General features: G+C 56.1%; 56 protein-coding genes and 1 tRNA gene (1 of these 57 cut by a window edge). 36 read left to right on the top strand and 21 right to left on the bottom strand.

From position 1 onward, the window contains the following. On the bottom strand, positions 1–711 hold the 5' portion of the coding sequence (locus tag ENTMO_RS0120975; RefSeq protein WP_010435825.1) for a coiled-coil domain-containing protein. 459 nt of this gene lie to the left of the window's left edge; the window shows 711 of its 1170 coding nt (coding positions 1–711); the start codon lies at positions 709–711; its stop codon lies off the left edge, out of view. Positions 712–1030: 319 nt separating this feature from the next. Between ENTMO_RS0120975 and ENTMO_RS0120965 the strand changes: the two genes are divergently transcribed. The 6 genes from ENTMO_RS0120965 (at position 1031) to ENTMO_RS0120940 (ending at position 16301) form a co-directional block, all read left to right on the top strand. Beyond that, entirely contained in the window at positions 1031–2707 is a 1677-nt protein-coding gene (locus ENTMO_RS0120965; RefSeq protein WP_010435824.1) for a ShlB/FhaC/HecB family hemolysin secretion/activation protein, read from the top strand. Between the two features lie 9 nt (positions 2708–2716). After that, positions 2717–12805, top strand: coding sequence for a hemagglutinin repeat-containing protein (locus ENTMO_RS0120960; protein ID WP_169313248.1), 10089 nt, complete (start codon positions 2717–2719; stop codon positions 12803–12805). A gap of 2 nt (positions 12806–12807) precedes the next feature. Next, positions 12808–13350: an immunity 42 family protein gene (locus ENTMO_RS0120955; RefSeq protein WP_010435822.1), complete on the top strand. Its 543-nt coding sequence runs from the start codon at positions 12808–12810 to the stop codon at positions 13348–13350. A gap of 278 nt (positions 13351–13628) precedes the next feature. Next, positions 13629–14405: a hypothetical protein gene (locus tag ENTMO_RS0120950; RefSeq protein ID WP_010435821.1), complete on the top strand. Its 777-nt coding sequence runs from the start codon at positions 13629–13631 to the stop codon at positions 14403–14405. A gap of 321 nt (positions 14406–14726) precedes the next feature. Next, positions 14727–15086: a DUF6911 family protein gene (locus ENTMO_RS24390; RefSeq protein ID WP_010435818.1), complete on the top strand. Its 360-nt coding sequence runs from the start codon at positions 14727–14729 to the stop codon at positions 15084–15086. A 531-nt stretch (positions 15087–15617) separates the two neighbouring features. After that, a complete protein-coding gene (locus tag ENTMO_RS0120940) occupies positions 15618–16301 on the top strand; it encodes an outer membrane protein (RefSeq protein ID WP_010435817.1) in 684 nt (227 codons plus the stop codon). Between the two features lie 103 nt (positions 16302–16404). Here the strand turns inward: ENTMO_RS0120940 and ENTMO_RS0120935 are convergent, their stop codons facing one another. After that, a complete protein-coding gene (locus ENTMO_RS0120935; RefSeq protein ID WP_029485205.1) occupies positions 16405–16980 on the bottom strand; it encodes a phage repressor protein CI in 576 nt (191 codons plus the stop codon). 227 nt (positions 16981–17207) lie between these two features. Here ENTMO_RS0120935 and ENTMO_RS0120930 point away from each other — a divergent pair, with 227 nt between their 5' ends. The 25 genes from ENTMO_RS0120930 to ENTMO_RS24790 all read left to right on the top strand — a co-directional run bounded on the left by ENTMO_RS0120930 (position 17208) and on the right by ENTMO_RS24790 (position 34757). Then, the gene (locus tag ENTMO_RS0120930) at positions 17208–17546 is read left to right on the top strand and encodes a DUF5347 domain-containing protein (protein ID WP_010435814.1); all 339 of its coding nucleotides are present in this window, start codon (positions 17208–17210) and stop codon (positions 17544–17546) included. 68 nt (positions 17547–17614) lie between these two features. Further along, positions 17615–17842, top strand: a complete 228-nt coding sequence (locus ENTMO_RS0120925) for a DUF2732 family protein (protein WP_010435811.1) — start codon at positions 17615–17617, stop codon at positions 17840–17842. After that, on the top strand, positions 17842–18063 hold the full coding sequence (locus ENTMO_RS0120920; protein ID WP_010435809.1) for a TraR/DksA family transcriptional regulator: 222 nt from the start codon (positions 17842–17844) through the stop codon (positions 18061–18063). Before ENTMO_RS0120925 ends, ENTMO_RS0120920 begins: the two co-directional genes overlap by 1 nt. Before the next feature lies 1 nt (position 18064). Continuing rightward, the gene (locus tag ENTMO_RS0120915) at positions 18065–20254 is read left to right on the top strand and encodes a replication endonuclease (protein WP_010435806.1); all 2190 of its coding nucleotides are present in this window, start codon (positions 18065–18067) and stop codon (positions 20252–20254) included. Between the two features lie 109 nt (positions 20255–20363). Further along, positions 20364–20804 (top strand): DinI-like family protein, encoded by a 441-nt coding sequence (locus ENTMO_RS0120910; RefSeq protein ID WP_029485204.1) that lies wholly within the window; start codon positions 20364–20366, stop codon positions 20802–20804. A 178-nt stretch (positions 20805–20982) separates the two neighbouring features. Then, complete coding sequence (locus tag ENTMO_RS0120905) at positions 20983–21186, top strand: tail protein X (protein WP_010435799.1); 204 nt, start codon at positions 20983–20985, stop codon at positions 21184–21186. Next, the gene (locus ENTMO_RS0120900) at positions 21177–21398 is read left to right on the top strand and encodes a phage holin family protein (protein ID WP_006178624.1); all 222 of its coding nucleotides are present in this window, start codon (positions 21177–21179) and stop codon (positions 21396–21398) included. Before ENTMO_RS0120905 ends, ENTMO_RS0120900 begins: the two co-directional genes overlap by 10 nt. Continuing rightward, on the top strand, positions 21382–21891 hold the full coding sequence (locus tag ENTMO_RS0120895; RefSeq protein WP_029485203.1) for a lysozyme: 510 nt from the start codon (positions 21382–21384) through the stop codon (positions 21889–21891). The genes ENTMO_RS0120900 and ENTMO_RS0120895 overlap by 17 nt, the downstream gene beginning before the upstream one ends. Continuing rightward, complete coding sequence (gene lysB / locus ENTMO_RS0120890) at positions 21888–22313, top strand: Rz-like lysis system protein LysB (protein ID WP_010435789.1); 426 nt, start codon at positions 21888–21890, stop codon at positions 22311–22313. Before ENTMO_RS0120895 ends, lysB begins: the two co-directional genes overlap by 4 nt. Continuing rightward, positions 22201–22446 carry an Rz1-like lysis system protein LysC gene (gene lysC / locus ENTMO_RS26760; protein WP_010435787.1) on the top strand — a complete coding sequence of 82 codons (246 nt, stop codon included), beginning with the start codon at positions 22201–22203 and terminating at the stop codon, positions 22444–22446. Before lysB ends, lysC begins: the two co-directional genes overlap by 113 nt. Then, entirely contained in the window at positions 22409–22876 is a 468-nt protein-coding gene (locus ENTMO_RS0120885) for a phage tail protein (RefSeq protein ID WP_010435785.1), read from the top strand. Before lysC ends, ENTMO_RS0120885 begins: the two co-directional genes overlap by 38 nt. Positions 22877–22997: 121 nt before the next feature. Further along, a complete protein-coding gene (locus tag ENTMO_RS0120880; RefSeq protein WP_029485202.1) occupies positions 22998–23639 on the top strand; it encodes a phage baseplate assembly protein V in 642 nt (213 codons plus the stop codon). After that, positions 23636–23986, top strand: a complete 351-nt coding sequence (locus ENTMO_RS0120875) for a GPW/gp25 family protein (RefSeq protein ID WP_010435782.1) — start codon at positions 23636–23638, stop codon at positions 23984–23986. Before ENTMO_RS0120880 ends, ENTMO_RS0120875 begins: the two co-directional genes overlap by 4 nt. Before the next feature lie 5 nt (positions 23987–23991). Next, on the top strand, positions 23992–24900 hold the full coding sequence (locus ENTMO_RS0120870) for a baseplate assembly protein (RefSeq protein WP_010435780.1): 909 nt from the start codon (positions 23992–23994) through the stop codon (positions 24898–24900). After that, positions 24893–25423, top strand: coding sequence for a phage tail protein I (locus ENTMO_RS0120865; protein ID WP_010435777.1), 531 nt, complete (start codon positions 24893–24895; stop codon positions 25421–25423). The genes ENTMO_RS0120870 and ENTMO_RS0120865 overlap by 8 nt, the downstream gene beginning before the upstream one ends. Positions 25424–25434: 11 nt before the next feature. Further along, on the top strand, positions 25435–27687 hold the full coding sequence (locus ENTMO_RS26755; protein ID WP_010435775.1) for a phage tail protein: 2253 nt from the start codon (positions 25435–25437) through the stop codon (positions 27685–27687). Between the two features lie 14 nt (positions 27688–27701). Then, complete coding sequence (locus tag ENTMO_RS0120855; protein WP_010435774.1) at positions 27702–28217, top strand: tail fiber assembly protein; 516 nt, start codon at positions 27702–27704, stop codon at positions 28215–28217. A 146-nt stretch (positions 28218–28363) separates the two neighbouring features. Continuing rightward, positions 28364–29557, top strand: coding sequence for a phage tail sheath protein (locus tag ENTMO_RS0120850; RefSeq protein WP_010435771.1), 1194 nt, complete (start codon positions 28364–28366; stop codon positions 29555–29557). Positions 29558–29568: 11 nt separating this feature from the next. After that, complete coding sequence (locus tag ENTMO_RS0120845) at positions 29569–30087, top strand: phage major tail tube protein (RefSeq protein ID WP_010435767.1); 519 nt, start codon at positions 29569–29571, stop codon at positions 30085–30087. A gap of 57 nt (positions 30088–30144) precedes the next feature. Beyond that, positions 30145–30438, top strand: coding sequence for a phage tail assembly protein (locus ENTMO_RS0120840; protein WP_010435764.1), 294 nt, complete (start codon positions 30145–30147; stop codon positions 30436–30438). Beyond that, entirely contained in the window at positions 30435–30593 is a 159-nt protein-coding gene (locus ENTMO_RS0120835) for a GpE family phage tail protein (protein ID WP_309232527.1), read from the top strand. Before ENTMO_RS0120840 ends, ENTMO_RS0120835 begins: the two co-directional genes overlap by 4 nt. After that, on the top strand, positions 30583–32862 hold the full coding sequence (locus ENTMO_RS0120830) for a phage tail tape measure protein (RefSeq protein ID WP_010435758.1): 2280 nt from the start codon (positions 30583–30585) through the stop codon (positions 32860–32862). Before ENTMO_RS0120835 ends, ENTMO_RS0120830 begins: the two co-directional genes overlap by 11 nt. 11 nt (positions 32863–32873) lie before the next feature. After that, the gene (locus tag ENTMO_RS0120825; protein WP_010435755.1) at positions 32874–33338 is read left to right on the top strand and encodes a phage tail protein; all 465 of its coding nucleotides are present in this window, start codon (positions 32874–32876) and stop codon (positions 33336–33338) included. Continuing rightward, positions 33335–34489: a phage late control D family protein gene (locus tag ENTMO_RS0120820; RefSeq protein ID WP_010435752.1), complete on the top strand. Its 1155-nt coding sequence runs from the start codon at positions 33335–33337 to the stop codon at positions 34487–34489. Before ENTMO_RS0120825 ends, ENTMO_RS0120820 begins: the two co-directional genes overlap by 4 nt. 67 nt (positions 34490–34556) lie before the next feature. After that, entirely contained in the window at positions 34557–34757 is a 201-nt protein-coding gene (locus ENTMO_RS24790) for an ogr/Delta-like zinc finger family protein (protein ID WP_010435749.1), read from the top strand. Positions 34758–34842: 85 nt separating this feature from the next. On the opposite strand, the gene ENTMO_RS0120815 is transcribed toward ENTMO_RS24790, so the two are convergent. Then, a tRNA-Ile gene (locus ENTMO_RS0120815) sits at positions 34843–34918 on the bottom strand. A 124-nt stretch (positions 34919–35042) separates the two neighbouring features. On the opposite strand from ENTMO_RS0120815, the gene mug reads away from it, so the two are divergent. Next, the gene (mug, locus tag ENTMO_RS0120810; RefSeq protein WP_010435747.1) at positions 35043–35549 is read left to right on the top strand and encodes a G/U mismatch-specific DNA glycosylase; all 507 of its coding nucleotides are present in this window, start codon (positions 35043–35045) and stop codon (positions 35547–35549) included. A gap of 30 nt (positions 35550–35579) precedes the next feature. On the opposite strand, the gene ENTMO_RS0120805 is transcribed toward mug, so the two are convergent. The 5 genes from ENTMO_RS0120805 to rpsU all read right to left on the bottom strand — a co-directional run bounded on the left by ENTMO_RS0120805 (position 35580) and on the right by rpsU (position 42870). Next, positions 35580–37577, bottom strand: coding sequence for a TonB-dependent receptor domain-containing protein (locus ENTMO_RS0120805; protein WP_029485200.1), 1998 nt, complete (start codon positions 37575–37577; stop codon positions 35580–35582). A gap of 10 nt (positions 37578–37587) precedes the next feature. Beyond that, positions 37588–38637, bottom strand: a complete 1050-nt coding sequence (gene yncE / locus ENTMO_RS0120800; protein ID WP_010435743.1) for a 7-bladed beta-propeller protein YncE — start codon at positions 38635–38637, stop codon at positions 37588–37590. Positions 38638–38798: 161 nt separating this feature from the next. Continuing rightward, entirely contained in the window at positions 38799–40670 is a 1872-nt protein-coding gene (rpoD, locus tag ENTMO_RS0120795) for an RNA polymerase sigma factor RpoD (RefSeq protein ID WP_260662717.1), read from the bottom strand. A 123-nt stretch (positions 40671–40793) separates the two neighbouring features. Continuing rightward, the gene (dnaG, locus tag ENTMO_RS0120790; RefSeq protein WP_010435739.1) at positions 40794–42539 is read right to left on the bottom strand and encodes a DNA primase; all 1746 of its coding nucleotides are present in this window, start codon (positions 42537–42539) and stop codon (positions 40794–40796) included. Positions 42540–42654: 115 nt separating this feature from the next. Next, a complete protein-coding gene (rpsU, locus tag ENTMO_RS0120785; RefSeq protein ID WP_001144069.1) occupies positions 42655–42870 on the bottom strand; it encodes a 30S ribosomal protein S21 in 216 nt (71 codons plus the stop codon). Positions 42871–43107: 237 nt separating this feature from the next. Here rpsU and tsaD point away from each other — a divergent pair, with 237 nt between their 5' ends. After that, positions 43108–44121 carry a tRNA (adenosine(37)-N6)-threonylcarbamoyltransferase complex transferase subunit TsaD gene (gene tsaD, locus ENTMO_RS0120780; RefSeq protein ID WP_010435734.1) on the top strand — a complete coding sequence of 338 codons (1014 nt, stop codon included), beginning with the start codon at positions 43108–43110 and terminating at the stop codon, positions 44119–44121. 72 nt (positions 44122–44193) lie between these two features. Here tsaD and ureG read toward each other — a convergent pair whose 3' ends face one another. The 9 genes from ureG to ENTMO_RS0120735 form a co-directional block, all read right to left on the bottom strand. Next, on the bottom strand, positions 44194–44811 hold the full coding sequence (ureG, locus tag ENTMO_RS0120775; RefSeq protein WP_010435731.1) for an urease accessory protein UreG: 618 nt from the start codon (positions 44809–44811) through the stop codon (positions 44194–44196). 9 nt (positions 44812–44820) lie between these two features. Further along, entirely contained in the window at positions 44821–45495 is a 675-nt protein-coding gene (locus ENTMO_RS0120770; protein ID WP_010435729.1) for an urease accessory protein UreF, read from the bottom strand. Then, positions 45495–46034 carry a HupE/UreJ family protein gene (locus ENTMO_RS0120765; protein WP_010435726.1) on the bottom strand — a complete coding sequence of 180 codons (540 nt, stop codon included), beginning with the start codon at positions 46032–46034 and terminating at the stop codon, positions 45495–45497. Before ENTMO_RS0120765 ends, ENTMO_RS0120770 begins: the two co-directional genes overlap by 1 nt. 9 nt (positions 46035–46043) lie before the next feature. Continuing rightward, positions 46044–46502 (bottom strand): urease accessory protein UreE, encoded by a 459-nt coding sequence (gene ureE / locus ENTMO_RS0120760; protein ID WP_010435725.1) that lies wholly within the window; start codon positions 46500–46502, stop codon positions 46044–46046. 9 nt (positions 46503–46511) lie between these two features. After that, positions 46512–48215, bottom strand: coding sequence for an urease subunit alpha (gene ureC / locus ENTMO_RS0120755; protein ID WP_010435722.1), 1704 nt, complete (start codon positions 48213–48215; stop codon positions 46512–46514). After that, positions 48208–48522, bottom strand: a complete 315-nt coding sequence (locus ENTMO_RS0120750) for an urease subunit beta (protein ID WP_010435720.1) — start codon at positions 48520–48522, stop codon at positions 48208–48210. The genes ureC and ENTMO_RS0120750 overlap by 8 nt, the downstream gene beginning before the upstream one ends. 10 nt (positions 48523–48532) lie before the next feature. Then, positions 48533–48835: an urease subunit gamma gene (locus ENTMO_RS0120745; protein ID WP_010435717.1), complete on the bottom strand. Its 303-nt coding sequence runs from the start codon at positions 48833–48835 to the stop codon at positions 48533–48535. 10 nt (positions 48836–48845) lie between these two features. Beyond that, positions 48846–49673 (bottom strand): urease accessory protein UreD, encoded by an 828-nt coding sequence (locus ENTMO_RS0120740; protein WP_010435714.1) that lies wholly within the window; start codon positions 49671–49673, stop codon positions 48846–48848. A 147-nt stretch (positions 49674–49820) separates the two neighbouring features. Beyond that, positions 49821–50834 (bottom strand): alpha/beta hydrolase, encoded by a 1014-nt coding sequence (locus ENTMO_RS0120735; RefSeq protein ID WP_010435710.1) that lies wholly within the window; start codon positions 50832–50834, stop codon positions 49821–49823. A gap of 144 nt (positions 50835–50978) precedes the next feature. Here ENTMO_RS0120735 and ENTMO_RS0120730 point away from each other — a divergent pair, with 144 nt between their 5' ends. Beyond that, on the top strand, positions 50979–51401 hold the full coding sequence (locus tag ENTMO_RS0120730; protein WP_010435708.1) for a MarR family winged helix-turn-helix transcriptional regulator: 423 nt from the start codon (positions 50979–50981) through the stop codon (positions 51399–51401). Between the two features lie 40 nt (positions 51402–51441). On the opposite strand, the gene ENTMO_RS0120725 is transcribed toward ENTMO_RS0120730, so the two are convergent. Both ENTMO_RS0120725 and plsY read right to left on the bottom strand, forming a co-directional pair. Next, on the bottom strand, positions 51442–52908 hold the full coding sequence (locus tag ENTMO_RS0120725) for an MFS transporter (protein WP_010435703.1): 1467 nt from the start codon (positions 52906–52908) through the stop codon (positions 51442–51444). A 93-nt stretch (positions 52909–53001) separates the two neighbouring features. Continuing rightward, positions 53002–53616: a glycerol-3-phosphate 1-O-acyltransferase PlsY gene (gene plsY, locus ENTMO_RS0120720; RefSeq protein WP_010435699.1), complete on the bottom strand. Its 615-nt coding sequence runs from the start codon at positions 53614–53616 to the stop codon at positions 53002–53004. Between the two features lie 107 nt (positions 53617–53723). On the opposite strand from plsY, the gene folB reads away from it, so the two are divergent. Together folB and bacA are read left to right on the top strand one after the other, a co-directional pair. Further along, the gene (gene folB, locus ENTMO_RS0120715; protein WP_010435695.1) at positions 53724–54092 is read left to right on the top strand and encodes a bifunctional dihydroneopterin aldolase/7,8-dihydroneopterin epimerase; all 369 of its coding nucleotides are present in this window, start codon (positions 53724–53726) and stop codon (positions 54090–54092) included. A gap of 106 nt (positions 54093–54198) precedes the next feature. Then, positions 54199–55020, top strand: coding sequence for an undecaprenyl-diphosphate phosphatase (gene bacA, locus ENTMO_RS0120710; RefSeq protein WP_010435693.1), 822 nt, complete (start codon positions 54199–54201; stop codon positions 55018–55020). Positions 55021–55033: 13 nt separating this feature from the next. Here the strand turns inward: bacA and ENTMO_RS0120705 are convergent, their stop codons facing one another. Next, complete coding sequence (locus ENTMO_RS0120705; protein ID WP_010435689.1) at positions 55034–56275, bottom strand: multifunctional CCA addition/repair protein; 1242 nt, start codon at positions 56273–56275, stop codon at positions 55034–55036. A 60-nt stretch (positions 56276–56335) separates the two neighbouring features. Next, entirely contained in the window at positions 56336–56956 is a 621-nt protein-coding gene (locus tag ENTMO_RS0120700; RefSeq protein ID WP_010435686.1) for a TIGR04211 family SH3 domain-containing protein, read from the bottom strand. Positions 56957–56976: the final 20 nt, after the last annotated feature.

The following is a 56976-nucleotide window of genomic DNA, read 5'->3' as shown; positions in this document are numbered from 1 at the left end:
CACTTCGGCATCGTGATGCTGCTCGCGATACTTCTCGTACTCTTCGTTAGCCTCATCGCGCGCCTGGCGCGCGGGCTCTTCTTCACGCGTTAAGCCGCTCTCCAGTTCCAGCGCTTCGGCCAGAAGATTGGCAATCAGGTTGCTTTGCTGCTGCAGCTGTTTACGCGCCTCGGCAGCCTGTACGGAATCGGCCGGGAGATCGCGCCAGCGCTGGGTGAGCGTTGCCAGCACCTCCACCGCCTGCGCCATATAGCGCTGACAGCGGCGATAATCCTCTTCGCGACGACGCGCCTCCGCCTGCTGACGACGCAGGTTTAGCTCCGCCAGCGTTTTACGCAGGGCGAGGATCTGCTGCATCAGCGGCCCGAGACGGGAGAAATAGAGATCGTTGAACTCATCAAGCTGCTGCACGCGGGCGTTGCGGCGGTCAATCAGATCGCGCAGACGCTCTTCCAGCGCCTTCAGCTCCAGCTTGCTGGCGGCCACCTGCGGGTCACGCCACGGGGTCACGGCGCGCTGGCCCTGCAGCCACGCGGTGATGGCCCTGATGGCTGCGGTGTAGTTCTTATTCTCAAGCGCCACGACGATTGCCTGTAGCTCCTCGTCAAACGCTTCATTTTTCAGCCGCGTCAGCTGGCTCTGGATGATGTCGTCATCTTCCAGTTCGATGGCATTTTTTATGATTTCTAGCCGTTTGATCGGTGTGCTCATGATGCCTTTCGCTTTGGCGCTTAAGTATTTGAGTTAAGGTTAGTTGTTGTAAAAGCTACAGGAAATAATACACACGGATGATGATCGGCGCGACAGGGGATTTCTTTAGCGATATGACGAGTCCATTTAGCACATTGTCTTGCACAGCCACGCTCTCTCTTTTTGCGGACGATCGGATAAACACACTGAAAACTCTGAAAGTATCTTTAAATAATCTGAATCTCATTTACATCTATTTACATCGGTTACCTTCCTGACATAAGTTGCTCATTTTTTAACAGTCAAGTTTGAAAACGGACTTTATGCAGGAGCGGCAGTGATGTTAGGGAAAACGGCGATAATCAACGCGCTGGCGGGTGTTACCCTGCTGGCATCCGGTGCTGCACTGGCTGCTCCATTGTCCCCGGCTGACCGTAATACCATTCAACAACAGCAGCAGCAGTTGCTCGATGAAAACCAGCGTCAGCGTGAAGAGCTTGAGCGCAGCGCGATCGTGCCGCGGCCCGTTACGCCAGACGACGCTTCCACGCCGCAAGGACCCTGTTTCGTCATTCGCCGCATTGAGCTGTCGGGCGCGACGCTGCTTTCACCTTCTGCCAAAAACCGTTTGACCGCCCCCTGGATTAACCAGTGCCTTGATATGGCTCGTCTCACCAGGCTGACTGATGCGGTTTCTGACTGGTACATCAGCCGGGGTTATATCACCAGCCGCGCGTTTTTAACCGAGCAGGATCTCACCGGCGGCGTCCTCCATCTTGCCGTGCTGGAAGGAAAGCTTCAGCACATTCGCCTCGAAGGTGTGCCGGACCGCACATTGAAAATGATCTTCCCCGGGCTTGAGGGGAAGATCCTTAACCTGCGCGATATCGAACAGGGCATGGAACAGCTCAACCGGGTACGTCAGCGGCCCGTTGAGATTGAAATTTTGCCCGGCGACAGGCAGGGCTACTCGGTGGTTAACCTGACCGCCACGCCAGAGTTCCCCCTCAGCGGCTCCGTCAGTTTTGATAACAGCGGGCAAAAGAGCAGCGGGACCGGGCAACTTACTGGCGCGTTGTACGGAAATAACCTGCTGGGTCTGGCGGATAAGTGGTTTATCAGCGGCGGGCGCAGCAGTGATTTTTCCAACAGCAAGGATGCTCAAAATTTTGCAGCAGGCGTCAGCATCCCTTACGGCTACGGACTGCTGGACTACAGCTACAGCTGGAGCAACTACCTCAGCACTATCGATAATAACGGCTACCTCTGGCGGTCGACGGGGGATACCGAAACGCACCGTCTGACGGGCTCCTGGGTATTGTTCCGCAATGGCGAAATCAAAACCGGCGTGTCGGCGGGCATCACTCACCGCATCAACCGGAACTATCTCGATGATGTTTTGCTGGCCACCAGCAGCCGCAAACTTTCCAGTGTTTCATTGGGCATTAACCACACGCAAAAAATCGCCTCGGGCGTGGCGACCCTGAACCCAACCTTTACGCAGGGCGTGCCGTGGTTGGGTGCAGAAGACGATAACGACAAACAGGGTGATGTGCCAAAAGCCGAATTCCGCAAATGGAGCCTGAACGGCAGCTTTCAGCGTCCCGTGGCGGACAAACTCTGGTGGCTCACCAGCGTCTATTTTCAGTGGTCACCGGACAGGTTGTACGGCAGCGAGCGTCTGACGCTGGGCGGCGAAACGTCCGTTCGGGGCTTTAAGGAGCAGTACATCTCCGGGGATAACGGCGGCTACTGGCGAAACGAGCTGAACTGGTCGCTCTTTACGCTGCCGTGGGTCGGCGATGTTGGCGTACTTGCCGCAATTGACGGCGGCTGGCTGAAGAAGGACGGCCAGGATCGTTACGCCTCCGGCACGCTGTGGGGAACCGCATTGGGTCTTACCGCGACGAATCGCGGGTACTCCAGCCAGTTTACCGTCGGCACACCGGTGGACTATCCGGACTGGCTGGCACCGGATCACCTCGTGATCTATTACCGTTTTTCAGTGGCTTTTTAAGGGACAGGGATGATGGAAAAGGATCAGGTTCGTTTTTCACAGCGTGCGCTTAGCGTTTTACTGAGCGTATTACTGGCAACCCAACCGCTGCTGCCTGCGGTGGCCGCCACGATCGCCCCGTCCGGAAATACGCAGATGGATAAGGCGGCCAACGGTGTTCCGGTCGTGAACATTGCCACGCCGAATCAGTCCGGTATTTCCCATAATAAATACCACGATTACAACGTCGGCAAAGAAGGGCTGATCCTGAATAACGCCACGGGACAGCTGAACCAGACCCAGCTTGGCGGGATTATCCAAAACAACCCCAACCTGAAAGCCGGGCAGGAAGCCAAAGGGATCATCAACGAAGTCACCGGCGCGAACCGCTCTCATTTACAGGGCTACACCGAAGTGGCGGGCAAGGCGGCAAACGTTATTGTGGCGAACCCCTACGGTATCACCTGTAACGGCTGCGGGTTTATCAACACGCCGAATGCGACGCTCACCACGGGGAAACCGGTGCTCGATGCCAGCGGGAAGCTGCAATCGCTTGATGTGACGAAAGGTGCGGTCACCATTGAGGGTGCCGGGCTGGATGGCAGCCAGAGTGATGCCGTATCGATTATTTCCCGCGCGACCGAGATCAATGCCCAACTGCATGCGAAAGAGGTACGTGTGGTCGCCGGGGCGAACCGCGTCGCAGCAGATGGCAGCGTCAGCGCGTTGAAAGGAGAAGGTGACGCGCCGAAGGTGGCGGTAGACACGGGTGCGCTGGGCGGGATGTACGCCAACCGTATTCGTCTGGTTTCCAGCGAAACAGGGCTGGGGGTAAACCTGGGGGATCTTAACGCGCGTCAGGGCGATATTACGCTCAGCAGCGCGGGGAAAGTGGTGCTGAAAAACACGCTTGCCAGCGGCAGCACCCGCGTTTCTGCGAAAGAGGTGACGTTAACCGGCGACCATAAAGCAGGGGATAACCTCACAGTCTCCGGGCAGAGCGCCCTGACGCTCGACCAGGCCCATATCGCCGCCGAGAACAATCTTCAGTTAGCGACCAACGGTACCCTCACGCAAAATGGCGGCGCGTTCACTGCGGGAACCGACACCACGTTGACGGCAAATGCCCTCACCCAAAGTGCGGATGCCCAGGCCGGTGCCGGTCGTAACCTTGCTGTGAACGTGGCAGAAAACGCGGCGCTTAAGGGGAAAAACATCGCCGGGCAGGATGCCACGGTTAACGCGAAAACGCTGGAAACCGGGACGCAGCTGACCGCATCACGCCATATTTCGCTGGAGGCGTCGCAGCGTGCCGCGCTTAACGGCTCTGTCGTTGCGGGTCAGCAACTGTCGGTGAAAGGCGGTGAGCTGACACAGCGCGGAAACGTCAGCGCCTCAGATATCTCGCTCAGCGGTCAGGCGCTGACTCAGGAGAGCAGCAGCAGAACCAGTGCCAGCGGGAATATCGCGCTCTTCACGTCCGGGAACACCCTGCTGAAAGGCAGTACCACTGCCGGAAAATCTCTTGCCATAAACACGGGGAACCTGATCAACAGCGGGACACTGTCCGCGGGGACGGATGTCTCGTTGAAGACCGGGACATTCAGCAATACCGGCACCGTTCAGGGCAACAGCCTGGACGTTGCAGGTACCGATATCATCAGTTCCGGCATCCTGAAAAGCGCCTCCACGCTGGGTATCAACGCTCGCAACGCCACGCTGTCTGGTGACACCGGCGCGAAAGGTAAAACGACCGTTATCGCGAGCGGTAAGCTGGCTAACAGCGGCGCGCTCGTCAGCGATGACACGCTGACGCTGAAGGCTGCACAGGTGACAAACAGCGGCACGCTTTCCGGTGCCAGAGGGCTTGCTGGCTCAGCAGACGCGTTCATCACCATCGAAAAGTCAGTGACCCACAGCGATGGCGATCTGGTGCTGAACAATACGGCTACCACTCTTGCAGGCGAAACCAGCGCGGGCGGCTCCGTGAGCATTCGGGGTCAAAGCCTGACGACCACGGCAACGGCACAGACGCAGGGTAACAGCGTCAGCGTGGACGTGCAGAATGCGCAGCTTGATGGGACGCAGGCAGCGAAGGATGGCCTTATCCTGAACGCCACTGACGCTCTCAGTCACGGGGGAAAATCTTCAGCGTCAGCCCTGAAGATTGAAACCACGAATCTCAATAACAGGGGGACGCTGACGGCGTCTTCGCTCGCCATCAGCAGTCCTGCAGTCATTAACAGTGGTCTGATCCACGCGGGGCAGACGCTGTCACTGGTTACCCGTCTGCTGGATAACCGCAGCAGCGGCGCGCTGTACAGCCCGGCGGCACTCACCCTTTCAGTTTCTGACGTGAAAAACAGCGGCATTATCACCAGCGATGCCGGGCTGTCCCTTTCCGGTTCGCGCCTGTCCAACAGCGGTGAGCTGAGTGGCGCGTCACTCCTTGTTGATTACGACACGCTGAATAACAGCACAGGAGGCCTGCTGCTGGCGCAGGGAGCAAACCGCATCACGGCACAATCGGTGTCCAGTGCAGGCACTATCGTGGGGAACACGCTGACGCTGAATGCCGATCGCCTCGACAGTCGCGGTCTCTTGCAGGGGGATACCGCGTTATCCGTGACCGCCGGAGTGCTGGATTTAGCGGCAGGCTCGCGCACGCTTACGGGCGGGAACCTCACCTTTTCAGGCACCACGCTGACCACCGCAGGCCAGCTGCAGGGGCAGAGTGTCAGTCTCCGCGGCCGCGACTGGAATAACAGCGGAAGCTCGCTGGCAACCGGCTCTCTTAATGCCTCCGCCACCGGGACATTCAGCAATACCGGTGAACTGATGAGCCAGGGCGACATCACGCTGAATGCGGGCAATAGCGTTAACCACGGCAATCTGTTATCGGCTGGCACGCTCTCGCTCACGGGGAATACGCTGCGCAACAGCGGAGCGGTTCAGGGGAACCGTGTCACCGCGCATCAGGACAGTATCACTAACAGCGGCACGCTCACCGGGATCGCCGCGCTGACGCTGGCTGCTCGTCTGGAGATGGCTGCACCGCTCCTCTCGCTGGTGAATGAAGCATCGGGAGCGCTGTTGACGGCGGGTGAGTTGACGGTGACGGCCGGTGACCTCAGTAACGCCGGGCAATGGCAGGGTAAACGGGTACTTATTCATGCGCAGGCGCTTACGAACGGCGGTGCGATCCAGGCGGCAGATGTACTGGATGCGCAGATCGTCAGCAATCTTATCAGTACGACGGGCAGCAAAATCACCTCAAACGGAGAACTGGCGCTCTCAGCACTGACGCTTGCAAACAGCGGGCAGTGGATAGCCAAGGATCTGACGCTGAAGGCGAATACGCTGACAAACAGCGGTGAAATCACCGGGGTTGATGCGCTTTCCGTCGCGCTGAACCAGACGCTGACCAACCAGGTCGGCGGGAAATTACTCTCGGCTGGCGTCCTGTCGATGAATGCCGATAATGCGACGAACGCCGGACAGATTCAGGGTAAAACGACCGCAATCACAGCCGGGCAACTGATCAACAGCGGACGGCTTCAGGGTGAAGCGCGGACGCTGGATGTTTCCGGAGCGCTGAACAACAACGCTGGTGGTGTTCTGTTGAGCCAGAACGCGCTGAAGGCGTCGTCCGCCACGCTGAATAATCAGGGGACGGTGCAGGGCGGTGGTGAATCCACGGTGAAAGCCACCACCCGTTTACAGAATGACGGCAAAATTCTCTCCGGTGGAAAGTTCACGCTGGCCACGCCAGAGCTGGCAAACGGTAGCGGTGGGCTGGTTCAGGCCGTCACGCTGCTGCTGGATGTGGTGAACGCCGTGAATGGCGGAAATGTCCTGGCGACGGGTAGCGCTGAGCTGCGTGGCAGCTCGCTCGATAACCGCGGCACGCTTCAGGGTGCGGATTTGGGGGTGAAATACCGGAACATCACCAACAGCGGCACGGTGCTGGGTACTGCCTCGCTGACGGTAGCGGGTGACGCTCTCACCGATACCGTCAGCGGTAAACTCTACAGCGGGGGCAATCTGCTGCTCGATGTCGCCAACTTCAGCGGTCATGGTCAGGTGGTTTCCCTGGGTGACGCGACGCTGAGGCTGGTTAATGCGCTCGTGAACACCGGTACGCTGGCCGCTGGTAAAACGCTGTCGGTCTCCTCGCAAAACACCATCACCAATAGCGGCGTGATCCAGGGCAATGCCATCGCCCTCAGCGCGGGCGGAGCATTTACGAACAGCGGTACGCTCACCACTGGTAACGGCAGCAGCACGTTCAATGCGCAAAGCCTGCTGCTGAATGCGTCCGGCTCGCTTCAGGCGGGCGGAGACGTGCAGCTTACCTCGCGGGAAAATATCACCATCAACGGCTTCACCGGTACCGCGGGCAGCCTGACGATGACGGCAGCAGGTACGCTACTTAATACAGCGCTGATTTATGCGGGCAATAATCTCTCCCTGTTTGCTGCGCGTATTCACAATATTTACGGCGACATTCTTGCTGATAACAGCCTCTGGATGCAGAGGAATGCAGTCGGTGAGGCAAATGAAGACGTGATTAACCGCTCCGGTACGATTGAGACCACACGCGGCGATATCGCCGTGAATACCCGCCATTTGCTCAATGAAGCCGATGGGCTGACTGTCAGCCAGTCAGAACGGGAATACCCTGATGCCATTCCTGCCGCAGATGAACACTACATCAGTTATGACCTCAACGGCAGACCTTCGGATTTTGTCCTCTTGCTTGAAGACTGGAAAAACGGTGGCAGTAAGGTTGTTTTTGACAGGTATGAGCGTTGCGCCGGAAGTGGTGCAAACGGCAGTGGACAGTGCAGTGACAGGATTGATTACCGCCTCGCAGGGGAAGATATCCGGCAATTCCTGCTGAGTGAGTCCGTTGTGTCCGTATCGGCCACCGGCAGTTCCGCCCGAATGGCTGCCGGACGCGACATCATAATTAATGCAGGAACGCTGGATAACCGTGCTAGCCATATTCTTGCGGGACGTAACGCCGTTCTTACGGGAGGGACACTGAATAACCTCTCTGCCGAAGGTGGACGTCGCGTTACCTACGTTCAGGCTGAATATCGTTGTGAGTGGTTTTATCAGGACTGCAACGACAGCAAATGGCAACCTCTGACGCACTATGCAGACGGAAGTTGGGGCTGGTTTGATGAGGACTATGGCTGGTATGGCTGGGTGCCTTATCTCCTCGGTGAACGAACGACAGAATTTGTGGCCGATGGCGGTGTATACCGCTCGGTTATCAGTGCTGCCGGTAACGTCAGTGCGAACTTTAAAAGTGACATCAGCAATACCAACGTCACTGCAAACGCGGGGGGATTCAATAACACTATTCATGCCCCAACGCTGAATACACTTACGCCTGAAGCTATCGGTGAGGGGTTGACCAGTGAGTCATTGACTCCAGGTAGCAGCACAAACATGAGTGCCCCCGATCTTCTGGATAATTTCACCGACGCCCTGAAAGACATCGCCGACGGTTCATCCCTTTCCGATCGGAACGGCAGCAGCGGTAACTATCCGCTGCCGTCCGGTGGTAACGGGTACTTCGTGCCATCTACCGACCCCGATAGCCCGTATCTGATAACGGTTAACCCTAAGCTTGATGGCCTCGGGAAGGTGGACAACAGCCTGTTCGATGGACTCTATGGCATGCTCGGCATCAAGCCTGGCGATGCACCGCGTGAGACCAACAGTGCCTACACCGATCGGAACCAGTTCCTTGGCTCGGCGTACTTCCTCGACCGTCTGGGGTTGAACCCGGATCGCGATTACCGTTTCCTCGGCGACGCGGCATTCGATACCCGTTACGTCAGCAACGCCATTCTGAACCAGACCGGCAGCCGGTATATCAACGGCATCGGTTCCGATCTCGACCAGATGCGCTATCTGATGGACAGCGCAGCCACTCAGCAGCAGGCGCTGGGGCTGAAATTTGGCGTGGCGCTGACGGCAGCGCAGGTTGCCGCGCTTGACCACAGTCTGCTGTGGTGGGAAGCGGCGAGCATTAACGGCCAGACGGTGATGGTCCCGAAAGTTTATCTGTCACCGAAGGATGTCACCGTTCACAGCGGCAGCGTGATTAGCGGTAATAACGTGCAGTTGGCGGGCGGCAACGTCATCAACAGCGGCAGCACCATCACGGCGCAGAATGCCCTGTCCATCGACAGCAGCAACAGCATCAGCAACCTCAACGCCGGACTCATCAGCGCGGGCGGCGGGCTGAACCTGAGCGCGCTGGGGGATATCAACAACATCGGCTCCACCATCAGCGGTAAAACGGTAGGGCTGGAAAGCATCACGGGCAGCATTAACAACGTGACCCGCGCGCAGCAGTGGAATGTCGATGCGGGCAATGTGCGTTTTAGCGGCACGGATATCGGCAAGACGGCCTCCATCACTGCCACCGACGGGCTGACGATGCGCGCCGGACAGGATATCAACGTGACGGGCGCAAACGTGTCGGCGGGCGGCAGTCTGGGCATGGCGGCAGGGAACGATATCAACATCACCGCCAACGAGATGGCGACGAGCGAGGGACGTTCCGGTCGCAACCGCACGACAACGGAGACGGCGTCCGTTACGCATCAGGGCAGTACCCTGAGTGCGGGCGGCGACCTCACCCTGCAGGCGGGTAACGACGTGAATGCCCGTGCGGCGGCGATGGCGGCAGAAGGGGATGTGGGCATTCAGGCCGGGCGGGACGTGAACCTGCTGGCGGAAGCCACCACTACGAGCAGCAGCCAGGGCGGTAAGAAAACCGTTATCGATGAGTCCGTACGCCAGCAGAGCACGGCAATCGCCAGCGGCGGTGACACGGTCATTCTTGCCGGGCGGGACGTGACCGCACAGGCGGCAGAGGTGACAGCCCAAGGTGATATCGGCGTGGCGGCAGGTCGCGACGTGAACCTGACCACGGCGACGGAGAGTGACTACCACTTTAAGGAAGAAACCAAAACCAAAAAAGGGTTTCTCAGCAAGAAGACCACCCACACCATTGAGGAAGACAGCGCGACGCGGGAGAAAGGCTCGCTGCTGAGCGGCGACGACGTGACGGTGTCGGCAGGGAACAACCTGCTGGTTAAAGGTTCGGCGGTCGCCGGAGACGGCGACGTTGCCCTGTCCGCAGGTCATAACGTGGACATCGTGGCGGCGACCAACACGGACACCTCCTGGCGCTTTAAGGAGACCAAAAAGTCGGGTCTGATGGGCACGGGCGGTATCGGCTTCACCATTGGCAGCAGCAAAACTACCCACGACCTGCGGGAGCAGGGCACGACGCAGAGTGAAAGCTTCAGCACGGTCGGCTCGACGAGCGGCAGCGTCAGCATCACGGCGGGCAAACAGGCACATATCGGCGGGGCGGATATCATCGCGCAGAAGGATATCCATCTTACCGGCGACAGCGTGGTGATTGAGCCGGGGCACGACAAACGCACCCGCGATGAGAGATTCGAGCAGAAGAGCAGCGGTCTGACGGTGGCGCTGTCGGGGGCGGCGGGGAGCGCGGTGAACAGCGCAGTGCAGACGGCACGCGACGCGAAAGGCGAAAGCGATGACCGCCTTGCGGCGCTGAGGGCCACCAAAGCGGCACTGTCAGGCGTACAGGCGTCGCAGGGTGCGGAAATGGCGCAGATTAACGGCGATCCCAACAGCGGAATTGGCGTAAGCGTTTCGCTCTCATCGCAGAAATCGAAATCCGAACAACACATGCAGAGTGACACGGTTGCGGGCGGTACGGTGAATGCGGGGAATAATCTGTCCATCACCGCGACCGGGAAAGGGAAAGGCGATAACAGCGGCGACATTCTTATCGGTGGCAGCCAGCTGAAGGCGGGCGGCGACACCGCGCTTGTCGCAGCGAACGACATTGTGCTGGGCGGTGCAGCCAGCACGCAGCAGACGACCGGCAAGAACAGCAGCAGCGGTGGTGGTGCGGGCGTCAGCATTGGTGGCGGGAAGAGCGGTTACGGCATCGGCGTGTTTGCGAACGTGAATGCTTCGAAAGGCAGTGAAAAGGGCAACGGTACGGCGTGGACGGAAACAACGCTCGACAGCGGCGGGATGGTCTCCGTGACCAGCGGTCGGGACGCCATTCTGAACGGCGCGCAGGTAAGTGGCGATAAAATCGTTGCGGATATCGGACGTGACCTCTGGATGAGCAGCCAGCAGGACAGCAACGATTATAAATCGACGCAGAACAGCGCGGCGGCAGGCGGCAGCTTCTCTTTCGGCAGCATGACGGGATCCGGCTACATCAGCGCCAGCCAGGACAAAATGAAGAGCACGTATGACTCGGTGCAGGAGCAGACAGGGCTCTTCTCGGGTGAAGGCGGCTTTGATGTGACGGTGGGACGCCACACGCAGCTTGACGGTGCTGTGATTGCCTCGACGGCGACGGCGGACAAAAACAGTCTCGATACGGGAACGCTGGGCTTCCGGGATATCCACAACGAGGCGGATTATAAGGTCAGCCACAGCGGCGTCAGCCTGAGCGGCGGCGGCGACTTTGGCGGCGACGCATTCAAGGGCAACCTGCCGGGTGGGGTGGTATCGGCAGCGGGCAGCAGCGGTCATGCGGAAGGCACGACGCAGGCGGCAGTGGGCGAGGGTAACATCACCATCCGTGATACCGCGAACCAGCAGCAGGATGTGGCTAACCTGAGCCGGGATACGGAGCATGCGAACGACAGCATCAGCCCGATATTTGACAAGGAGAAGGAGCAGCAGCGTCTTGCGCAGGTGAGCGCCATCAGTGATATCGGCGGGCAGGTGGCAGACATCGCCGGAACGCAGGGGGAGATTAATGCGCTTGAGGAAGCGCGTAAGACGCACCCTGACCTGACGGTTGAGCAACTGAAAAAGACGCCGGAGTACCGGGACGAACAGGCGAAGTACGGCACGGGCAGTGATATCCAGCGGGGTATCCAGGCGGCGACAGCGGCGCTTCAGGGGCTGGCGGGGGGAGACCTGACGGCGGCACTGGCGGGTGCCTCGGCACCGGAACTGGCGCATCTGCTGAAATCAACCGAGGGTAATCCGGCGGTCAACACCATTGCGCACGCGATACTGGGTGGCGCTGTTGCGGCCCTGCAGGGGAACAGTGCAGTGGCGGGTGCGGCCGGTGCGGCGACGGGTGAGCTTGCGGCGCGTGCCATTATGACGGCGATGTATCCGGGTAAAGCGGGCAGTGACCTGAGCGAGGAGCAGAAGCAGACGGTCAGCACGCTGGCAACGATATCGGCGGGGATGGCCGGAGGGATAGCGGGAGACAGTACGGCTTCAGCAGCTGCGGGGGCGCAGGGCGGGAAGAATGCGGTTGAGAATAACTATCTGAGCAGTAAGCAGATAGACGCTTGGTCCGCTGAAATGAAGTCCTGTCAGGCCAGGGGCGGCGACTGTGGCAGCATCATAAAGAAATACGAGGAATTGAGTACCGCCCAACAGCAGCAGTTGATCAGTGACTGTGCCGCCAGTCCGGCGACTTGTCAGCAGAAATACGGTGATGTGCTGACCGATAGTCTGGCCGTGAAACAGTCAATAGATCGTGCTCTGGGTGAAGATATCCCGATCAAGATGGTCTACGATCTGACAGCGACTTTCGCGCAGCAAATGCAGGTTGAAGGTGTTGTCGCTACCCAGAAAGTCTCGGAAGCTATTCAGAAAGAATATGGACTGGATGCAATCCAGGCTGATATTGTAGCAGGTGCGGCGGCAGCGGCGTTTGGGGGAATTAGTAAGGCTGGAAAAGGCAGTGCATTACCTGCACCAAAAGCTACTACGGCAACGAATGGCCTGAGCTATCAATCTAACCCTAAACATACACCTGGGCAGCATGGGTATAGTTTCAATGCCGGAACTGAGCCTAGAAACTCGATAGATTTATTTGGTTCATCAGTTGTTAGTGGCAAAAAAAGATATTCTATTGATGCTGAAGGAAACGTTCATCAATTTACGAATACAAATGATGGAACTTGGCATTGGTCTGGTAGTACAGGTGATAAGTCAGTTCCTATAAAGAAAAGTGATATACCAAATAGTGTGAAAAAAGAGTTTGGTTTACCTGGGAAATGGAGGTAGGTATGATTTTCGGTGATCCTTATCGTTTTGCTGTTTGGGTTGAGCCTGTCTCACAATGGAGTGGTTCTTACACAAATGGACTGTTCCATTTAATTATAAATGGGAATATGTATCCAAGTGATATTAGAACATCCACGCTCTCTTCAGACCTCAGAGAGATTTCTGATCATGATTGTGCTTTAGTCTCTCAACCATTGAATAGGGACGTTTTTAGATTGCCGACACAAGAGGCGTTTAGTAGATTATTTAACTTGGCTTATCCGGAGTCTTCTGAATTAGATGAATATCCTGTTCAAGTATTTGATTATTGTATAACATCCTCTAATGTTAGTGATTTCGGTGCTTGTTTTTTTGCTGTTGCAGATGAGGATAGCGTAAGAATCATCGGAGGAAAGACAGAACAGTTAGTTAAAGTTGAAAATGATGAAAGAAATGTGTGGCGAGAAATAGATAATCCTATCATTGAGGATGTAATAATTTCTAAAGATGATATGAATGAAATAATATCATCAATTAGAAGTTTCTCGGAGAAAATTATTAAATAAGGGTTAACCTCAGCCTGGGCGGCGCGGTTGTGGCGCTACAGGGGAACAGTGCGCCAGCGGGTGTAGCCTCAGCGGCGGCAGTGACTTTGGCGGCGACGCATTCAAGGGCAGCCTGCCTTGCGGCGCGTGCAATCTTGGCGGCAATGTATCCGGGCAAAGCGGTCAGCGACGTTATTCTCCAAACTGAATAATACAAAGGGAACATTGATATCACTTAGAAAAGTTTAGTAATAGCGGTTCTGAGCACATACTCGGGATCTTTGTAGGATGGGGGCAGTATGGTGTCTCGCAAATTTAATATTAAATTTTTTAAGGATGAATTAAATATGTCAACAAAAATAACATTAACTGTTGCTGTAGTATCAATGCTACTGACTGCATGCTCTGCATTCAACGGCGGTAGTGAACTATTGTCGGACAAGAAAAACAGTGATTCTTTTATTAATTCAAAAGTAATAGACGGAGAAACAAAAGTCTCTTCTTTATCCAGTATTATTGGGAAAAAAGATGAATCCCGGTCGTCTTTAAAGAAAACATTCCCAGATGGTAAGCTTTCGGTTGCTTCATATACAGGTTTTTTGAACGGCATCACCGGAACTTATGCACATAGAGTTCTTTCAGTTGTCTATGGTCCTGATAATGTTGTCATTAATCATGGTATCTTTATAAAAGATTTGCATAATTCTAATAAATATAATCTTGATTATATTAGTGCTCGTAATTTGGCATTTACAGAATTAGAAAAAGGTAGTGATAAAACGAAAGTTATTAATTTATTAGGTAATCCTGATGGCATGACGTTCACAGATGAGGGTAACCTTCTGCTTATCTATTCTAAAACGGATATTTCAAGAGATGCTTCATCTTATATTCCGGTGGTTAACATGATAAGCGGGACAGAGTCTGGAGTATCTGAAAGACTCTATATTGAGATGAGTAAAAATGGAAAAGTGAAAAATGTTATTTCAGCTACTGTGCAAATTGTTCAGGGAAGAGGTATAGGTAATGCAGGTAGTTATATTGAAAAATACGAAAACATTAACAGTAAGTTCTAAATGGTGTGTCAATATCAAGTCGCAATAATAGTTGCTAATAGATAATGGAGATTTAGTCTTTCTTGATGAATTGAAATGCCTTATAGCCCAGTGAAGTATTGACTGGGCTTCTCAGCATTAGCCTGATATTTGACAAAGAGAAGAAGTTGACGCGTCAGCGATATCGGCGAGTAGATGGCAAACATCGCCAGAACGTAGACCATAAAATTCCTAAAATCTGTAATTTGCAAGCGTCATCACTTGATCTTTCTTCATCCCGCTCTTGATTATTTATCTTCCATGTTAAAATGCCATGAGAACAACTTTGTTAAAGGATGAACGATGAATATGAAGCTTTTCCTGTTTTGCGAACATACAGGATTCAGTAAAAAGGATTGTCCTTTGTGGGCAGATATCTGTGATGCGCTTCATAAGCTCAGGACTCATACTGGAAGCGTAAATATTGAAAGTGTTGGTAATAAAACAACGCTCAGCATACATTCTGATAGTATGCATTTCTTACTCTCATTAATTGAGTGTAAGGGCGATGAAACAAAAATAAAGAATATCCAGAATACCTGTTTTTCAAGGGTGGAGAGTCCTGTATTACCTGTTTCCTGGAGTCGCTCTCATGAAGTGACAAATGATTTCGATTTTGTCACTGAGGTGACCAGAACATTTTTCATTACGGGGCAGGCTTAGTGTTTTCTGCATAGAAAACAACTCGGTTATATCAGGTTTTCTAATCCTGTGTGTATGACTTCACTGCATTATTAATAATGCACAGTAGGTGATAGTCATGTATTAATTTATACGGTAAAACTGCATTATCTCACCATCCTCAAAAATGCCGACGGGCTGTGCATTAAACCCCGCTTCCCTGTGCTCAGGGGGCTCGGCAATGGGCTTCCACAACCAATACTCAAGAACGCCATGGCGGGTGAACTGAACAAAGGTTACCGGAAAATACCACGCTGGATGTGACGGAACTGGGAACGGTTCAGAACAATGGCGCGATTGTCCTGCTGCGTTTTCCCCAACCAATAAATAATTGAAAGTAAAAAGATCGAGATAAAAATCGAGACCAATCCCTACGTAAAATTACCAGGTAAAACGCGTATTCATCCGAATAGTTTGCCCTTTCGGGACTGCTTATGCTTCGTCTCACTGACTTTTTCCTGCCAACGGCGGACGACTGTTCGACGTGCGGAATATTTTTTCAACGGAGTAGAGATGAATATGAAAGCTATTTTAGCCGCCCTGCCGATCGCAATGATTCCGGCCACTGTTCTGGCAGCAAATACCGAGGAAGGGTATTACGGTTCGGCAAAATATCTGCAGGTTGAACAGCGTGCGAAAGAGATGGAGACCAGCGCGCGCCCGGGTGTCGGGCAGTTTGTGGGTGGTAAAGAGAAGGAGCACTTCGGCGGTGCGGCGATTGCAGCGGGCTACCAGTTTGGTAACGGCTGGCGTACCGAGGGTGAATATACCTTTAAGCAGAAGGCCGAATATACCAGCGGCTCCAGCACATTCGCTAATAGCTATAACCACCTGAAAACAGAAACTGAGCGCCTGATGGTCAACGTTTATCGTGACTATGAGTTGGGTTATGGCGTTTCCCTGTACGGGACGGCAGGCCTTGGCGTAAGCAAGATTAAAGCCGGCGGTTGGCAGGGTAACTCGGGCCGTGAATATGCCTCGACCACGCAAAACAACCTGACCTACGCCTTAGGAGCCGGTGTGAGTTACACGCCAGTTGAACGCCTGTATGTCGATCTGGGCTACCGTTATGTTGATATGGGCAAGATCGAAAGCGGATATAACAACTTCACTAACGCGCGTGGTTTAAAAGACGAACAAATGAAAGCACACATCGTCTCTAATGAATTTACCCTTGGCATGCGTTATGTCTTTTAACCTGTTGTAAGCGTCACTGCCTTAAAAACAGGGCCAACGCCGCAGGAATGCGGGGGTTGGCTTTTTTTATTGCGAACATGCGGTTTTGATTACCCGCACGCCATCAGCTCACCTCGCTGTAAATCCCCACCACGCGACCCACCGTTTTGATCTCGTCGATACCGCATTCAAAGGGAACCTTGCCCCCCGCCACGTGGAGCTTTTTACCCGGCAGCAGCGTTAAGTCGCGGATGCTGGTGGTACCTTCAATCTCAACCAGCCACAGACCGTCGGTTAACGACGCCTCTTTCTCGATAAAGTGCAGCTTGCCCTCCGCCCGGACGGCGATGCCGCGCGCCAGCGGTTTGCTAAAGACAGCAGAGTCGATACTCAAAATAGTATTTTCTTCCAGTCTTCCATCACTAAGGGTGAACGCGGAAACCGAAACGGGATCACCCGGCGCGGGGTTACCTTCAAACTGCGCACCTTGTCCGGTCATTAGCCAGCGAAGGCTGGCGCCGGTGTCCAGCGCGCACTGAACCGCAAAGTCATAAGAGATGGTACCGCGCGCATAGCGGTTCTGAAGCGAGCTGGCGGCGATATTAAAGTGACGGGCCAGCTGGATTTTCTGCGTGAAACCATATACCTGACAGATTCTATCGAGTAACTCTTCATTATTCACTTGAGAATCCAATATCAAAATATATTCCTTTGGGTGTTTACTAATACTCATTTGGGTATTAGTATCATTACAAATTCGGGCAATCAGCGGCAGGCGTTGGCAAACAGAGGCTAATGATTGCAGACAGTATCAAAATGGGAATCATGCAGCATGGCTTCTGAAATCGCAATCCTCAAGCGGCGGAAAAAGCCGTGCTGTGCCCGTTATCAGCGCATTAGCGTGCGTGAATTTACTCGAGGGGTGATATGGCGATAGAAGCTGCCCGTGCGAGGGTTCCACTTAGCGTGGGGGCTCGTCTTAGCGGGCTTAACCACGTCGCTGAACTGCGCGCCCGATACGGGAGCGATAGCGGAAAAGAGCTGGCGCGGTTTATGGCCGAGCTGCGCGATAAGCGCGATCCCTGTTTTGAGGAGAACTGCAGGGCGCTGGCCGCCATCTTTTTCCTGGCGAGATTGCCCGTCGCCCGCCACGAGTGCGATATCAGCGAGCTGACGACTGAGGAGAAACGGGCGCTGATTACCGCCATGAACCATTTTCGTGCTGTTGTGAGTTTATTTCCTGAACGGCTGACCATGCCGATGTAACCCAACCCAAAAACGAATGGCGTAAACCCGCCGGGCATTCTATTGCCTGAAATTAAGGAGAACGCGTGATGCGAAACAGTGAAAACCGCTCTTATCCACTCGGAAGTGAAGAACTGAAACGCCTGCTGAAGGAGGCAAAAACAGAGGAGCGATGCGCGCGAGCCCGCGCGGTCTCCCTGCGCCTGGAGGCGCTGGCAAGCCATATCTTTAAAACCGGCATGAGCGGAGAAGACGTTGCCGAACTGCTGTGCCTCGAAGCGGCCCGCTACGAGCGTGAATCACAGGAGCTGCACTGATGGCCGATTTTATCGATCTTGCGCAGGCGCGCGAGCAGGAAGACAGAGAGCGGCACATTAATCACGCCCGCAGACGGCCCGCATCACCTTCGCGTTTCCTCTGCGAGGACTGCGAGGCCCCGATACCCGAAGCGCGCCGCATGGCGGTGCCCGGCGTGGCGCTGTGCTTCACCTGCCAGGAGATCGAGGAGATGAAAAATAAACACGTCCGGGGAGGATGAGTTGGCTACGTCATTTGAGTATCCATGGAACGCTCCGCGGTCGGCCGTTGTCAGCCCCTACCTTACCCATGCCCAACTGCAGCGCCGCGATCGCCTTTTCGCGGCGCTGCAGCAGGCAAGAATTGCCCTCTCACAGCAGCCTGACTGCGTGCGCGTTGACGTCTGGCGCACGGTCGACGCTCTCGAACAGCGTCGGGGCAGCCCGCAGGCCAATGCCTTTTTGATCCGCTTCTGCAACAGGATACTGCCCCGCCTGCGGCAGGTTTCTGAACGCTATGCCTGCGCGGGCCTGCACGACGCGGTCTCCCGGGCCGTATTTGAAGGCCATTTCGACACCCGACTTCTGCAATACCTTGCCTCGCGGATGGTCGAGCTGGTTGCCCGCTATAACCGACTTCCCGATATGTCCCGCGCGGATATCGACCTGCTGGCCGCCGATATCGCCAGCTTTATTCGCGGCGAGCTGGCGAATATTAACGATGCTGACATGGGTGAATACCAGACGCTGTACGTCTGGTATCAGCGCGCCGGACTGATCGCACGGCAGTTTAACGTATCGCCCCCGCACTGGGAGCGGGTGTCGACGACGTTTTTCAACAAAGATGATGTTGCCGCGGCGGTGATCCGCCTGTTTTCCGAGGCGTGGTGGCGCGGGCGATTGCGTCGGATCGCGGCCGCCTGGCGCGAGCATGTGCAGATTGCCCTCGGCAACGTCAGCAAAAAGAGAACGGCGTATGCGAGCAAGCGCTGCGTGACGGAATGGCGCGAGCAGAAGCGCCGCACCCGCGAATTTCTCAAGGGCATGGAGCTGGAAGATGAAGAGGGCAATCGCATCAGCCTGATTGATAAATACGACAGCTCGGTAGCCAATCCGGCGATACGTCGCTGTGAACTGATGACCCGCATTCGCGGCTTCGAAAACATCTGCCAGGCGCTGGGCTATGTGGGCGAGTGCTATACGTTAACCGCGCCCGCGCGGTATCACGCGACCGTGAGCGCGGGCTACCCCAACGCGAAGTGGGACGGGGCGAGCCCGGCGGATACGCAGCGCTACTTCACGCGGCTGTGGGCGCGCATTCGCGCAAAGCTGCACCGGGAGGGGCGGCGCATTTTTGGTATCCGCGTTGCGGAACCCCATCACGACGGTACGCCCCACTGGCACATGCTGATGTTTATGCTGCCGGAAGATGTCGAATGTGTACGCCAGATTATAGGGGACTACGCGCGGGAGGAGGATGCCGCTGAGCTGCAGAGTGAAAGCGCCGCACGGGTGCGCTTTCACGCGGACGCCATCGATCCGCAAAAAGGCAGTGCTACTGGCTATATCGCCAAATACATCTCAAAGAACATCGACGGCTATGCGCTGGATGGCGAAACCGATAACGAAAGCGGCGGGTTGCTGAAGGAGACGGCGTGCGCCGTATCGGCCTGGGCGGGGCGCTGGCACATTCGCCAGTTTCAGTTCATCGGCGGCGCGCCGGTAACCGTCTACCGCGAGCTGCGTCGATTGACGGACACCGAGGCCGCGCGCGGTCTGAGCGTGGAGTTTGCCGCCGTCCATGACGCGGCGGACGCCGGGGACTGGGCGGGTTATGTCACCGCACAGGGCGGGCCGTTTGTGCGTCGCGATGATTTGCAGGTGCGCACGCTGTATGAACCGCGCGCCGAATTTAACCAGTACGGCGAGGAGACCGTTCGCATCCGCGGCGTGTACGATTCCGCCGTCGGTGCTGGCAGCCCGGTGTTGACCCGGCTCACGCAGTGGAAAATTGTGCCGAAGCGGGCCGTGGACCTTCAGGTTGCGCCTGCACCTCCTCGGAGTTCTGTCATTAACTGTACGGTGAGCGATCCCTCTCAACCCCTTAACCGGCATGCGCGGCGGGCATTAACCGAGCGCATCAAACGCATCCGGCCCGGCGCATCGGCACCCTTTGTCTATGAGCGGGATCCGCAGAACGGGGTTCCGGAGAGGGTGATTGATGAGATCCGGCTCGCCACCGGAATCGCCATCAGCCGAGGAGAGGCCCTGCATCTTATGGCGGGCGGCGTCAGCCGCTTTAACGACAAATGGTGCAGAGGCGCCGCTGACGGTTCGCTCTTTCCGGCAGCGCGTTCTTATCAGGAAAAGGCGCGGAAAATCCTTGAACGTATTGGGCATTTAACGGGCCTGCTCACCCAACGGGAACGCTAATCTCCATCGATATCATGTACATACCGCAAGGCATTCTGATTTTTCGCTTCACTCTTTTTATGAATACGTGCTACTGTATGTTTATACAGTATCTCGTGGTGGAGGTTGTGTGGACAGAGAGTTGAATGAGCAAGTCATGATTGAACGAGTCGAGATGATTGCGCGACTGACGACAGAAGGAACCTGTCAGGAGAGAGATCGTGAGATTGCCCTGAATTTAATTGCTGAGATTGCGAGAGGGAATTTAATCAAAAACAATGCGTTTACCGTTGTTTTCTCGGCATCGCCTGTTCCAGAACGAATCAAAAAAGAAAGCAATGTGCGGGTGAATATCACGCTGGATAAAGATCAGCACGTTGGCCCGTCCATCGTGGCGGCATTCCAGTGCGAACTCACCCGCAGGATTAGGCCCCTGTTCCCGTCAACGCGGGGGACGGTGAAAGAAGGCTCCATGACCGGCGTTGAGCTGCTGGGCGTTGACGGCGAGGCCGAACGCGAAGCGCTGGACACCATTCTCCGCGAAGTCTGGGAAGACGAGAGCTGGCGCTAGCCTCAGCCTCTTATACCGGCACGACGCGCTTCATTCAGATTTTGTGCTCGCCAGGCGGCCGCTCGCGGCTCGCGGACGGCCTGTTGTGTCCGCGATTGTCCATCCGCCAGCGCTAGCGGAAAGGGCGCTGGCTCTGGAAACTCTACCGTACCTGGTAATCCGGATGTTGGAGCGTCTGATGAAGATCTATGCAATGCAGGGCGATACGCTTGATGCCATCTGTGCCCGTTATTACGGGCGCACGGCAGGCGTCGTCGAAACCGTTCTGAAAGCCAATCCTGGCCTCGCTGAGTACGGCGTTGTTCTGCCTCATGGCTGCGAAATAGACATGCCTGAGGTGGATAGCGCACCCAGAAAAGAAACCGTGAACCTATGGGACTGAGTCTGGAGAAAATCACCACGTTTATTGCCTACTGGCTGGCCGTGGCGTTGGCCTGGTTTGGGGCGATGTCTCCTGAGAAAGTCGCGCTCTACGTGGGAAGTCTCTGCGCCATTTTTACCGCGCTGACGAATTACTGGTTTAAGCGAAAAACCTGGCGCTATCTCAAATCGTTAGGCCTCGATAAGAAGAGCATTCGTGAACTCAATCATTAAGCGTTGCAGCATCGCCAGCGTGCTTGCGCTGGCGGTGCTCATGCCGGACTTTCGGCTACTGAAAACCTCGCCCGAAGGGCTGGCGCTGATCGCCGATCTCGAAGGGTGTCGTCTGTCGCCCTACCGGTGTAGCGCGGGCGTATGGACGTCAGGCATTGGCCACACGGCCGGTGTCGTGCCGACGAGAGACATTACCGAACGTGACGCGGCGGCGAACCTGATTGCCGACGTCATGAAGGTTGAGAAACGGCTTGCCGCCTGCGCACCGGTGGAGATGCCGCCCCGTGTCTATGATGCGCTGGTCAGTTTTGCCTTTAACGTGGGAACCGGCGCCGCCTGCCGTTCGACGCTGGTGTCGTTGATAAATCGCAAGGAGTGGCCGCAGGCGTGCGGTGAGCTGACCCGCTGGGTGTACGTCAACGGGAACAAAAACGCTGGGCTTGAAAACCGTCGCGCCCGTGAAAAGGCCTGGTGTCTGAAGGAGGGCCGATGAGAACGCTTCTTCTGATGCTGGCCGCGCTGGTGGCCATGACCCTGTGGTATCGACATGACAATCAGAACCTGTCCCGCTCCCTGACCAAAACCAACCAGATCGTCCGCGAACAAAAAAGCGCGATCAACACGCTGAACCAACAGCTTAACGTCTCGCAGCGGCTGGCCAGAGAAAATGAAAACGCGCAGGTCAGGCTCCGCGATGAGCTTGCCGCTGCCGGAGAAACGTTGGCCAGACGCGAAGTGGCCATTGGGAAGTTGATAAATGAAAATGAAGAGTTACGCCGCTGGTATACCGCTCAGCTGCCTGATGCTGTCCGCAGGCTGCACGTCCGCGCCGCCTGCGCCTCCGCCGCACATTGTTTACCACGCTTGCCCGAAGGTGAGCCTCTGCCCGATGCCGGCGAGCGAGCCCGCCACTAACGGCGATCTGAGTGCCGATATTCGCAGGCTTGAGCATGCCCTTACTGCCTGCGCGTTGCAGGTTGAAACCATTAAAGACTGTCAGGATACACGCGATGCACAAACTCAAGAGCCTGCGTCAGGCCTTAATTGACGCTGTTCCACAACTGCGCGCAAACCCGAAGCGCCTGGCGATGTCCGTCGGGAGCGGGAATATCGATGCACGCCTGGCGTCCTCGCTCTCGTTTGAAAAGAAATATGAGCTGAAGGCGAAAGTCAGCGGTTTTTCCGGCGACAGCGAGGGCATTTTTGTTCCGGTGCTGGCCTGGCTTCGGGAAAACCAGCCGGACATGTTTACCCTTGAACAGGGGCAAAAAAATGGCTTTCTCTTTCAGGTCGCCTTAAATGACGATGAAACGGCAGAGATCGGCTTTAGCCTGCAGCTGACCGAGCGCATTCTGGTTGCCCAGGAGGAGGGGACCTTGCTCGCCACCTATGCCCCGGAGCCGCCGCTGCCGGAACCCGTCACGCGCCCGATGGAGCTGTACATCAACGGTGAGCTGGTGAGCCGCTGGGAGGTGTGACTGCGCTGATGGCCAGCCCGCAGCCCTGTTGGCTGGCCAGTCGGCAATACTGCTTGTTGTTTCATCCCGCATCAAACCCCGTCTCGTTGCTGCCGATCGCCCTGCGCGGCATTCTCTTCTTATGAATACATTAACCTCCATACACGGCATCGCTCGCGCGATCCGCAATCTTATTCGTGTCGGTGTTGTGACCGATGTCGACCTCAAAAGAGGGCTCTGTCGCGTCCAGTCCGGTGGGATGAACACCACCTGGCTGAACTGGATGACCTGCCGCGCTGGCCGTTCGCGCGTGTGGTGGGCACCGTCCGAGGGCGAACAGGTACTGCTGCTGGCCATCGGCGGAGAGCTGGATACCGCCTTTGTGTTGCCGGGCATTTTCTCTGACGAGCATCCGGCACCGTCGACGTCACCCGATGCGCTTCACGTTAGCTTTCCCGACGGGGCGGTTATTGAGTACGAGCCCGGGAGCGGGGCGCTGGCGGCAACCGGCATCAAAACGGCAGCCATCACCGCATCGGAATCACTGAGCGCGACCGTACCGGTGGTGCTCGTGAAATCCGCGACCCGCATCACGCTTGATACACCCGAAGTAGTGTGTACCAACAAGTTAATTACCGCCTCGCTTGAGGTGCAAAAGGGCGGGGTGATGGCCGGAAATATCCAACACTCCGGCGGTCAATTCACCTCCAATGGGGTACAGGTGGACAACCATGCCCACGGCAGTGTGCAAAGCGGCGGAAGCTGGACTAAGGGGACACAATGACGGTGCGCTACACGGGAATGAACAGTCAAACCGGGCTCAGCATTTCAGAGGCTGAACACATCAGGCAAAGCGTGCGCGACATTCTGGTGACGCCCGTTGGCTCGCGGGTCATGCGTAGGGAGTACGGCTCCTTGCTGGCGGCGATGATCGACCGGCCCCAGAGTCCGGCGCTGCGCCTCCAAATTATGGCCGCCTGTTACTCCGCGATCCAGAAGTGGGAACCGCGGATGACCCTGACGGCAATCGCGTTCGAACGCTCGGAGAATGACGGGACGTTGTATGTCGATATCACCGGCACGCGACCAACGTCCGATCGCTCCTTTTCTATCACCATTTCACTGAGTTAAACCCTATGGCTATTGTTGATCTGAGCCAGCTCGCCGCGCCTGATGTCGTGGAGGAGGTGGATTATGAGACGCTGCTGGCAGAACGTAAGGCCACCTTTGTCTCGCTCTATCCTGAGGCGGAGCAAGAGGCGATCGCACGCACGCTGACGCTGGAGTCAGAGCCGATTGTGAAGCTCCTGCAGGAAAACGCGTATCGGGAAGTTATCTGGCGTCAGCGTGTAAATGAGGCCGCGCGAGCGGTCATGCTGGCCTACGCCGCGGGCAGCGATCTCGACCAGATTGGGGCAAACGCTAATCTTCAGCGTCTGGTGATTACGCCCGCCGACGACACCACGTTCCCGCCCACGCCAGCGGTCATGGAATCCGATACCGACTTTCGTCTGCGGATCCAGCAGGCGCCGGAAGGGCTAAGCGTGGCCGGTTCGACGGGCGCTTATCAGTTCCATGGCCGCAGCGCGGATGGGCGGGTGGCAGACATTTCCGTGATTAGCCCCCAGCCTGCGAACGTTACGGTTTCCGTGCTCTCGCGGGAGAATAATGGCGTGGCGTCCGAAGCGCTGCTCACCGCCGTTCGCAATGCGCTGAACGATGAGGACGTCAGGCCCGTCGCCGACCGCGTGACCGTCCAGTCAGCCAATATTGTCGACTACAGCATTGTGGCCTCGCTGTTCTTATTCCCTGGCCCTGAAAGTGAACCCGTGCTCAACGCGGCCAGAGCCCGGCTGCAGGCCTATATCACGGCACAGCACCGGCTGGGGCGCGATATCCGCAAGTCTGCTATTTACGCCGCACTTCATGTGGAAGGGGTGCAGCGCGTGGAGCTGACGGCGCCGGCAGCCGATATCGTGCTCGATGAGACGCAGGCCTCATGGTGCAGCCAGTACAGCGTGACCGTAGGGGGGAACGATGAGTGATACCCGTCTTCTGCCGGTTGGTTCGTCGCCTCTTGAGGTGGCGGCCGCGCGCGCCTGCGCGGAGATCGAAAAAACGCCGGTGCCGCTGCGCCATCTCTGGAGCGCAGATACCTGCCCGGCAAACTTGCTGCCGTGGCTGGCCTGGGCGTTCTCGGTCGACCGCTGGGATGAGAACTGGCCGGAGGCCACCAAGCGTGACGTGATCCGCGCGGCGTGGTTTATCCATGCCCACAAGGGAACGATAGGCGCCGTGCGTCGCGTAGTGGAGCCGCTGGGTTATCTGATTAACGTCACCGAGTGGTGGCAAACCAACGATCCGCCCGGCACCTTCCGCCTTGATATCGGCGTGTTAGACACGGGCATCACCGAGGAAATGTATTACGAGATGGAGAGGCTTATTGCTGATGCAAAGCCTGCCAGCCGTCACCTTATCGGCCTGAATATCATCCAGGACATCCCGGGTTATCTCTATACCGGCGCCCTGAGCTATGACGGCGACATCATCACGGTTTACCCCGGATAAGCGAGAGCACAATGACAGTGAAATATAAAACGGTTATCACCAAAGCCGGTGCGGAAAAACTGGCTGCAGCAACCGTCCCGAACGGGAAGAAAGTGAACTTTACAGCGATGGCGGTCGGCGACGGTGGCGGAGCGTTGCCGGTGCCTGATGCCAGCCAGACAAAGCTGGTGAAGGAAGTCTGGCGCCACGCGCTGAATAAAATCAGCCAGGACAAGAAGAACAAAAACTACGTTGTGGCAGAGCTGCTGATCCCGCCTGAGGTTGGCGGTTTCTGGATGCGCGAGATGGGGCTGTATGACGATGCCGGAACGCTGATTGCCGTCGGGAACATGGCTGAAAGCTATAAACCCACGCTGGTGGAGGGCTCGGGGCGCGCGCAGACGTTGCGCATGGTCATCATGGTCAGCGATATCGCGTCCGTTGAGCTGACGATTGACACCTCAACGGTAATGGCGACGCAGGATTACGTTGACGGGAAGCTCGCGGAGCACGAGCAGTCGCGCCGCCATCCGGACGCGACCCTTGTTGCGAAGGGCTTTACACAGCTCAGCAGCGCCATTGATAGCGCCTCCGAAGTGCTCGCTGCAACGCCGAAAGCGGTGAAGGCGGCGTACGACCTGGCGAAAGGGAAATACGCGGCTCAGGACGCCACCACGGCGCAAAAGGGGATTGTCCAGCTTAGCAGCGCGACTGACAGTGTGTCTGAGGTGCAGGCGGCGACGCCGAAGGCGGTGAAAGTCGCTAACGACAGCGCCGCTGCGGCCAATAAAAATGCCAGTGAGCGAGTCAGCAAATTCGGCGACAGTATGACCGGAACGTTGAATCAGGACGCCATAACACAGTCAACCTATAACTTAACGGCACTCTCTAACGCGACGACAGGCAATAAAAATTATCTGCGTAAAATGCGCGGCGGAGCGACGGACACTATCTGGCATGAAACCGTTCAGGGAGGTGAATACCGTCTGGCGACAGGCAGTACCGATTCGCAGGAGGAGCTGGCGATTAGCACTAATACCGGCCTGAGAGTGAGGGGTAATTTAACCTCACAACTTGGCGGATTTTATTCAGGGAATACGAAAAAACTCTCTTTTTATTCATCTAATACTTCTGACAAGAATGCAGCTCTGCGCCTCTGGGGTAATGTAGACCGCCCATCTGTAGTCGAACTGGGGGATGACACCGGCTACCATTTGTACTCACAGCGAAATAAAGACGGCTCGCTGTTGTTTCAGACAAACGGTGCGGGACAATTTAGCGGTCATTTGCGTTCAAACGGGGAAGTGCAATCTCTTTCAGCCAATAGCTATCGGATTGCATATGGGGACTACGGTTGTTTCTGGCGAAATGATGGTAATAATCTTTATCTGATGGTAACCAATAAGGGCGATGCTTACGGCAATTACAATGCGCTGCGTCCTTTACGTGTGAGTCTTGAAACCGGGGCGTTGCAATCCGAAACACCTTTTACTGTAGGCAATACCATCTACGCCTCGAAGGAAATTACAGCGGGTTATAGCAATTCATTTGCATGGGCCGAGCAGTACAAAACAAAGGCACCATTTTATAATACCTATTCAACAACTGGAGCGAGTGAATACCACCCGGTGTTCAAACAGCAGGCAAGTATTACCGGGATCAATTCATGGGCTTTTTCCATGGGGTCTCTTGTTGCCGATACCGCTCTTTCATGGCATCTGCACATGAAAGGCAGCGGCGGTCAGGATGTTAACTATAAATGGGATACCAGCGGTAATTTTTCTGCGCCAGGACAAATTATACCGGGCAGTTTTGCTAATTTTGATGGGCGTTTTTATACCAAAACGCTGGCTGATACGCGCTTCCTGCTACGCGACAGTGCCTCTTATGCTGGCTTTGCGAACGGTGATGCGTCAAGGCCGTACATGAGGCATGAAGCCAGTAACGCTGTTGTTACATTGTTAAAGGTGGGAGATTCGTATACCAAAGCTGAAAGTGATGGGCGTTATTACACAAAAGCACAATCTGATGCAGGTTATATGCCTAAAACTAGCGCATATACCAAGGCTGAAAGCGAAGCTCGCTATCAAGGCAAAGGCAGCTATATAACAGGCATTCGTTTTGGCGCATCCGCTGAATATCAAGAGCGTGGGAACACTGAGCGCCTGACCGGTGGGGTGATGACATCTTTTGCTGACCGGGGAAGTTCTAATTACTGGATTCGTCTTCGTCCGTTGCAATATCAGATCAATGGCGGCTCATGGGTTACTGCGGCCTACGCATAAGGATAACTAATTCGATGTTAATGAAAAATTTCACTGCCTCAACAAAAAAAATGGATGGCTTTACAGTCATGGTATTCACTGATGAGGATGGAAATGACTGGTATGCATCACAGACCAAATTTTCGGCCTCCTCTTTAAAATTTATGTTTGATGGAAAAGGCAATATTGTTGCTGCTTCATGGGATGCCTCCATGCTGGCACCTGAAAATCTGTCCGTTTCGGAAATTGAAAAAAATAGTGTGCCGGAGAATTTTTTCGAGCCGGAAATGCGCTGGGTATTTGATGGTGAAAAAATTACCCCGTTTGTTTATTCACATGAAGAACTGCTTCAACTAGCAAAAGACGAGCTCGAACGCTTACTTAGCGAGGCAAGAGAAAAAATAGTTGTACCTCAGACCAGGTTAATGGCAGGCAGAACGCTGACGGAGAGACAGTTAAACCTGTTAAACGCCTGGCTTGATTATATTGATGCTCTGGAGGCCTGTGATATCACCGTAATACCCGTTAGTTTCCCGGATCCCCCGCAGTAATTTAATTTGAAAAGACGAAATAACTCCAGCCCTCTGTTAAGAGGGCTTTTTGTTTGTTGTGTGAATGACAGGTGGAACATGATGAAGTGCATGGAATGAGAGGGTGGCAGAAAATAGTTTTACACCTTAACCACGGAGTTAAACAGATGGGCGACTATCACCACGGCGTGGAAGTCATCGAAATCAACGATGGCACGCGCACCATTTCCACCGTCTCGACGGCAATCATCGGTATGGTCTGTACGGCCAGCGATGCTGACGAACAGACATTCCCGCTTAACGAGCCTGTGCTCATTACCAATGTGCAATCCGCCATTGCGAAAGCCGGTAAACAGGGGACGCTGTCCGCTTCCCTTCAGGCTATCGCCGACCAGTGCAAGCCGGTCGTTGTGGTTGTCCGAGTGGCCGAAGGTATCGACGATCCGGAAGATCCTGAAGCGGCACAGAAAGAGACTATCTCTAACATCATCGGTACCACCGACGAAAACGGTAAATACACCGGCCTGAAGGCGCTTCTGACCGCAAAAACCGTCACCGGTGTTAAGCCGCGTATTCTCGGCGTTCCGGGGCTGGATTCGCTGGAAGTGGCCACCGCGCTGGCCGCGACGTGCCAGAGCCTGCGTGCGTTTGGCTATGTTAGCGCATGGGGCTGTAAAACCATTCCTGAGGCGATCGCCTACCGCAAAAACTTTAGCCAGCGTGAGCTGATGGTCATCCATCCGGACTTCCTGGCGTGGGATACCGCGACGAACGGCACTAAAATGGCATGGGCAACCGCGCGCGCGCTTGGCCTGCGCGCCAAAATCGACCAGACCACCGGCTGGCATAAAACCCTGTCAAACGTGGGCGTCAACGGCGTCACCGGCGTGAGCGCTTCCGTATCCTGGGATCTGCAGGAACAGGCCACCGATGCCAACCTGCTTAACCAGGCTGGCGTGACGACGCTGATTCGCAATGACGGTTTCAAATTCTGGGGCAACCGCACCTGCTCTGACGACCCGTTATTCCTGTTTGAAAACTACACCCGTACCGCGCAGGTACTGGCCGACACCATGGCGGAAGCGCACGCATGGGCAATGGATAAGCCCATTACTCCAACGCTGATTCGCGACATCATTTCCGGCATTAACGCCAAATTCCGCGAACTGAAAACCAACGGCTACATTGTTGACGGCTCCTGCTGGTATGACCCGGAATCCAATGACGTGTCGACCCTGAAAGCGGGGAAACTGTATATCGATTACGACTACACCCCTGTTCCGCCGCTGGAGAATCTGACCCTGCGCCAGCGCATCACCGATACCTATCTGGCCGATCTGTCAGATTCGGTTAACAGCTAAGGAGCTGAAGAATGGCGTTACCACGCAAACTTAAATATCTGAATATGTTCAACGACGGCCTGAGCTACATGGGCGTGGTTGAGTCCGTCACCTTACCGAAGCTGACCCGCAAGCTGGAGAAGTATCGCGGCGGCGGTATGCCGGGCTCGGTCTCCGTCGACCTCGGCCTGGACGATGATGCCCTGGCGCTGGAGTGGACCATCGGCGGTCTCCCTGACGTCGCGCTGTGGGCGCAGTATGCCTCTCCGGGCGCGGACAGCGTGCCGCTGCGTTTTACAGGCTCTTTCCAGCGTGACGACACCGGTGAAATCTCAGCGGTCGAGATTGTGATGCGCGGCCGTCACAAAGAGTTTGACGGTGGTGAGAACAAGCAGGGTGAAAGCGGCACCACCAAGATGTCGACCGAGTGTGCTTATTACCAGCTCACCATTGATGGCAAAGAGGTCATCGAGATTGACATCATCAACATGGGGCTGAAAGGCGACGGCGTCGATCGTCTGGCGGAACATCGTAAGGCCATCGGCCTGTAACTTCTTAACCGGCCAGAATTGCTGGCCGGTTACTCCCCTTTTTTTGAGAGTAACGAGATGGAAAATATCAACGAAAGCGAAAATCCTCACACCGTCATGCTTGATAGCCCCGTTCAGCGCGGTGAACAAAAAATCGAAAAAGTGACCGTCGTCAAACCCAATGCCGGCACCCTGCGTGGCGTCTCGCTGGCGTCGCTGGCGCAATCCGATGTGGATGCCCTGATTAAGGTACTGCCACGGATGACCTCTCCCGCATTAACCGAGCATGAGATTGCGCGTCTGGATGCCTCCGACCTGCTCTCTTTTGCCGGTAAGGTGGTCGGTTTTTTGTCACCGACTTCGGCTCGCTGAAATTTCCTGAAAACCTGTCGGTCGACGACCTGATGGCGGATATCGCGGTGATCTTTCACTGGCCGCTGTCAGAACTGTACTCCCTGAGCGTGACCGAACTCCTTATATGGCGCGAAAAGGCGCTGCAGCGAAGCGGAAACCACCATGAGCAATAATGTCAGACTTCAGGAGCTGCTGAGTGCCGTTGACCGGGCCACCCGACCGCTCAAGGCTATCCAACATGCCGGCCTCTCTCTCGAGGGCGAGATCCGTGATTCGCAGGCGGCGCTGCGCGCGCTTGATGAGCAGGCGGGGCGTATTGACGGCTTCAGGAAAGCAAACGCCCGGCTCGCCGTGACGGAACAGTCGCTTGACCAGGCCAGACAGCAGGCCGCGGCGCTGGCGGTGCAATTTAAGAACACGCAAAACCCCACCCAGGCGCAGGCAGATGCGCTGTCCGCTGCCCGAAAATCAGCAGCCGACCTTAAGCTCGAGTACAACAGCCTGCGCTACGCGGTACAACGCCAGCGCACCGAACTCGCCCAGGCGGGAATAAACACGCGCACGCTCTCGTCGGATGAGCGTCGTTTACGCACCCACATCAGCGAAAAAACGCAGCAGCTTAACCGACAGCGGGATGCGCTGGCCCGCGTTAATCAGCAGCAGGAGCGGCTGAATACCGTTCAGACTCGCTACGAGTCAGGTAAACGCGTGGCCTCACGGGTGCATCAGCTGGCAAATGCGGGCGTGGGCATGGCAAAGGCAGGTTTTGACCAGACCTCGCGGTTTATGGCCCCTGGCATCAGTTTTGAGAAGCAGATGTCATCCATTCAGGCGAACCTTGGTCTGGAGAAGGGCGACGCCCGGCTTGAGGCCATCCGACAGCAGGCGCGGGAGGTCAGCGCCAGCACCGGCGTCCCTGTCGATACGATCGCGCTGGCACAGCGCGAGCTGGCCCAATCCGGTTTTGACGCCGATGGGCTGCTTGCGGCCACCGCGCCAGCGGTCAACCTTAGCCTGGCGGGGAATGTCGACGCGGCAAGAGCGGCCGATATGATCGCCAGTACGCAGGCCGCGTATGGTCTGGCCGATCAGGATGCGGGGCGCATCGCAGACGTTCTGACGCGCGGTTTTACCTCTTCGAAAACCAGCCTCGCTGAGATGCAGGACGCCGTCACCTCCGCTGCGCCCGCTGCGGATGCTTCCGGTATGGGGCTTGAAGAGACCACCGCGCTGCTCGGCGTCCTGGCGGAAAAAGGGATGAAAGGTGCCGCTGCCGGGGACGCGCTCAGCGCGATGCTGCGCCATGTTCAGACTCCGGATGCCATAAAAGCCGCGGGGGTGCTGGCTTCCGCTGCGGGTGATGGATCGCTTAATGAAAAACGTCAGCAGTTGCAGGCGGCGAAGGGCAGTACCGCGCTCGCGGCTTTCGTACAGACCGATAATCTTGACGGCGATATCAACCGGTTCCAGGCCGCGTGGAGCGGGTTAAAGATAGATGTATTTGATAACGCGGACGGTGCCCTGCGCACCCTGATCGCCACCGCGACCGGGTGGCTCGGTACGCTCTCTCTCTGGGCGAACGCTAACCCTGAGCTGACGCAAGGTCTGGTCGGCGTCGTTATCGGCGCGCAGGCGTTTACAGGCGTACTGGGCGGGTTAGGCATGGTCGTCGCGCCGGTTTTGTCTGGCCTGAATATGATCATCACCGCCGCAGGAATGTTGGGTACGGGATTCAGCGTGGTGGGGGGCACCATCATGACGGTGCTGGGAGCCCTTAGCTGGCCGGTTATTGCCCTTGGCGCGGCGATTGCCGCCGGTGCCTTGCTGATCTTTAAATACTGGGAGCCCATCAGCGCCTTCTTTGGCGGCGTGATTGAGGGGCTTTCTGCGGCCTTCGCGCCGCTGGGCGAGCTGTTCTCCCCGCTGTTAAAGGCGTTTGATTTCATCGCAGAAAAACTGAGCGGGATCTGGCAATGGTTCACCGAGCTGATTGCGCCGATCAAGGCGACGCAGGAAACGCTCGACAGCTGCAAAAATGTTGGCGTGGCGTTCGGTCAGGCGCTGGGAAATGCGCTAATGGCTCCGCTTGATCTCTTTAACAGCCTGAGCGGCAAGGCCAGCTGGCTGCTGGAGAAACTCGGCGTCATAAAAAAAGAGTCGGGCAATATCGACCCGGTCGTGCCGAAAGCAGACACATCTTCTGCTGATGCCGGCAGTGCCTGGGACCCGACGTCACCGGTTTACGGTGGCTTCTTGGGATACCAGCCAACGGCAGCCGCGGGAGGGCGTTCATACGTCGATCAGAGTAAAAGCGAATACAACATTACGCTGCAGGGAAGCGTGGCCTCCGGAACGGATCTGACTCGTCAAATCCAGGAGGCAATAGAAAACAGTGAACGTGAGAAAGCGAGAAAGCAGCAAACCAGCTTTACGTACGGTTGAGGAGATAGAAAATGTTAATGGTGCTGGGTCTGTTTGTCTTTGAACGACGAACCTTACCGTATCAAACAATGCAGTTTACAAAGGGCTATCGTTGGGCATCCAACGATCGCATCGGGAAGCCTAAAGCCTGGCAGTATCTTGGCGAAGGTGAGACCTCCTTCAGCTTGTCCGGATTACTTTACCCGGAGCTCACGGGAGGGCGGCTTTCTCTTAAGGCGCTTGAGCTGATGGCAAATGAAGGGCGGGCATGGCCGCTGATAGACGGCACCGGTATCATTCACGGCATGTTTATCATTGAGAAAGTCACGCATACGCATTCGGATTTTTACAGTGATGGCACTGCGCGAAAAATTAATTTTACGCTGGAGCTGAAACGCGTGGACGAATCGCTAATGGCGATGTTTGGCGACCTGAGAACGCAGGCTGAAGAGCTGGTGACGAGCGCACGCAGTAGCATTGGAGGGCTGGTGGGATGATCACCGAAATGAATATCCGGGCGGGTGGGAAAATCGCCCCTGATTTTATGCTCAAGCTTGACGATCGTGATATCACGCAAAACGTCAGTCCTCGTCTTATCAGCTTATCCATGACCGACAAACGCGGGCTGGAAGCCGATCAGCTGGATATTCAACTGGATGATTCCGACGGACTGCTAGATTTACCTGCTCGGGGCGCAACGCTCACTTTATGGCTGGGATGGAAGGGAACCCCCCTTCAAAAGAAAGGGAACTTCACGGTCGATACGATTGAATTTCAGGGCGCACCGGACAAGCTGACCATTCGGGGATGCAGCGCGGATTTCCGCGGGAAGCTAAACGTGCGGCGCGAGCAGTCGTGGCATGACACGACGATCGGCGCGATCGTTAATACTATCGCACAGCGTAACCAGTTGACCGCTAGCGTCGCGGCGGGACTTTCGTCTATCACCATTTCGCATATCGATCAGTCTCAGGAGACAGACGCGGCGTTTCTCACCCGCCTGGCCGAACGCAACGGCGCATTTGTTTCAATCAAAGCCGGCAAGGTTATTTTTATGAAGGCGGGCCAGGCCGTGACGGCCAGCGGTAAAACGATTCCCTTAATGGTGATTGAACGTGGGGATGGCGACCGGCATCTTTTTTCCGTCGCCGATCGTGAAAACTATTCTGGCGTGACGGCCAAATGGCTGCAAACGCGCGATCCTAAAAAACAAAATCCTCAATTGAGTATTAGTCGATTGCCTGAGGGGCAGGTGCCAGAGGCATTAATGCACCCGAATGCCGCCGCGCCGACAGCGGGAGCAGTAGACAAGGCGCAGAAGCCGCAGGAGATGCTGGTGGGATCGGCGGAGAACGTGTTTGAGCTCACTACGGTCTACGCCTCTGAAGAGCAGGCGCTCAGAGCTGCAGAGGCAAAGTGGCGTGCGCTCCAGCGGGGGACCGTGAAATTTTCCATCCAGCTGGCGCGGGGGCGAGCCGATCTGTTTCCCGAAACGCCGGTGCTTGTAAACGGTTTTAAACGCGTCATTGACGAGCAGGCGTGGATCATCAGCGAGGTGGTTCATACCCTCAGCGAAAGCGGATTTACCACCAGGCTTAACCTCGAGTTGAACGCCACCGACGAAAAATTTTCTGTCGACAGTGAGTAATTGGTTTGCCTTTACGTTGTTATTGAGTATTATTAATTCACAAAATGTGAATTAAACGGAGGGGTACATGTTTCATTGTCCTAAGTGCAAGCATTCCGCGCATGCGCGTACCAGTCGCTATTTAAGTGAAAACACCAAAGAGCGCTATCACCAGTGCACCAATGTTGACTGCAGCTGTACGTTCGTGACGATGGAGTCCGTGGAGCGTCTGATCGCAACCCCTGGAGACGCTGGGAATGCGCGAACGGCTTCGCTTTCCCACGCTTAGCGGCTTCGCTTCCGACCGTTGAAAAAAACCAATAAAAAAGCCACTCGCTAGAGGGGCTTTTTTATATGATTCTAAAGCTAAAATTTGGTGGCCCCTGCTGGACTTGAACCAGCGACCAAGCGATTATGAGTCGCCTGCTCTAACCACTGAGCTAAGGGGCCGTGGCGGTGAATTATAAAGTAACTCCCCGCAGCAATCCAGCCATTCACTCCTGCCTGCTGTTTTTATAAACAATGCATAATCAATCCTTTATACTTCCATAACGATGTATCAGTGGGAGTAAAGATGATTAACGACATTCTGGCCCCTGGCCTGCGGGTAGTATTTTGCGGAATCAACCCGGGGAAATCCTCGGCGTACACCGGTTTTCACTTCGCTCATCCGGGAAATCGCTTCTGGAAGGTGATCTATCAGGCAGGTTTTACCGACAGGCTACTTAAGCCAGAAGAGGAGCAACACCTGCTGGATACGCGCTGTGGGATCACCATGCTGGTCGAGCGTCCTACGGTGCAGGCAACCGAGGTCAATCTGCATGAACTACGCAGCGGCGGGCGGGAACTGGTCAAGAAAATAGAGGAGTATCAGCCCGCTGCGCTGGCTATCCTCGGCAAGCAGGCTTATGAGCAGGCATTCAGCCAGCGCGGGGCGCAGTGGGGTAAACAGAGCATTCGCATCGGTGTAACGCAGGTGTGGGTGCTGCCAAACCCAAGCGGATTAAACAGGGCAACGCTGGATAAGCTGGTTGAAGCCTATCGCGAACTGGATGAGGCGCTGATGGTGCGCGGGCTGTAGCTGCCGGAGCCAGAGGCTCCGGCACCACTGTCAGAACTCGAAGCGTGCGCCCATGTTGTAGCGGCGTCCTTCCAGCAGGGAAGACTGGTTATAGGACGTTTTGTAGATCGGGTTCACGTCGAACAGGTTGTAGACCCCCGCCATTAGCGTGATGCGCTTGTTGAGATGGTAGCGTGCGCCTAAATCAACCAGCGCATAGGCCTCTGTGGATGTCGATTTCCCGGTGTTCGGCGTGTTGCTGCGCCAGCTGGCTTTGGTCCACAGCTCAAGATCGTTAAGCGCGTTCCACGTCAGGGAGAGGTTGGGCATGCTGCTCGGGAATTCGTTCAGCGCTTCCCCCTTGTACTGACCGCTCTTTTGCTCGCTGTGCGTATAGGTGTAGTTCGCGTTAGCCTTCAGCGCGGGCGTGACCTGCCAGTCACCGTTCAGCTCTAGACCATAAATTTCCGCGTCGCTGACGTTGAAGTACTGGGAGACCTCTTCCGCTTCATAGCCGTTGTACACACACTTCTGCGTAGCCGTTGCAGTACAGATGGTGTAGTCGCTGATCTTGTCTTTAAATTTGGTGAAGAACACGGTGGCATCCAGCGCCAGCGCGTCCTCTTGCCAGTAAACGCCCAGTTCGGTGTTGACGCTCTGCTCGGGCTTAAGGTCGTTGTTACCGATGCCAATATAGGAATAAGGATACGAACCGTAAACGCTGGTGAAGCCTTCGTTGTTCTGGCGCAGATCCGGTTTTTTATAGCCCGCAGAGACGCCACCTTTCAGCGCCCAGCTTTCATCAATCGTCCAGTTGCCGTAGAGTTTTGGCGTCACGTGGTAGCCAAAATAGCTGTCGTGATCGAGACGTGCTGAGGTGGTGAGGGTGAAGTCCGGCACCATCATCCATGCGTCTTCGGCGAAGACCGCCCAGCCGTTACGCGTGATTTTGCTGACTGGCGTGACGCCCGGCACTTCCTTGTCTGCAATACCGAAGGTGTCGTCCAGCTCGTTGCGGGTGAAGTTAATCCCCAGCGTCAGCTTGTGATCGCCAAGCGTAAAGGTGTTCGCGCTATTGGCCTCGTAGTTACGCTGTTTGATGAACTGCGAGCTCATCCCCGGAACGCGATATTCGGTTTTGGCGTTCTCGTAGCTGACGAAGTTCTTCGCTTCCAGCAAATCGTCACCGTACCAGGCGTGCTGAGAAAGCGACGCAGCATCGCGGTCAAAATCCCATTCCCAGGCTTTATCGTTGTGTGATTTTACCTGATGCCCTTTAACGACATTTAAATCCCACAGTTGGGTATCGGTCGGCGACATGTTGATGGTCGCGTCCAGATTTCCGGCCTGGTGCTTTACAAAGCGCTCATCGTTCTGGCTGTCGTCATCGCGACGGTCCAGATAATCCGCCGCCACGCTCACCCCGAGTTTGCCGGGAATAATCGGCCCCATCAGGAAAGCGTTGGTCTGGTTGGTGTTGCCGTACTCGCTCTTCTCCTGCAGGAAGTAGTTATCTTCCAGTACGCCGGTCCATGCATCCAGGTTGTAGCCTTTTTTGGTGATGACGTTCACCACGCCGCCAATGGAGTCAGAGCCATACAGGGAGGACATCGGCCCACGGATCACCTCAATACGCTCGATAGCGGCAAGCGGAGGTAAAAAGGCCGCTTCGGTGCCGATGTGGTGCCCGTAAGGGCGGGATTCGCGGGTACCCTGTTTGATACCGTTCACCATGTAAGAGGTGTAGGTCGAGTCGGTGCCGCGCATCTGCACATCACCCGTTGCCAGGCTTCCGTTACCGTTGCCCACTAATACACCGGGCATCTCACGAAGCGCCTCGGTGACGTTCTGGTTCGACCGGGTGTTAAGCTCTTTTTCACCGACGACAGAGATGGTGGCCGGTGCTTCGCGGCGTTCCTGCGCGAAACCGGTGGCGGTGACGACAAGCTGATCTTCATCTGCCGGGGTAGTTTCCTCGGCGAAAACTGCCGCAGGTAGGGTGGCGAGGGCGAGCGACATCGCCAGCGCCGTTCGTGTCTGGTTCATCACGTCGCACTCCTCAGAATGGGGTTAAATCGAGTTTGAGCACATAGTCAGCCTTGTTGGCCTTTTCATCCTGTTTCACGCTGACGAACAGCGTTTTGTTGTCAGGGGAAAGCACCATGCTGTTTGGCATCGCCGCCGTTGTGACGGTGTGTTTCAGGCTGTAGGTGTTGGCATCGATAACGCTTATCTGACGGGCATTGCGATGGGTAACATACACTTCATCGCGCGCAGGGTTGTAGACCGCGGCAATAGAGTTCGGTGTTGGAACGCGATGAACAATTTTGCCGGAGTCGAGCTGGACAACCAGCACGTCACGGGTGTTGGTATCCGCAATAAAACCAACGCCTTTGGCGGTGTTCAACGCGATGTTCAGGAAGTAGTGTTTAGGTTCAGCGGGGTCAACCTTTACGCGGGAGAGAACCTGCGAGGTTTTGCCATCCAGGGTAATTAGCTCGCCTTTGCCGGTCACAGCGTAAACTTTATCGCCTGCTTCATCGACCGCAAAACCGACCGGATCCATCTGTTTGTGGGTCAGCAGCAACGTCTGTTTTTGCGTGTCGACGACCCACAGCACGCCTTTGCCTTCGCTGCCGATGCCGGAGACATACAGGCGGTGGTGTTTCTTATCAAGAACCACTTCGCGGACGTGTGCTTTATTCTCAGCATCCGCAAGCTGGAGGGTTTTCACTTCTTTGTTGGTGCGGGTATCGAGCAGTGTCACTGAGCCATCAAGCGGGTTGCCTAACCACAGGATATGACTGGCATCATCCAGTGAAACCGCAAACGGGCGGCGCTGGGTAGTAATGCGCTCATTAACGTTTAGTGAATCGACCGCAAGCTGGAACACTTCACCGGCGGTTTTGTCTTTCTCGAAAGAGGGGGCAGAGGCCGCGTAGACTGCCTTTTGTCCAGCGTCATAAGCCAGTTCGTAAACGCCGTGACCCAGCGGCTGAGAGATAAACTGATCTTCCGTGAAATCCTTTGCCAAAACAGAACCCGCGTGAAGTGCTAGGGAAATCGCGAGCGCACAGAGGGATTGATTTTTTAATGTTTTGAAATTCATGTAATTTTTCTTTACAGTAGTTTACGAAAAGAAAAATGATAATGAAAATAAATATCATTTACAATTGCATATGTAAGCGGTCACCCCTACTAATTTTTGTACTCTCGGTAGAAAATCCCCAAAAAAAACTCCCCGCAGGGAGTTTTTGCTGTCAGGACAGATTAGTCGTCCAGGAAGCTACGCAGCACTTCAGAGCGGCTTGGATGACGCAGCTTACGCAGCGCCTTCGCCTCGATCTGACGGATACGTTCGCGGGTAACGTCGAACTGTTTACCCACTTCTTCCAGCGTGTGGTCGGTATTCATATCGATACCGAAACGCATACGCAGTACTTTTGCTTCACGGGCGGTCAGGCCAGCCAGAACGTCGTGCGTGGCAGCACGCAGGCTCTCGGTGGTGGCAGAGTCCAGCGGCAGCTCGAGGGTGGTATCCTCGATGAAATCACCCAGATGCGAATCTTCATCATCACCGATTGGTGTTTCCATGGAGATTGGCTCTTTGGCGATCTTCAGCACTTTACGGATCTTGTCTTCCGGCATCAGCATGCGTTCAGCCAGCTCTTCCGGCGTCGGCTCGCGGCCCATCTCTTGCAGCATCTGGCGGGAGATACGGTTGAGCTTGTTGATGGTCTCAATCATATGCACCGGAATACGGATGGTGCGCGCCTGGTCTGCGATAGAGCGGGTGATCGCCTGACGGATCCACCATGTCGCATAGGTAGAGAACTTATAACCACGACGGTATTCAAACTTATCTACCGCTTTCATCAGACCGATGTTGCCTTCCTGAATCAGATCCAGGAACTGCAGACCACGGTTGGTGTATTTCTTGGCGATAGAGATAACCAGACGCAAGTTCGCTTCAACCATCTCTTTCTTCGCACGGCGGGCTTTCGCTTCGCCGATGGACATACGACGGTTAATGTCTTTTACCTGCTCAATGGTCAGGCCAGTTTCTTCTTCGATCTGCTGAAGTTTCATCAGGCCGCGCTGCACATCGTCTTTCACATCATGCAGTTTTTCTGACCACGGTTTGTTCATCGCGATAGCCGCGTTGAACCAGGTCTCGCTGGTTTCGTTGCCGGTGAAGAGGGTGATGAAGTTCTTCTTCGGCATTTTGCACTGTTCAACGCACAGCTTCATGATGATACGTTCCTGGGTACGCACGCGATCCATCATGACGCGCATGCTGTTCACCAGGTAATCGAACTGTTTTGGCACCAGGCGGAACTGTTTGAACACTTCAGACAGCTTCAGGATCTCTTCCTGAGCGGCGGCATGGCTGCGGCCTTTGGCTTTGATGGTGTCACGCGTGACTTCGTACTGGGTACGCAGCTCACCGAACTTCTCACGTGCCAGCTCAGGGTCGATGCTGTTGTCGTCGTCGCTGTCGTCTTCTTCTTCCTCATCTTCGTCTTCGTCGTCATCCATCTCTTCCTGAGACAGTTCTGAACCGACGTGAGTGGCGGTAGGCGCCATATCTTCTTCAGCGTTCGGATCGACAAAGCCGGTGATCAGATCGGACAGGCGAGCTTCTTCAGCTTCAACGCGATCGTACTGTTCCAGCAGATAGGTGATGGCTTCCGGGTATTCAGCAACAGAACACTGAACCTGGTTGATCCCGTCTTCGATGCGTTTAGCGATGTCAATTTCGCCTTCGCGGGTCAACAGTTCAACGGTACCCATTTCGCGCATGTACATGCGGACCGGGTCAGTGGTACGCCCGATTTCAGATTCCACGCTGGACAGTACCTGTGCAGCAGCTTCTTCCGCATCTTCGTCAGTGTTGTTGGAGGTTTCAGCCAGCAACAGATCATCGGCATCCGGTGCTTCTTCCATCACCTGAATACCCATGTCATTGATCATTTGGATGATGTCTTCGATTTGATCTGAATCGACGATATCTTCCGGCAGATGGTCATTGACCTCGGCATAGGTCAGATAGCCTTGCTCCTTACCGCGTTGGACAAGAAGTTTCAGCTGTGACTGCGGGTTTTGCTCCATAAGACGGTATCCACACTTATTTCGTTTGATTGGTGTCGGCGATGGGGCTGCCAACCTTTAAAGCGAGGGCGTACTTATATTTTTGCCGCTGCCTCTCAGTGCGGCTGCCGGGGGCTTCCCGATCGATATTCGGCACTTAAGCCGTTAAATTTTTTATTTCTTCGCCAGTTCCTGGTTAATCATCCAGAGCTCCCGGCGTTCTTCGCTGCTCAAACCGTGTGTGCGCTCGCGAGCTATCAACTCTTCCTGGCGCAACTCAAGCATCGAATCAAACATATGGTTGAGCGAGTCGGTGAACGTTTTTTCTGCAATGTCCTTATCTGCTATATCGTCCCACATCGACAATTTTTCAAGGGTAGCGGCCTCTTTTGTGCCGCGATAATGTTCTAAAAGTTGTCCGGTGGTCAGACCTGGCTGAGACAAACAAGTGTTGACCAGTTCTGAAAATAAGCCAAGTCCGGGCAATTTTTCGTGGTTCAAACCCGCCAGCGACGGCACTTGCGGAGCAAGCTCGGGGTTTTGCACCAGTAACCCTATCAGTATACGCATGGTTGTGCGTTTTAGCTGAGGCGCGGCGCGAACCGCACCGTTTTCAGCCTGTTTAGGCATTAAACGTTCAAGCTGGCTATCGTCCAGAATGCCGAGCTTGTTGCCTAGCTCCTGACGCAGATAGATGCGCAGCGTTTCGCCGGGCGCCTGGCTGATTAACGGCAGCGCCAGCGTACTGAGCTGCGCGCGCCCGTCAGGGGTACTCAAATCGACCTGCGGCATCAGGCTGTTAAACAAAAACGTGGAGAGCGGCTGAGCCTGCTCCATCCGCGCTTCAAACGCCGCTTTGCCCTCTTTACGCACCAGCGTATCCGGGTCTTCACCGTCGGGCAGAAACATAAAGCGTAGCTGACGCCCATCGGTCATATAAGGTAGCGCGGTTTCCAGCGCGCGCCAGGCGGCGTCACGTCCTGCGCGGTCACCGTCGTAACAGCAGATGACGTTGTTGGTCACCCTGAACAGCAACTGAATATGATCGGCAGTCGTGGACGTACCTAACGACGCAACCGCGTAGTTGATGTCGTACTGCGCCAGCGCCACGACGTCCATATAGCCTTCGACGACCAGCAGACGCGGAGGTTCCGCATTATCCTGCTGCGCCTCATAAAGACCGTACAGCTGGCGGCCCTTATGGAAAATATCGGTTTCCGGGGAGTTGAGGTACTTCGGCAGGGCATCACCCAGCACGCGACCACCAAAACCAATTACCCGGCCTCGCTTGTCGCGGATCGGGAACATCACCCGTTCACGGAAGCGGTCGTAGCTTCGTCCCTGGTCGTTGGTGACCAGCATGCCTGCATCGATGAGAGACTTACGATCTTCGCTATTGCCGCCAAAACGCTTTAACACGTTGTCCCAGCCGGGCGGGGCGTAACCAATAGCGAAACGCGCAATGACATCGTCGCTCAGTCCGCGCTTGTTCAGATACTGACGCGCAGGCTCAGCCGCAGAGTGCTTAAGAGACTGTTGGTAAAACGAATTCAGGCCATCCATCAGTTGATACAGCGTTTGCCGTTGATGGCGCTCGATCTGACTTGGCCCACTGCCTGCTTCATACGGCACTTCAAGGTTATGCATCGCCGCCAGCTCTTCGACGGTTTCAACGAACTCGAGCTTGTCGTAGTTCATCAAAAAATCGACGGCATTACCGTGTGCGCCACAGCCGAAGCAATGGTAGAACTGCTTTTCACCGTTTACGGTGAAGGAGGGGGTTTTTTCGTTATGGAACGGACAGCACGCATGGTAGTTCTTGCCCTGCTTTTTTAGCTTTACCCGCGCGTCGATGAGATCGACGATGTCGGTTCTGGCAAGCAGGTCATTGATGAAAACGCGTGGGATTCTTCCGGCCATATGCCCCAAAATTTTAAGCGACTTATAAACGAAAACAAGCCGCGCATTCCTTCCGGAAGCACGGCCTTACGACTATTACTCTGTCTGTCAATTGAGGGCTGAGGCCCTCAACCAATTAGTACAGACGAGTACGGCGGGCGTTTTCGCGAGCCAGTTTCTTCGCGTGACGTTTCACAGCGGAAGCTTTAGCGCGCTTACGTTCGGTCGTTGGTTTTTCATAAAACTCACGACGACGAACTTCAGCCAGAACACCTGCTTTCTCGCATGAACGTTTGAAGCGACGCAGTGCTACGTCGAACGGCTCGTTTTCACGTACTTTAATTACCGGCATGTAACTCTCACCTTTAATAAATTCGGTTTGCCGCTGGCATCAACGCCAGCTTATTTCAAACATGGTGCGGAATTTTACTGCAAATGCTGCTGCTTTGTAAAGCACCGATGCGATTTTGAAAGGGACTTTAATAAGGGTGAGGAGTATACACGAGCCTTCTTCCTGGGGCGAACAAAGTTTTACATCAACCCGCCCAGGCTCTACACTGCGCGGTATTGAAACGAGGTAAAACAAGTCATGCGTGTACTGGGTATTGAAACATCCTGCGATGAAACCGGCATCGCCATTTACGACGACGAAAAAGGGCTTCTGGCCAACCAGCTGTATAGTCAGGTGAAATTGCACGCTGACTACGGCGGCGTCGTACCTGAACTGGCCTCTCGTGACCACGTGCGTAAAACGGTTCCCCTGATTCAGGCGGCGCTGAAAGAAGCGGGATTAACGGCAAAAGAGATTGATGCAGTGGCGTATACCGCAGGCCCGGGCCTGGTTGGCGCGCTGCTGGTTGGCGCAACGGTTGGCCGTTCGCTGGCGTTCGCGTGGGATGTGCCAGCGATCCCGGTTCACCATATGGAAGGGCACCTTCTGGCGCCGATGCTGGAAGAGAATCCGCCTGAATTCCCGTTTGTGGCGCTGCTGGTCTCCGGCGGTCATACGCAACTGATTAGCGTAACGGGCATTGGCAAGTACGAGCTGCTGGGCGAGTCGATCGACGATGCCGCCGGTGAAGCCTTCGATAAAACCGCCAAGCTGCTGGGGCTGGATTACCCGGGTGGCCCGATGCTGTCAAAAATGGCGTCGCAGGGAACGGAAGGGCGCTTTGTCTTCCCGCGCCCGATGACCGACCGTCCGGGGCTGGACTTCAGCTTCTCCGGGCTGAAAACCTTCGCGGCCAATACTATCCGCAATAATGATAACGACGAGCAGACGCGTGCCGACATCGCCCGTGCGTTTGAAGATGCGGTGGTAGATACGTTGATGATCAAGTGCAAGCGCGCGCTGGATCAGACTGGCTTTAAGCGTCTGGTGATGGCGGGTGGCGTGAGCGCTAACCGCACGCTGCGCGCGAAGCTCGCCGAGATGATGCAAAAGCGTCGCGGAGAAGTGTTCTATGCGCGTCCGGAATTCTGTACCGATAACGGCGCGATGATCGCTTACGCCGGGATGGTGCGCCTGAATGCGGGCGCAACGTCAGACCTCAGCGTGTCCGTGCGTCCGCGCTGGCCGCTGGCGGAACTGCCAGAGGCGTGAGTTTTTTTGCCCGGTGGCGCTGCGCTTACCGGGCCTACAACATCCACATGTGCCCACGTGCAATAACCCACACTACACCCGCAGCATCCCTTTCTCTTCCAGAAACGCAATAATCGTCGCTAAACCGTCGCCCGCCTTCAGGTTGGTAAACGTCCACGGACGCTCGCCGCGCATGCGGTTGGTGTCGCGTTCCATCACCTCCAGCGATGCCCCCACGTACGGCGCGAGATCGGTTTTGTTGATCACCAGAAAATCGGACCTGGTGATCCCCGGCCCGCCCTTGCGCGGGATTTTTTCCCCTTCGGCCACGTCGATCACGTAAATCGTCAGATCCGCAAGCTCCGGGCTGAAGGTCGCGCTCAGGTTGTCGCCGCCGCTTTCAACGAAGATCAGATCCAGATTGCCGAACTTCTCGCTTAACGCTTCCACCGCCGCCAGGTTCATTGAGGCGTCTTCGCGGATGGCAGTGTGCGGACAGCCGCCTGTCTCCACGCCCACGATGCGCTCCGGCTCCAGCGCGCCCGCCTCGGTCAGGATGCGCTGATCCTCTTTGGTGTAGATATCGTTGGTCACCACCGCAAGATGATAGGTATCGCGCATCGCCTTGCAGAGCGCTTCCAGCAGCGCGGTTTTGCCCGACCCTACCGGGCCGCCCACGCCCACGCGCAGGGGATGTTTGTAATCAGCCATATTGACTCCTCAGGAACGGAATAGTCGTGAATATTGGGTTTCGTGGCGCGCGGAGGCGATGGCGGACAGCGGCGTTGCTGCCCCCAGCGCGTCGTCGCGACGTAAAAATGCCTGTTCAAAACCAGCGGCGTAGTCGTCGCTCAGTTCGATAATCAGCTGCTGCGCGGCCTGTTGCCCAAACGGCACCAGCTTGACGCCCGCCATCACCGCGCTCTCCATCCAGCTGTAGCCGAGGCTCAGCGCCAGCTCACGCGCGCCAATACCCCAGCGCACGCCGAGCCAGGCCATGCCGCAGAGCTGGCTTTGCATAAACAGCGGCAGCCATTCGGGCGGACAATCCGGCTCCCAGCTCTTAATTAGTCGCGTAAAGGCCGCCCCGCGGTTTCGCTCTTCTTCTCGCAGCTCGCGCGTTTCCCGGCAGGCGAGAAGGTATGCCGTCCAGCGTTTTGCATGTGTAAGATCGCGTTGCTCACAGGCCTGATAAAGGCGGAGAAATAGCGGCAGATCGACGCAGAAAAAGCTCTGCTCCATCTGCTGGGTTTGCCAGCGTTTAAAGGCGTCGGCGTCCGTGACCCAGCCCGCCTCAACGGCCCACTCCAGCCCCTGCGACCAGGTAAACGACCCGACCGGCAGGCTGCTGCTGGAGAGCTGCATCAGGCGCAGCAACTGGCGGGAATGATCCATCAGCTCATCAGTGCCAGCAGGGCGGAAACGATCAGCCCGCCGCCGAAGGTCTTACGCAGGCCGTCGTGACGACGCAGCAGCAGCCCCGCGGCAAAGCTGGCGCACAGCACCGTGGCGCTGGCCAGCATAAAGCCGCTGGTGAAGAGCCAGAAGCTGTGGCCGGACATCTCCACGCCGTGCGCCCAGCCGTGGAACATCGCCAGGGCAGGCACCGCCAGCAGCAGGCGGTTTTCAGTTTTAAACATCATCACGCCGGATACCGCCAGCGAGGCGATAATCAGCATCTCCATGCCGCTAAAGCCGCCGAGCAGGCTGCCCGCAATCGCACCGACAAGCATCATCCCGAGGGTGGCAAACGGCAGCAGGAGTTTGCGTCCGCTCAGCGCAGAGAGCACGCCCGCACCGGTCAGCATCAGCAGATGATCGAGCCCGGTCAGCGGATGGAGAAAACCGGCCTGAAAGCTGTCGGTGCCGTGGCCGGGGTGGGCGAGTGCGGGAATGGAAAAGGCCAGAAGCAGCAGAGGTAAATACTTACGCATGATGAATCCTTAATGTGAATGAGCGTGAGAGTGGCTGTGGGCATCGCTGGTGTAAGCGCCCGCTTCCGGTTCAAACGGCAGGCTGGCGTAGGCCACTTCCAGCCCGAACTGGCGCAGCATGTCGTCGAGAACGTGGTCGTGGTGATAGCGCAGCTCGCCGGGCATGATCTGCAGCGGCACGTGGCGGTTGCCCAGGTGGTAGCAGGCGCGGGCGAGCAGGAACGGATCGGCGCAGCGCACCACGGAAACCGACTCCGGGGCGGCGATCACCTCGACGACCTCGATACCGTCGTCGGTAGTCAGCAGGTCGCCCCCGCGCAGCAGCAGGCCGCGCGGCAGCATCAGCCCGGCTTCGCGCCCGTCGTTCAGCGCCACGCGGGCGCGGCTTTTCACCCGTACGTCAATCGGCAGCGTGACGCTGGCGGTAATCGGGTGCGTATGGTCCAGGCGTTGGGTTAAATAGATCATCATCACTCCTCAAAACAGGAAATAGCGTTGCGCCATTGGCAGAACGTCAGCCGGTTCGCTGGTTATCAGTTCACCGTCGACGCGCACCTCGTAGGTTTGTGAGTCGACGGTGATATTCGGCTGCAGGCCGTTGTGGATCATGTCCGCCTTTTTCACCGTCCGGCAGCCTTTCACCACCGCCGTGGCGCTCTGCAGGTTAAGTTGTTGCGGGATGCCGTTGGCACTGGCGGCCTGCGAGACAAACGTCAGCCGGGTGGCGTGGCGCGCGGCACCCAGCGCGCCAAACATCGGGCGATAATGCACAGGCTGCGGCGTGGGGATCGAGGCGTTGATATCGCCCATCGGCGCGCAGGCAATCATCCCGCCCTTGACGATGGTGGCGGGCTTGACGCCGAAGAACGCCGGGGACCAGACCACTAAATCCGCCAGCTTGCCCGCCTCAATCGAACCGACTTCGTGGGCAATGCCGTGGGTGAGCGCCGGGTTAATGGTGTATTTGGCGACGTAGCGCTTCACGCGGAAGTTGTCGTTCTCGCCGGTCTCTTCCGGCAGCGCGCCGCGCTGGACTTTCATGCGGTGCGCCACCTGCCAGGTGCGGATAATCACTTCCCCGACGCGGCCCATGGCCTGCGAATCTGACGAGGTGAGCGAGAATGCGCCGATGTCGTGCAGCACGTCTTCAGCGGCGATGGTTTCACGACGAATGCGCGACTCGGCAAACGCCACGTCCTCGGCTATATCCGGGTCAAGGTGGTGGCAGACCATCAGCATGTCGAGATGCTCGTCGATGGTATTGACCGTGTAGGGCAGCGTCGGATTGGTGGAGGAGGGCAGAATATTCGGGTGCGCGCAGGCGGTGATAATATCCGGCGCGTGGCCGCCGCCCGCCCCTTCGGTGTGGAAAGTGTGGATGGTTCGCCCGCCGATGGCCGCCAGCGTGTCTTCGACAAAACCGGATTCGTTCAGCGTGTCGCTGTGCAACGCCACCTGAATATCCATCTCGTCAGCGACCTCCAGCGAGGAGTTGATCGCCGCAGGCGTCGCGCCCCAGTCTTCGTGAATTTTCAGCCCGATAGCACCGGCGGCAATCTGCTCGCGCAGGGCGTTCGGGTTGGAGCCGTTACCTTTGCCGAGCAGGCCGATATTCACCGGCAGCGTATCGGCAGCCTGCAGCATGCGGGCGATATACCACGGTCCTGGCGTGCAGGTGGTGGCGTTGGTGCCCGCCGCCGGTCCGGTGCCGCCACCGATCATGGTGGTGACGCCGGAAACCAGCGCCTCTTCCGCCTGCTGCGGGCAGATCCAGTGGATGTGGGTGTCGATCCCGCCAGCGGTGACGATCTTCCCCTCGGCGGCAATCACTTCCGTTGCCGCACCAATCGGGATCGTCACGCCGGGCTGAATGTCCGGGTTCCCGGCTTTGCCTACGGCGAAGATCCGCCCGTCCTTGACGCCGATATCGGCTTTCACGATCCCCCAGTGATCGACGATCAGCGCGTTGGTGAGAACCAGATCCACGCAGGCGTCAGCGGTCATCTGCCCCTGGCCCATGCCGTCGCGGATCACCTTCCCGCCGCCGAATTTGACTTCTTCGCCATAGATCGTGAGATCGTCTTCGACTTCGATCCACAGCTCGCTATCGGCCAGCCGCACTTTATCCCCCGTGGTGGGGCCGAACATATCGGCATACGCCCGGCGTGAAATCTCAGCCATGTTTCACCTCTCCCATCACGTCACCGCGAAAACCGAAAATTCGCTGCGCACCCGAGACCTGCACCAGCGTCACTTCCCGCTTCTGGCCGGGCTCGAAGCGTACGGCGGTGCCCGCCGGGATGTTCAGTCGATAGCCCCTGGTGGCTTCCCGATCGAATTTCAGCGCCGGATTGACCTCGTAAAAGTGGTAGTGCGATCCGACCTGGATCGGCCTGTCGCCGTGGTTTTCGACAACCACGCTTTGAGTTTCTCGCCCGACGTTAAAGCTGATATTGCCCGGTTTGATCTGATATTCGCCTGGGATCATCACGCGCTCCTTAGACGATTGGATTGTGGACGGTGACGAGCTTGGAGCCGTCCGGGAAGGTGGCTTCCACCTGAATATCCGGGATCATCTCCGGGACGCCTTCCATTACCTGGTCGCGCCTCAGGACGTGGCGGCCCGCCTCCCTCAGCGAGGCGACGGTTTCGCCATCGCGCGCGCCTTCCATAATGAAGGCGCTGATCAGCGCGACCGATTCCGGGTAGTTGAGCTTTACCCCGCGCGCAAGGCGGCGTTCGGCAACCAGCGCGGCGGTAAACAGCAACAGCTTGTCTTTTTCTCTGGGGGTCAGTTCCATAACGTTTCTCTTATGTCTGCCAGATACGCGGCGAACAGGCGGGTTTGGTGGTGAGGAGCGGGCGAAGCGACTGCCAGATATCGCGCATCACCCGCTGGCAAATCAGGTTGTCGTGGGAGAGAAAACGCACCGACAGCAGGCCATCAGTGAGCGTTGCCCCGGCATAATTTTCCAGTGGCGCGAGCCGCTCGCGCACCGCGTCGAGGTGATCATCGACAGCCGGATAGAACAGCAGCGTGCCGAGCCACGGATGTCCGGCGACGGGCGTGAGATCGCCGTCGCTAAGATGCTGGCGCTCAATCAGGCGGGGCTCGTCATCTACCCACACCTCAAGACGGCTCTCCAGCGTGCCGTGGCTGAAGGTTTCGTTTATCACCGGGCGGCCCAGGCAGTACAGCTCCCACGCCAGCAGCGTGCTGGAGGCCTTCAGGTGGAAGACGGAGCGCAGCGCGGCATGCGCACCGGGAAAAATAATGGTGTCCTGCGGCAGCCATTCCAGGGTGGCGTCTTCATCGAGATAGAAGTGCTGGCTCAGACGGGCCTGCGGGCCGCTGCTGCGATAGAACTTGCTGGCGCCGGGCATGGTGATAAGCGCATGGCTTTTGGCGTTCAGTCGAACGGAAATGTCCAGCGTATCGCCGCCCACAATCCCGCCGGGCGGGTGAAGCAGATAAAGGTGGCAGGTTTCCCCTTCGGGGTAAAACGGACGCTGGACGGTGAGCGGCCCGAGGTGATGAGCGGAGTACAGGAGGGTTTTCTCAGGGGTGTGACAAAACTGCAGGGCAAGCGATGCTTGCCAGCCTTTGTATGAATTATCAGTGACCTGAGCTGCTAACATGCTGCATCCATCTGCTCATCATCGGGGTCGTTTCAGTATGCCCTGGCGGAAATGAAGGCTGTCATATGAGTCGCTTATGGATGGCGGTTAAGACGAACAAAAAAGCACGCCCGGGAGGCGTGCTGTCTGACAAACATCGCGATGCCGTTATTTCAGGTGCTCATGCAGCGCTGCGCCAGCCTGCTCCAGGGCAACCTTGACCGTAGGCTCTTCGCTCAGTGGATTGAGCAGACCGTAATCGTGGATCATGCCGTTATAGCGCGTGACGGTCACCGGGACGCCAGCCGCATCCAGCTTACGCCCGAATGCCTCACCTTCATCCCGCAGAACGTCAAGCTCTGCTGTCTGAATCAGCGTCTCGGGGAAGCCTTTCAACTGCGCGGCGCTGGCGCGAAGCGGAGAGGCAAGGATATTGTTGCGATCGGCTGCGTTGGTGGTGTAGTTGTCCCAGAACCATTTCATCATGTTTTTCGACAGGAAATAGCCGTTCTCGAACTGGTTATACGAGGCAGTATCAAAATTCGCATCGGTCACAGGCCAGAGCATGACGTTGTAGCGAATTTTTGGCCCATTAAATTGTTTTGCCTGCAGCGCCACGGAAGCCACCATATTGCCGCCCACGCTGTTACCGACCAGACCCAGACGGCTACCGTCCACACCAATTTCCTGACCGTGCCCGGCTACCCATTTTGTCGCTTCATAGGCCTGATTAATGGCTACCGGGAAATGGGCCTCAGGTGACGGCGTGTAATCAACGTAAACCGCTGCGGCACCCGACGCGCGAACGAGATCGCGGATCAAGCGTTCGTGGGTTGGGAAATCACCCAGCACCCAGCCGCCGCCGTGGAAGAACATAAATGCCGGGAGCGTGCCGCTGGCGTTTTCAGGTTTCACTATTTTCAGTTTGATCGCCTGGCCATTAACCTGGATCGTTTTTTCAGAAACCTGAGCGGGCGGCAGTTTTGCGCCTTGCTGCGCGCCGATCAGTACCTGGCGGGCTTCCTGAGGGGTCATCTGTTCCATTGGTTTACCCTTGCCAGAATTCAAAACATTGAGAAATGCCTGTACGCCTGCGGTCGGGGTAGGGGTATTGGTGATTTGAGCGGACGCTGCGGCTGACGCGAAGACGGAAGAAACCAGGATGGCGGTTAATGTTTTCATGACGATACCTTAAATGTGTTTGATGGAATAAGATAACTAAGTAGTGCGCTACTTAATTGTTGGTATAATACTTGCGCGCAAGATACTTTTAGTCAAACGTTATTTATAATTTTTTTAGACAACAGATTCGGGGTTGATAGAAAAATGAAAGAAAACAAAACGCTAGATGATTTACTTTGCTTCTCGCTCTACTCGGTTACCAATGCGTTCGTTCGCCAGTATCGCCCCTTACTGCAGGAGATGGATCTGACCTATCCGCAATTCGTTGTGTTGATGGCGCTTTATGAGAAAGACAACATCCCACTTCGCGATCTCAGCGATAAGACGTTTTTTGATTCGGGCACATTGACCCCGCTTGTACAAAAGCTTGAGGCTAAAGGATTTCTCAACCGTATCGCGGTTGTGGGGGATGAAAGGATGAAAAATGTCGTTCTGACAGAAAAAGCTAACGCACTGAAAAAACAGGTGATGGCGCTGCCGGACCAGATGCGTTGCAGCATGCGGATGAATGATGATGAGCTTGAGATGCTAAAAAAACTCTCCCGAACTCTGCTGGACGATTTATAAGTGCCCTTCGGTGGGAGGAACCCACCGAAGTGACCTGTCGTTACCGATAATCCTCCGCATCCACATCATACCCGGACGGCTCCCAGCGGATCGCCAGCAGAGACGCCAGGCCGATAAACGGTGCCAGCGCAATCACCCAGAACACGGCGGTATCCAGCGAAGCAACCAGCAGCGGGAACAGGAATAGCGACAGCGTCGAGCTGCTGCGCATCAGCGTCTGGTTGAGACCCACGCCCACGCCGCGCAGCGAGGTCGGGTAGCTCAATGACGCAAACGTCATGGTATGCGCACCTGGGCCAAAGCCCTGACCGAACAGGAATAGTGCCAGCATCGAAACAGCAAGCACCCCTTCAGAGGCACCTTCCGGTCGGCCTATCAGCGCCAGCCCGAGGAGCGCCACAAGTTGGCAGGCATAGCCCGCGAGCGACATCCGCCACGCGCCGAAGCGTGGAACATAGCGCACCGCCAGTAATCCGCCAACAAACGCAAACAGCAGGTTAAGCACCAGCGAGATCAAAATGGTGGTGAGCATCGACTGTACGAAGAAGCTTGAAATAATCACCGGCAGGCCAAAGGCCACGGCGTTATAGGCAAACGAGGAGACCACCGACAGCAGCGTGGCGAGGGTGGTACGCCGCAGATAAATGCCCCGGAACAGGTTGAGGTAGTTCGACCATTTTGCCTTGTTAACCACCGGCGCGGGCTGGTCAAGGGCATCCTGCGGCACGTGGGCGTTGATGTTGTACGACTGCCGCAAAATGGATGCCGCCTCTTTCAGGTTGCCTTGATTCGCCGCCCAGACCGGAGACTCGCTCATGTAACGGCTGCGAATGGCGATAATCACCAGCGCGGGCACCGCGCCAAAGCCAAGGATCAGGCGCCAGAGCCAGTCGCTGTGGCTTTGCGGCAGCACGGCGTAGAAGAAGAGCACCAACAGGTAGGAGATACTGATGGCCGCATACCAGGTAGGGCACCACATCGCGACGCTGGAAGCTTTGTTTCCCGGACCTTTCAGTCTGGCGAACTCGCTGAGAAACGCCATCGCCACGGGAAGGTCGATCCCCACGCCGAGCCCCATCACAAAGCGCGCGCCTGCCAGCACATATTCGTTCGGAGCCAGCGCACAGGCGATAGCGGCGACGACGAAGAAGACCATATCGGCCATAAACACGCGGTAGCGCCCGATTTTATCCGTGAGATAGCCGCCGAGCAGTGCCCCGACGATGGCACCAAAGGTAATGGCCGATGCCACCATGCCGGTGCCAGCAGGGGTTAAATTGAATTCGCGGGTAATGTCCTTGATGCCAAAGGCCAGCGCGCCGAGATCGTAGGCGTCGAGGAAAATACCGCCCAGCGCGATACCGACCACGATACGGGCGTTGGCCCGGCCCTGGGAGCCGTCGTTAACCAGACGTGAAACGTCCGATGCGCTGCGCACCCACTTGATGTCGCCATCCGGGGTGCTTCCTGCCGTTGAAAGGGGAGTTGTATCTGTGATTTCTGCCATTTTTCTTTTTGTGTGGTTGTGTTGTGTCTCTAACAGTTACCACAGGCAGAAGGTGACCAAAATCACATTTGGTTATAAGGCATAACGAACGCTTTATTTAGCGTCTTTCTTCTTACGCTTGAGCTTCGTCCAGATCTTGGTTTCCTGACGACGCCACAGGCGCTGAATATTGTCGTGATGGCGCAGCAGGATCAGGCAGGAGAGCATCGACACCGGGAAGGTGAACTGGGGTTTAAACCACCAGACGTAGAACGGGGCAATCAGCGCGCTGACGATCGCACCCAGCGACGAGTAGCCGCTCAGAAGAATGGTGAGCAGCCAGGTCCCGGCCATTACGCCGGTGAGATCCCAGCCGATAGGTGCAATCGCACCGAAGGCCGTCGCAACGCCTTTTCCGCCTTTAAAACCAAAGAAAACGGGCCAGATATGGCCGACGCAGGCGGCGATGGCGATAAGACCGAGCCAGAACGGCGTGACGCCCAGCGCATACGCGCCCCAGACGGGTAGCATCCCTTTCAGAACATCAAAAATCAAAACCGCTACGGCTGCTCCCTTGCCGCCAATTCGTAGTACATTGGTCGCCCCCGGATTCCCGGAACCACTTTCGCGTGGGTCAGGCAACCCGGCGATGCGGCAGACCAGAATGGCGCTGGAGATTGAGCCGCAAAGGTAGGCGAGGATAATCATTCCAGGCGCGATTGCACTCATAACGCTGTTCCGTTTTGAAAATGTATCTGTATTCTCAGCATCTGTGGATAATACGCATAATTCGCCGGAAGTGGTATCCGGTTTAGCCAAAAAGCAGGCAGGTCGTGATGGATATTGTATTTATAGAGCAACTTTCGGTAATCACCACTATTGGTGTTTACGACTGGGAACAGACCATCGAGCAGAAGTTGGTGTTCGATATCGAAATGGGCTGGGATAACCGCGCGTCGGCAAAAAGTGACGACGTGAAGGACTGTCTGAGCTATGCCGACATCAGTGAAACGGTCATCAACCATGTGGAAGGGCAGCGTTTTGCGCTGGTGGAACGCGTGGCGGAAGAGGTGGCGGAGCTACTGCTGACCAAATTTAACTCGCCATGGGTACGCATCAAGTTAAGCAAACCGGGGGCGGTAGCGCGCGCTGCCAACGTAGGCGTGATTATCGAGCGTGGCAATAATCTGAAAGCAAAGATTTAACGTCATAATCGCTAAACCATTTTAGGTTATACCGGTCATAAAGCTGTATCTTTCACGGTTGTCCACGTGGGACACCGTTTTTTTATATCTTTTTAGGGGTTTATAGATGAGCGATATGCACTCGCTGCTGGTGGCGGCAATACTGGGTGTGGTCGAAGGATTGACGGAGTTTTTGCCGGTTTCCAGTACGGGCCATATGATTATCGTCGGCCACCTGCTGGGCTTTGAGGGCGATACCGCAAAGACGTTCGAAGTGGTGATTCAGCTGGGTTCTATTCTGGCGGTTGTGGTGATGTTCTGGCGTCGTCTGTTTGGCCTGATCGGCATTCACTTTGGACGTTTGCCGCAGCGTGAAGGGGAAGGCAAGGGCCGTCTGACGCTGATTCACATTCTGCTCGGCATGGTCCCTGCGGTCGTGCTGGGGCTGGTATTCCACGACACCATCAAATCGCTGTTTAACCCGATTAACGTGATGTATGCGCTGGTGGTCGGCGGTTTCCTGCTGATTGCAGCAGAAGTGCTGAAACCTAAAACCCCGCGTGCGGAAGGTCTGGATGATATGACCTACCGTCAGGCGTTTATCATTGGTTGCTTCCAGTGTCTGGCGCTGTGGCCGGGCTTCTCGCGTTCAGGGGCGACCATTTCTGGTGGCATGCTGATGGGGGTGAGCCGTTATGCCGCGTCGGAATTTTCATTCCTGCTGGCGGTGCCGATGATGATGGGCGCCACCGTACTCGACGTCTATAAGAGCTATCACTTCCTGACGGCTGGCGACATTCCGATGTTCGCCGTGGGCTTCATCACCGCCTTCATCGTGGCGCTGATCGCCATCAAAACCTTCCTGCAGCTGATCAAGCGTATCTCGTTCATTCCGTTCGCGATCTACCGCTTTATCGTCGCGGCTGCGGTGTACGTGGTCTTCTTCTGATGACCAACGGCCCTCAGTCTTTTGGCTGAGGGCAACGCTTTTCCTTCCATGCCGCAACGGCTTCTGTCCTGCGTTTCGTCAACTCTTCCCGAATTTCCGGTCCTTTGAATCCTGCTTCAACAACATCTTTCGTGGGGACGGCTTTCGCCACGTCCCAGGCTTCGCGCAGCAAACGGCCTTGTGGGTAATCGCATGCCTCAAACCCGGTGCGACCGCGCACGTCGGCTTCGCTGGTCAGGGCGATCTGCTCCACGCGCTGGGGTTTACGCCAGGCGTCGATATTATCGAACAGCTTAACGATGGTGGCCGGTTTCAGGATCGGGAAGGTATGGATGAGATCGTGGAACTCTGCCACCAGTTTTGCCAGGTCGCGGATCTCATTTGGCACGCGCAGCCGCTGGCAAATGCCGTCGACCAGCTTCACGCCTGCCGGACCGTGTCCGTGATGGCGCGGCCAGAACTCCTTCGGCGTTAACCCTTTGCCGAGATCGTGGCACAGAGTGGAAAAACGCACGTCCACGTCCGGGCTGAGCATGGCGGCCATGCTGAGCGTCATCAGGGTATGAATACCGGTATCAATTTCCGGGTGCCATTTCGCCGGGGCGGGGACGCCAAACAGCACGTCGATTTCCGGGAACAGCACTTTCAGCGCGCCACAGTCGCGCAGCACCTGGAAAAAGACCTGCGGGTTGCGGGTCGTGAGGGCGTTTTCCGTCTCTTTCCAGACGCGTTCTGGCGTCAGGTGTTCCAGTTCGCCCGCTTCGGTCATCGCGGTCATCAGCGCCATGGTTTCATCAGCGATACGGAAACTGAGATGCGCATAACGCGCGGCGAAACGCGCTACGCGCAGCACACGGAGCGGATCTTCAGAAAAAGCCGGGGAAACGTGACGTAAAAGACGGTCGCGCAGATCGTCCTGACCGCCGTAGGCATCAATGATCTGGCCGTGCTCGTCCTGCGCAAGGGCGTTGATGGTGAGATCGCGGCGCAGCAGATCCTGCTCCAGCGTCACATCCGGGGCGGCGTAGCAGGTAAAACCGGTATAGCCAGAGCCGGATTTTCGTTCGGTACGCGCCAGGGCGTACTCTTCACGGCTTTTAGGATGAAGAAAAACGGGAAAATCGCGGCCTACCTGCTGGTAGCCCGCGTCGAGCATCTCTTCGGGGGTGGCACCCACCACCACCCAGTCTTTATCTTTGACCGGCAGACCTAACAACGCATCACGTACCGCACCACCGACCAGATAACTCTTCACACCAACGCTCCCGTTTTCTCTTTTCGCAAGATAATACGTAAGTGTGGCAGAGAAGACGAGTTAGTTCATCCAGCGGTCTTTGCGCTTACGGCTTGGGATCAGCATTGGCAGCACCAGACCCAGCACCAGACCGACGCCCAGCACGCCGCCGCCATACATGAACCACTGCATGATGATGGTGCGCTGTTTATCATCAAGCTGCAGGTTGGCGGCATTCACTTTCTTCTGCGCGACAATCAGCTCGTTTTTCAGCTTCTGGTTCTCTTCCTTCAAACCGTTTATCACACCATCGCTCTGGGCCACTTTCTGCTGCATTTCTGCCGTGCGCTGGTTCCAGGTGTTATCGATGTTGGTCAGCTTATCGGTCAGGGTTTTCACCTGGTTTTCCAGGTCCGGCACGCGGGTGCGCAGGCTTGGCACGTTGCTCAGCTCTTTCAGCGGGATCCAGGAGGTGCGACCGGAGCTGTCGCGTACCTGACCGTAGTTGGTGTCTGCATTGGTTTGTAACAGAACCACTTCCTCGCCGGCATTTACCGTGCCCACGAGGCGATAATTGTCCCCAGGGCCACTGCGTACCCAGGTGTTCAGTTCATCAGAAACGTAACGCTTCTCTTCAGCGTGGACCGCGGTTGCGGCGCTAAAAGCGAGTAAAGTAAGTCCAATCAGGCGTAATTTAAGCATATCAGTCGTTATTTTCATAA

Source organism: Enterobacter mori LMG 25706, assembly GCF_000211415.1.
GTDB lineage: Bacteria > Pseudomonadota > Gammaproteobacteria > Enterobacterales > Enterobacteriaceae > Enterobacter > Enterobacter mori.
Note: the sequence above shows the minus strand (reverse complement) of the source record. Positions and strands in the feature narration are given on the sequence as shown.

Excerpts from the sequence above, each read along its gene's own strand:
- ENTMO_RS0120965 (WP_010435824.1), top strand. The coding sequence starts at position 1,031 with ATGTTAGGGAAAACGGCGATAATCAACGCGCTGGCGGGTGTTACCCTG.
- ENTMO_RS0120960 (WP_169313248.1), top strand. The coding sequence starts at position 2,717 with ATGATGGAAAAGGATCAGGTTCGTTTTTCACAGCGTGCGCTTAGCGTT.
- ENTMO_RS0120955 (WP_010435822.1), top strand. The coding sequence starts at position 12,808 with ATGATTTTCGGTGATCCTTATCGTTTTGCTGTTTGGGTTGAGCCTGTC.
- ENTMO_RS0120950 (WP_010435821.1), top strand. The coding sequence starts at position 13,629 with ATGGTGTCTCGCAAATTTAATATTAAATTTTTTAAGGATGAATTAAAT.
- ENTMO_RS24390 (WP_010435818.1), top strand. The coding sequence starts at position 14,727 with ATGAATATGAAGCTTTTCCTGTTTTGCGAACATACAGGATTCAGTAAA.
- ENTMO_RS0120940 (WP_010435817.1), top strand. The coding sequence starts at position 15,618 with ATGAATATGAAAGCTATTTTAGCCGCCCTGCCGATCGCAATGATTCCG.
- ENTMO_RS0120930 (WP_010435814.1), top strand. The coding sequence starts at position 17,208 with ATGGCGATAGAAGCTGCCCGTGCGAGGGTTCCACTTAGCGTGGGGGCT.
- ENTMO_RS0120925 (WP_010435811.1), top strand. The coding sequence starts at position 17,615 with ATGCGAAACAGTGAAAACCGCTCTTATCCACTCGGAAGTGAAGAACTG.
- ENTMO_RS0120920 (WP_010435809.1), top strand. The coding sequence starts at position 17,842 with ATGGCCGATTTTATCGATCTTGCGCAGGCGCGCGAGCAGGAAGACAGA.
- ENTMO_RS0120905 (WP_010435799.1), top strand. The coding sequence starts at position 20,983 with ATGAAGATCTATGCAATGCAGGGCGATACGCTTGATGCCATCTGTGCC.
- ENTMO_RS0120900 (WP_006178624.1), top strand. The coding sequence starts at position 21,177 with ATGGGACTGAGTCTGGAGAAAATCACCACGTTTATTGCCTACTGGCTG.
- lysB (WP_010435789.1), top strand. The coding sequence starts at position 21,888 with ATGAGAACGCTTCTTCTGATGCTGGCCGCGCTGGTGGCCATGACCCTG.
- lysC (WP_010435787.1), top strand. The coding sequence starts at position 22,201 with ATGCTGTCCGCAGGCTGCACGTCCGCGCCGCCTGCGCCTCCGCCGCAC.
- ENTMO_RS0120885 (WP_010435785.1), top strand. The coding sequence starts at position 22,409 with ATGCACAAACTCAAGAGCCTGCGTCAGGCCTTAATTGACGCTGTTCCA.
- ENTMO_RS0120880 (WP_029485202.1), top strand. The coding sequence starts at position 22,998 with ATGAATACATTAACCTCCATACACGGCATCGCTCGCGCGATCCGCAAT.
- ENTMO_RS0120875 (WP_010435782.1), top strand. The coding sequence starts at position 23,636 with ATGACGGTGCGCTACACGGGAATGAACAGTCAAACCGGGCTCAGCATT.
- ENTMO_RS0120870 (WP_010435780.1), top strand. The coding sequence starts at position 23,992 with ATGGCTATTGTTGATCTGAGCCAGCTCGCCGCGCCTGATGTCGTGGAG.
- ENTMO_RS0120865 (WP_010435777.1), top strand. The coding sequence starts at position 24,893 with ATGAGTGATACCCGTCTTCTGCCGGTTGGTTCGTCGCCTCTTGAGGTG.
- ENTMO_RS26755 (WP_010435775.1), top strand. The coding sequence starts at position 25,435 with ATGACAGTGAAATATAAAACGGTTATCACCAAAGCCGGTGCGGAAAAA.
- ENTMO_RS0120855 (WP_010435774.1), top strand. The coding sequence starts at position 27,702 with ATGTTAATGAAAAATTTCACTGCCTCAACAAAAAAAATGGATGGCTTT.
- ENTMO_RS0120850 (WP_010435771.1), top strand. The coding sequence starts at position 28,364 with ATGGGCGACTATCACCACGGCGTGGAAGTCATCGAAATCAACGATGGC.
- ENTMO_RS0120845 (WP_010435767.1), top strand. The coding sequence starts at position 29,569 with ATGGCGTTACCACGCAAACTTAAATATCTGAATATGTTCAACGACGGC.
- ENTMO_RS0120840 (WP_010435764.1), top strand. The coding sequence starts at position 30,145 with ATGGAAAATATCAACGAAAGCGAAAATCCTCACACCGTCATGCTTGAT.
- ENTMO_RS0120830 (WP_010435758.1), top strand. The coding sequence starts at position 30,583 with ATGAGCAATAATGTCAGACTTCAGGAGCTGCTGAGTGCCGTTGACCGG.
- ENTMO_RS0120825 (WP_010435755.1), top strand. The coding sequence starts at position 32,874 with ATGTTAATGGTGCTGGGTCTGTTTGTCTTTGAACGACGAACCTTACCG.
- ENTMO_RS0120820 (WP_010435752.1), top strand. The coding sequence starts at position 33,335 with ATGATCACCGAAATGAATATCCGGGCGGGTGGGAAAATCGCCCCTGAT.
- ENTMO_RS24790 (WP_010435749.1), top strand. The coding sequence starts at position 34,557 with ATGTTTCATTGTCCTAAGTGCAAGCATTCCGCGCATGCGCGTACCAGT.
- mug (WP_010435747.1), top strand. The coding sequence starts at position 35,043 with ATGATTAACGACATTCTGGCCCCTGGCCTGCGGGTAGTATTTTGCGGA.
- yncE (WP_010435743.1), bottom strand. The coding sequence starts at position 38,637 with ATGAATTTCAAAACATTAAAAAATCAATCCCTCTGTGCGCTCGCGATT.
- dnaG (WP_010435739.1), bottom strand. The coding sequence starts at position 42,539 with ATGGCCGGAAGAATCCCACGCGTTTTCATCAATGACCTGCTTGCCAGA.
- rpsU (WP_001144069.1), bottom strand. The coding sequence starts at position 42,870 with ATGCCGGTAATTAAAGTACGTGAAAACGAGCCGTTCGACGTAGCACTG.
- tsaD (WP_010435734.1), top strand. The coding sequence starts at position 43,108 with ATGCGTGTACTGGGTATTGAAACATCCTGCGATGAAACCGGCATCGCC.
- ureG (WP_010435731.1), bottom strand. The coding sequence starts at position 44,811 with ATGGCTGATTACAAACATCCCCTGCGCGTGGGCGTGGGCGGCCCGGTA.
- ENTMO_RS0120770 (WP_010435729.1), bottom strand. The coding sequence starts at position 45,495 with ATGGATCATTCCCGCCAGTTGCTGCGCCTGATGCAGCTCTCCAGCAGC.
- ENTMO_RS0120765 (WP_010435726.1), bottom strand. The coding sequence starts at position 46,034 with ATGCGTAAGTATTTACCTCTGCTGCTTCTGGCCTTTTCCATTCCCGCA.
- ureE (WP_010435725.1), bottom strand. The coding sequence starts at position 46,502 with ATGATCTATTTAACCCAACGCCTGGACCATACGCACCCGATTACCGCC.
- ureC (WP_010435722.1), bottom strand. The coding sequence starts at position 48,215 with ATGGCTGAGATTTCACGCCGGGCGTATGCCGATATGTTCGGCCCCACC.
- ENTMO_RS0120750 (WP_010435720.1), bottom strand. The coding sequence starts at position 48,522 with ATGATCCCAGGCGAATATCAGATCAAACCGGGCAATATCAGCTTTAAC.
- ENTMO_RS0120745 (WP_010435717.1), bottom strand. The coding sequence starts at position 48,835 with ATGGAACTGACCCCCAGAGAAAAAGACAAGCTGTTGCTGTTTACCGCC.
- ENTMO_RS0120740 (WP_010435714.1), bottom strand. The coding sequence starts at position 49,673 with ATGTTAGCAGCTCAGGTCACTGATAATTCATACAAAGGCTGGCAAGCA.
- ENTMO_RS0120735 (WP_010435710.1), bottom strand. The coding sequence starts at position 50,834 with ATGAAAACATTAACCGCCATCCTGGTTTCTTCCGTCTTCGCGTCAGCC.
- ENTMO_RS0120730 (WP_010435708.1), top strand. The coding sequence starts at position 50,979 with ATGAAAGAAAACAAAACGCTAGATGATTTACTTTGCTTCTCGCTCTAC.
- ENTMO_RS0120725 (WP_010435703.1), bottom strand. The coding sequence starts at position 52,908 with ATGGCAGAAATCACAGATACAACTCCCCTTTCAACGGCAGGAAGCACC.
- plsY (WP_010435699.1), bottom strand. The coding sequence starts at position 53,616 with ATGAGTGCAATCGCGCCTGGAATGATTATCCTCGCCTACCTTTGCGGC.
- folB (WP_010435695.1), top strand. The coding sequence starts at position 53,724 with ATGGATATTGTATTTATAGAGCAACTTTCGGTAATCACCACTATTGGT.
- bacA (WP_010435693.1), top strand. The coding sequence starts at position 54,199 with ATGAGCGATATGCACTCGCTGCTGGTGGCGGCAATACTGGGTGTGGTC.
- ENTMO_RS0120700 (WP_010435686.1), bottom strand. The coding sequence starts at position 56,956 with ATGCTTAAATTACGCCTGATTGGACTTACTTTACTCGCTTTTAGCGCC.